The sequence below is a fragment of the Veillonella parvula genome (genome assembly GCF_032577575.1).
In the GTDB taxonomy this organism is placed as follows: domain Bacteria; phylum Bacillota; class Negativicutes; order Veillonellales; family Veillonellaceae; genus Veillonella.
This window is the reverse complement of the sequence record NZ_JAWFVO010000002.1, coordinates 1-57,671: the sequence shown is the minus strand read 5'-3', so window position 1 is coordinate 57,671 and position 57,671 is coordinate 1. Positions and strand designations below refer to the sequence as shown.

The 57,671-nt window shown below is 38.6% G+C and carries 43 protein-coding genes, 4 tRNA genes, 1 pseudogene and 1 riboswitch (1 of these 49 running past the window's edge); of the genes and pseudogenes, 42 read left to right on the top strand and 6 right to left on the bottom strand.

Going from position 1 to position 57,671, the window contains the following annotated elements; translation table 11 throughout:
- The 3 genes from E7K77_RS04180 to tadA all read right to left on the bottom strand — a co-directional run.
- A protein-coding gene (locus E7K77_RS04180; RefSeq protein ID WP_325306303.1) for an MFS transporter crosses the window boundary here: on the bottom strand, nt 1-682 show its 5' portion. The gene continues 506 nt to the left of window position 1, outside the view; the window shows 682 of its 1,188 coding nt (coding positions 1-682); it begins with the start codon at nt 680-682; its stop codon lies off the left edge, out of view.
- Nucleotides 683-740: 58 nt separating this feature from the next.
- A tRNA-Ser gene (locus tag E7K77_RS04175) sits at nt 741-831 on the bottom strand.
- Complete coding sequence (gene tadA / locus E7K77_RS04170; protein WP_278470555.1) at nt 785-1,330, bottom strand: tRNA adenosine(34) deaminase TadA; 546 nt, start codon at nt 1,328-1,330, stop codon at nt 785-787. The genes E7K77_RS04175 and tadA overlap by 47 nt, the downstream gene beginning before the upstream one ends.
- Nucleotides 1,331-1,413: 83 nt before the next feature.
- Here tadA and E7K77_RS04165 point away from each other — a divergent pair, with 83 nt between their 5' ends.
- The 41 genes and pseudogenes from E7K77_RS04165 to E7K77_RS03960 all read left to right on the top strand — a co-directional run bounded on the left by E7K77_RS04165 (nt 1,414) and on the right by E7K77_RS03960 (nt 52,208).
- Nucleotides 1,414-2,040, top strand: a complete 627-nt coding sequence (locus E7K77_RS04165) for a trimeric intracellular cation channel family protein (RefSeq protein WP_004693621.1) — start codon at nt 1,414-1,416, stop codon at nt 2,038-2,040.
- A gap of 148 nt (nt 2,041-2,188) precedes the next feature.
- Nucleotides 2,189-4,003 (top strand): DUF4127 family protein, encoded by a 1,815-nt coding sequence (locus tag E7K77_RS04160; RefSeq protein WP_278470473.1) that lies wholly within the window; start codon nt 2,189-2,191, stop codon nt 4,001-4,003.
- A 10-nt stretch (nt 4,004-4,013) separates the two neighbouring features.
- On the top strand, nt 4,014-5,135 hold the full coding sequence (locus tag E7K77_RS04155; RefSeq protein ID WP_221741310.1) for an acyltransferase: 1,122 nt from the start codon (nt 4,014-4,016) through the stop codon (nt 5,133-5,135).
- A 282-nt stretch (nt 5,136-5,417) separates the two neighbouring features.
- A complete protein-coding gene (locus tag E7K77_RS04150; protein ID WP_008602746.1) occupies nt 5,418-6,275 on the top strand; it encodes an aminotransferase class IV in 858 nt (285 codons plus the stop codon).
- 55 nt (nt 6,276-6,330) lie between these two features.
- Entirely contained in the window at nt 6,331-7,377 is a 1,047-nt protein-coding gene (locus E7K77_RS04145; RefSeq protein WP_039965347.1) for a methionine ABC transporter ATP-binding protein, read from the top strand.
- Entirely contained in the window at nt 7,358-8,011 is a 654-nt protein-coding gene (locus tag E7K77_RS04140; RefSeq protein ID WP_316581491.1) for a methionine ABC transporter permease, read from the top strand. The genes E7K77_RS04145 and E7K77_RS04140 overlap by 20 nt, the downstream gene beginning before the upstream one ends.
- Nucleotides 8,012-8,020: 9 nt before the next feature.
- Nucleotides 8,021-8,317 (top strand): YerC/YecD family TrpR-related protein, encoded by a 297-nt coding sequence (locus E7K77_RS04135; protein ID WP_004693609.1) that lies wholly within the window; start codon nt 8,021-8,023, stop codon nt 8,315-8,317.
- A gap of 65 nt (nt 8,318-8,382) precedes the next feature.
- Nucleotides 8,383-9,177: a TSUP family transporter gene (locus E7K77_RS04130; protein WP_316581492.1), complete on the top strand. Its 795-nt coding sequence runs from the start codon at nt 8,383-8,385 to the stop codon at nt 9,175-9,177.
- A gap of 11 nt (nt 9,178-9,188) precedes the next feature.
- Complete coding sequence (locus tag E7K77_RS04125; RefSeq protein WP_021147817.1) at nt 9,189-9,956, top strand: SDR family NAD(P)-dependent oxidoreductase; 768 nt, start codon at nt 9,189-9,191, stop codon at nt 9,954-9,956.
- Between the two features lie 126 nt (nt 9,957-10,082).
- Nucleotides 10,083-10,934, top strand: a complete 852-nt coding sequence (locus E7K77_RS04120; protein ID WP_077708199.1) for a hypothetical protein — start codon at nt 10,083-10,085, stop codon at nt 10,932-10,934.
- Nucleotides 10,935-10,956: 22 nt separating this feature from the next.
- Nucleotides 10,957-11,301: a YkvA family protein gene (locus E7K77_RS04115; protein ID WP_012863982.1), complete on the top strand. Its 345-nt coding sequence runs from the start codon at nt 10,957-10,959 to the stop codon at nt 11,299-11,301.
- 116 nt (nt 11,302-11,417) lie between these two features.
- The gene (locus E7K77_RS04110) at nt 11,418-11,837 is read left to right on the top strand and encodes an acyl-CoA thioesterase (RefSeq protein ID WP_012863983.1); all 420 of its coding nucleotides are present in this window, start codon (nt 11,418-11,420) and stop codon (nt 11,835-11,837) included.
- The gene (gene murI, locus E7K77_RS04105; protein WP_012863984.1) at nt 11,830-12,633 is read left to right on the top strand and encodes a glutamate racemase; all 804 of its coding nucleotides are present in this window, start codon (nt 11,830-11,832) and stop codon (nt 12,631-12,633) included. The genes E7K77_RS04110 and murI overlap by 8 nt, the downstream gene beginning before the upstream one ends.
- Before the next feature lie 12 nt (nt 12,634-12,645).
- The gene (locus E7K77_RS04100; RefSeq protein WP_004693598.1) at nt 12,646-13,185 is read left to right on the top strand and encodes a hypothetical protein; all 540 of its coding nucleotides are present in this window, start codon (nt 12,646-12,648) and stop codon (nt 13,183-13,185) included.
- Between the two features lie 12 nt (nt 13,186-13,197).
- On the top strand, nt 13,198-13,848 hold the full coding sequence (locus tag E7K77_RS04095; protein WP_004693597.1) for a coenzyme F420-0:L-glutamate ligase: 651 nt from the start codon (nt 13,198-13,200) through the stop codon (nt 13,846-13,848).
- Nucleotides 13,849-14,040: 192 nt separating this feature from the next.
- Entirely contained in the window at nt 14,041-15,753 is a 1,713-nt protein-coding gene (locus E7K77_RS04090) for a hydantoinase/oxoprolinase family protein (RefSeq protein ID WP_278466847.1), read from the top strand.
- Nucleotides 15,743-17,161 carry a histone deacetylase family protein gene (locus tag E7K77_RS04085; protein WP_278466844.1) on the top strand — a complete coding sequence of 473 codons (1,419 nt, stop codon included), beginning with the start codon at nt 15,743-15,745 and terminating at the stop codon, nt 17,159-17,161. The genes E7K77_RS04090 and E7K77_RS04085 overlap by 11 nt, the downstream gene beginning before the upstream one ends.
- A gap of 163 nt (nt 17,162-17,324) precedes the next feature.
- Nucleotides 17,325-18,080 (top strand): ribonuclease PH, encoded by a 756-nt coding sequence (gene rph, locus E7K77_RS04080; protein WP_278466842.1) that lies wholly within the window; start codon nt 17,325-17,327, stop codon nt 18,078-18,080.
- Between the two features lies 1 nt (nt 18,081).
- Nucleotides 18,082-18,657 (top strand): XTP/dITP diphosphatase, encoded by a 576-nt coding sequence (locus E7K77_RS04075; protein WP_077708203.1) that lies wholly within the window; start codon nt 18,082-18,084, stop codon nt 18,655-18,657.
- Nucleotides 18,658-18,723: 66 nt separating this feature from the next.
- The gene (locus E7K77_RS04070) at nt 18,724-19,221 is read left to right on the top strand and encodes a metallophosphoesterase family protein (protein WP_123138470.1); all 498 of its coding nucleotides are present in this window, start codon (nt 18,724-18,726) and stop codon (nt 19,219-19,221) included.
- Nucleotides 19,222-19,298: 77 nt separating this feature from the next.
- Nucleotides 19,299-20,081 carry an adenosylmethionine decarboxylase gene (gene speD, locus E7K77_RS04065; protein WP_008715652.1) on the top strand — a complete coding sequence of 261 codons (783 nt, stop codon included), beginning with the start codon at nt 19,299-19,301 and terminating at the stop codon, nt 20,079-20,081.
- Between the two features lie 288 nt (nt 20,082-20,369).
- Complete coding sequence (locus E7K77_RS04060) at nt 20,370-21,575, top strand: NAD(P)-dependent malic enzyme (protein ID WP_004693580.1); 1,206 nt, start codon at nt 20,370-20,372, stop codon at nt 21,573-21,575.
- Between the two features lie 380 nt (nt 21,576-21,955).
- Nucleotides 21,956-22,032 (top strand) — tRNA-Pro (locus E7K77_RS04055).
- Nucleotides 22,033-22,042: 10 nt separating this feature from the next.
- Nucleotides 22,043-22,116 (top strand) — tRNA-Gly (locus E7K77_RS04050).
- A gap of 101 nt (nt 22,117-22,217) precedes the next feature.
- A tRNA-Arg gene (locus E7K77_RS04045) sits at nt 22,218-22,294 on the top strand.
- A gap of 366 nt (nt 22,295-22,660) precedes the next feature.
- The gene (locus tag E7K77_RS04040; RefSeq protein ID WP_325306296.1) at nt 22,661-28,897 is read left to right on the top strand and encodes a YadA-like family protein; all 6,237 of its coding nucleotides are present in this window, start codon (nt 22,661-22,663) and stop codon (nt 28,895-28,897) included.
- A 239-nt stretch (nt 28,898-29,136) separates the two neighbouring features.
- Nucleotides 29,137-30,336 carry a type I restriction enzyme HsdR N-terminal domain-containing protein gene (locus E7K77_RS04035; protein ID WP_322352827.1) on the top strand — a complete coding sequence of 400 codons (1,200 nt, stop codon included), beginning with the start codon at nt 29,137-29,139 and terminating at the stop codon, nt 30,334-30,336.
- A 273-nt stretch (nt 30,337-30,609) separates the two neighbouring features.
- Complete coding sequence (locus E7K77_RS04030; RefSeq protein ID WP_325306295.1) at nt 30,610-32,763, top strand: ATP-dependent Clp protease ATP-binding subunit; 2,154 nt, start codon at nt 30,610-30,612, stop codon at nt 32,761-32,763.
- A 77-nt stretch (nt 32,764-32,840) separates the two neighbouring features.
- Nucleotides 32,841-32,948: riboswitch (TPP riboswitch) on the top strand.
- 78 nt (nt 32,949-33,026) lie between these two features.
- Entirely contained in the window at nt 33,027-34,331 is a 1,305-nt protein-coding gene (gene thiC, locus E7K77_RS04025; RefSeq protein WP_325306294.1) for a phosphomethylpyrimidine synthase ThiC, read from the top strand.
- A gap of 23 nt (nt 34,332-34,354) precedes the next feature.
- On the top strand, nt 34,355-34,552 hold the full coding sequence (gene thiS / locus E7K77_RS04020; RefSeq protein WP_325306293.1) for a sulfur carrier protein ThiS: 198 nt from the start codon (nt 34,355-34,357) through the stop codon (nt 34,550-34,552).
- A gap of 4 nt (nt 34,553-34,556) precedes the next feature.
- Entirely contained in the window at nt 34,557-34,832 is a 276-nt protein-coding gene (locus E7K77_RS04015; protein WP_325306292.1) for a thiamine phosphate synthase, read from the top strand.
- Between the two features lie 180 nt (nt 34,833-35,012).
- Nucleotides 35,013-35,780 carry a LamB/YcsF family protein gene (locus E7K77_RS04010; protein ID WP_325306291.1) on the top strand — a complete coding sequence of 256 codons (768 nt, stop codon included), beginning with the start codon at nt 35,013-35,015 and terminating at the stop codon, nt 35,778-35,780.
- Between the two features lie 141 nt (nt 35,781-35,921).
- Nucleotides 35,922-37,118 carry an NRAMP family divalent metal transporter gene (locus E7K77_RS04005; protein ID WP_325306290.1) on the top strand — a complete coding sequence of 399 codons (1,197 nt, stop codon included), beginning with the start codon at nt 35,922-35,924 and terminating at the stop codon, nt 37,116-37,118.
- 74 nt (nt 37,119-37,192) lie between these two features.
- On the top strand, nt 37,193-37,936 hold the full coding sequence (gene pxpB / locus E7K77_RS04000; protein WP_325306289.1) for a 5-oxoprolinase subunit PxpB: 744 nt from the start codon (nt 37,193-37,195) through the stop codon (nt 37,934-37,936).
- A 37-nt stretch (nt 37,937-37,973) separates the two neighbouring features.
- Nucleotides 37,974-38,945 (top strand): biotin-dependent carboxyltransferase family protein, encoded by a 972-nt coding sequence (locus E7K77_RS03995; RefSeq protein ID WP_443084079.1) that lies wholly within the window; start codon nt 37,974-37,976, stop codon nt 38,943-38,945.
- A gap of 661 nt (nt 38,946-39,606) precedes the next feature.
- Nucleotides 39,607-42,433: pseudogene (locus E7K77_RS03990) on the top strand (ESPR-type extended signal peptide-containing protein); the annotation flags it as partial.
- Between the two features lie 232 nt (nt 42,434-42,665).
- Nucleotides 42,666-46,697, top strand: coding sequence for a YadA-like family protein (locus tag E7K77_RS03980; protein ID WP_325321174.1), 4,032 nt, complete (start codon nt 42,666-42,668; stop codon nt 46,695-46,697).
- A gap of 255 nt (nt 46,698-46,952) precedes the next feature.
- Complete coding sequence (locus tag E7K77_RS03975) at nt 46,953-48,362, top strand: MATE family efflux transporter (protein ID WP_278604969.1); 1,410 nt, start codon at nt 46,953-46,955, stop codon at nt 48,360-48,362.
- Between the two features lie 676 nt (nt 48,363-49,038).
- Entirely contained in the window at nt 49,039-50,076 is a 1,038-nt protein-coding gene (locus tag E7K77_RS03970; protein ID WP_012864012.1) for an OmpA family protein, read from the top strand.
- A gap of 226 nt (nt 50,077-50,302) precedes the next feature.
- The gene (locus tag E7K77_RS03965; RefSeq protein WP_123138480.1) at nt 50,303-51,424 is read left to right on the top strand and encodes an AI-2E family transporter; all 1,122 of its coding nucleotides are present in this window, start codon (nt 50,303-50,305) and stop codon (nt 51,422-51,424) included.
- 127 nt (nt 51,425-51,551) lie between these two features.
- Nucleotides 51,552-52,208 (top strand): PepSY domain-containing protein, encoded by a 657-nt coding sequence (locus E7K77_RS03960; protein WP_004692962.1) that lies wholly within the window; start codon nt 51,552-51,554, stop codon nt 52,206-52,208.
- Between the two features lie 189 nt (nt 52,209-52,397).
- On the opposite strand, the gene E7K77_RS03955 is transcribed toward E7K77_RS03960, so the two are convergent.
- Both E7K77_RS03955 and sstT read right to left on the bottom strand, forming a co-directional pair.
- The gene (locus E7K77_RS03955; RefSeq protein ID WP_325321173.1) at nt 52,398-53,915 is read right to left on the bottom strand and encodes a dihydrolipoyl dehydrogenase family protein; all 1,518 of its coding nucleotides are present in this window, start codon (nt 53,913-53,915) and stop codon (nt 52,398-52,400) included.
- Between the two features lie 245 nt (nt 53,916-54,160).
- The gene (gene sstT / locus E7K77_RS03950; RefSeq protein WP_004692960.1) at nt 54,161-55,381 is read right to left on the bottom strand and encodes a serine/threonine transporter SstT; all 1,221 of its coding nucleotides are present in this window, start codon (nt 55,379-55,381) and stop codon (nt 54,161-54,163) included.
- Between the two features lie 346 nt (nt 55,382-55,727).
- On the opposite strand from sstT, the gene E7K77_RS03945 reads away from it, so the two are divergent.
- Nucleotides 55,728-56,474 (top strand): ubiquinone/menaquinone biosynthesis methyltransferase, encoded by a 747-nt coding sequence (locus E7K77_RS03945; protein ID WP_105087078.1) that lies wholly within the window; start codon nt 55,728-55,730, stop codon nt 56,472-56,474.
- Here E7K77_RS03945 and E7K77_RS03940 read toward each other — a convergent pair.
- On the bottom strand, nt 56,455-57,186 hold the full coding sequence (locus E7K77_RS03940; protein ID WP_004698386.1) for an SIMPL domain-containing protein: 732 nt from the start codon (nt 57,184-57,186) through the stop codon (nt 56,455-56,457). The genes E7K77_RS03945 and E7K77_RS03940 overlap by 20 nt on opposite strands.
- Nucleotides 57,187-57,671 lie beyond the last annotated feature (485 nt).

The window sequence follows — 57,671 nt, the reverse complement described above, 5'->3', positions numbered from 1 at the left end:
TGATAACGCGGAAGTTTACCGATTGGCTTAGGATGATAACGAATAAGATACCAAAGTATTTCCAGTAATTTTTGAGCGATTTTGTTACCAGTGTAGGATTTTCCATAGCTACCGCTTGGTCGATAGTTCGTGCATGAGTTACTATGCGCGGCATGAGGACGAACAAAACCGTTGAGATAATAAGACCTACTACGGTGAAAGCTGCCAGTCCATGAGGACCTACTGTATAGGCAATAGAGCCTGCAAAGAGTGGGCCGATGGCAAAACCAGAGCTACCGCCGATGGCGAAGGTCCCCATGGCTTTACCTTTTTTACCGCCTCCGAGGCGATTCATAATTTTGGCTCCTTCAGGGTGGAAGATAGAGGAGCCTACACCAGCTAAGGTAGCACAAACAAGCAAGCTTTCATAAGAGGTTACAAAACCCATGGCACCTGTGCTACAAGCTGAGAGCAGAACACCTAAGGCGATTAGCCGTGGCTGATTGATCTTGTCAGAGACATAACCTAATAATGGCTGTAACAATGAAGATAATGCTGTATTGGCTAATATGAGAAAGCCTGCCTGCTCTAAACTAAGTCCATAAGTGTAGATAAATAATGGCAAGAGGGCAGGTAATACACTTTGACAGGAGTCGTTAATCATATGACTCACCGTAATGAGATAAGGGTAATATTTTTTCATAGTAGTGGTCCCTTCGCAAAAAAGCGCTAACCATGGTTAGCGCTTTATATATTTTATATGGCAGAGGAGGAGGGATTTGAACCCCCGCGCCGGTTGCCCGACCTACCGCATTTCGAGTGCGGACCCTTCAGCCTCTTGGGTACTCCTCCGTGTTTTACGGCGCTCTTTAAAAAAGTCTTTCATGATTTGACTACATTCATCACCAAGGACACCCGATGCTAATTCGGGTTCATGATTTAAACCAGGGTGAGAGAGTACATTGAAAAGAGACTCTACAGCGCCTCCTTTGTAATCACTTGCACCATATACAACACGGTCAATACGACTGTTGATGATGGCTCCAGCGCACATCGGACACGGCTCTATCGTAACATACAGGGTACAACCAGTCAACCGCCAGCGCTTGAGTACATCGCATGCTTCGCGGATGACGAGCACTTCTGCATGAGCTGTTGCATCGTGATCTAATTCACGGCGATTATGGTGGCGTGAAATGATTGTATTGTTTTGCACTAAGATAGCGCCGATAGGAATTTCTCCTAGGTTATAGGCCTTGCGAGCTTCCTCTAGAGCAAACGCCATGAAATACTCGTCACGGCTACGCTCATCCATATTTTTAATCTCTATAGGTGTAATGTTCTTTGTCATTCTCATACCTCTTAATGTATAATATCTTACATAAAGTCTATCATAGTGTGCGAAGTTATGCGAATAGATTGTGTGAGGGTATTATGGATATTATTTGGTATATATTTGATATGATTGGCACTATTGCCTTTGCTATCTCCGGAGCACTTGTTGGGGTGGCGCGGAGAATGGATATATTTGGTATGGCTGTATTGGCACTGGCTACGGCAATCGGTGGTGGAATTGTACGTGATGTTCTCTTGGGGTATTTTCCGCCGAATTCGTTACGCAATATTGTATATGTAACTGTGGTTATTTCCGTAACAATTATCGTATTTATTATCTATAACAGCCGTTATCGCAAGCATGCTATGGGCCCTCGTAGCCGAGCAAGCTATTTATTAGCCGATGCAGTCGGGTTGGCATCTTTTACAGTAACTGGAGCATCTGCAGGATTTAAACTATATCCTGAGTTGCCAATTTTCATTGTTTTATTAGGAACTATTACTGCTGTTGGTGGTGGTATTATCCGAGATATGCTGGCTCAACGGATTCCGTCTGTTTTAAAAGAAGATGTGTATGCTCTACCTAGTGTTATTGGGGGCATCGTTTATTACTTAATGGTTATTTCTAACTGGGTTGGAGAGGCTGTATATGGTGCGTTTACCGTTGTACTAGTTATCCGTTTACTAGCTATTAAATATAATTGGAGCTTACCCAAAGTGCGCTAAAGCTAAAGGCACTGCATTTGAGAAATAACAGGTAAATGATATAATTATACTATTAAGTATTTCATAAAAGTGTCAGAAAAAAAGAGTATTATATAAGAGTTAATTTTCGAGTCGAGAGTACTCGTGTACACAGAAGGAGATTTGCTTTATGACAAATAAATGGTTGAAAGTAGCATTAATGGTTACAGCCATTGCTACAGGTACATCCATCAAAATTGATGCAGAAACCGTATTATATGTACCTCAAGATGATCGTCCTGTAAGTTTGCAATATACAGTTGATACAGCTCGTGAGGCGGGTATGACTGTGTTGACACCACCTCAACACTTGATTTCTGGTAAGACGTACCAAGGTCAAGCTGATCAAATTATGGCTTGGGTAGAGCAAAATGCAGGTCGTGCTGATGTTATGGTATTAAGTACAGATACTCTTATTTATGGAGGTCTTGTAGATTCTCGTAAACATAATATTCCTCTTAGCACATTGCAAAATCGCTTGAAACGTATTGAAGGTTTAAAAGCGCGTAATAAAAATGTACGCATCTATGGATTTGGTACCGTAATGCGTTCCCCACGCGCGAGTGGTGGTGGTACTGAACCGGCCTACTATGCGGAATATGGCCCAACTATCTTCCAAATCGCTGCATTACAAGATAAATTAGATTCTGGCTCTTTAACGCAAGAAGAAACTCAAAAATTGATGAGCCTACAAGCCTCTGTTCCTGTGGAATACTTGCAAGACTGGTTTGACCGCCGTCAAAAAAATATGAAAATCAACAAAGAGTTGATTGATGAAACTCGCAGTGGTGTATTCGACTACTTTGCATTAGGTCATGATGATACATCTCAATTATCTCAATCCGCTCTAGAAGGTCGTTACCTTAACAAATATTCCAAGGATATTTCTGTTGAAAAATACGGTAGCTTCCCTGGTGCTGACCAACTTGGTCTCTTATTGATGGCGCGTTCCCGTACCGATGTGAGCACAGAAAAACCTACATTCTCCGTAATTTATCCACTCGGTGGCGGAGGTAAAACATTACCAGGTTACGAAGATCAAACGATTGATAAAACAATTGCTCAACACGTTGAGGCTGTAGGTGGCACGATGGTGACACAAGGTAAACCAACTGTATTATTGGCTGTTAATACACCTCTTACTACGAGTACAGGCGAGTCTGAAAACTTCGAAAACTTCCCAATGATCTCTAACTCTACAAATGCTTTCGTAGATCGCATTCAACAAGCTGTTGACTCTGGTGTGAACGTAAGCGTTGCAGATATTGCTTTCAATAATGGCGCAGATAATACATTGGTATCCGCTATGTATAAACGAGATTTGTTGTACAAAATCGGTGCGTATAATGGTTGGAATACAGCAAGTAACACAGTAGGTTACGCTATTGCTCAAGGATTATTGCTTAAATCTATGAGTCCAGAAGGTCATCGTGATATGTTGACGCAACAATATTTGGATAACTGGGCATATCAAGCAAATATCCGCAAAGATATTTATCGTATGCAAGATTCTATCAGAACAGACAATGTTCGTTACTCTGGTGAATTAAATGAACGTCTTGAAAGTTATTTAGGTGAACGCATTCAAGATTTCGCTGAAAAATACCTTAAAATCAATCCTCGTACAGTAAAAGCTACATTCCCATGGGGACGTCTATTTGAAACGGATATCACTGTTTATGACAAACCAGTGGTACCACTTGAAAAAGAATTACGCTTGAAACGAGAAGCTGAAGCAAAAGCTAAGGCTGAAGCAGAAGCTAAGGCTAAGGCAGAAGCGGCTGCTAAAGCAAATGGTCAGGCTGTACCAGCTCAACCGGCACAACCTGAAAAAGCTGCAACACCTCAACCCCCTACATCTACATCTCCGGTAGTTAAACAACCAGCTACAGAGTCTCAAGGTCCACGTGTGGTACCGACACCTGCAGTGGCACCTGGTCAATAGTGAATAGGCAATGGCTATGAAAAAAGCGTTTTTACCGGAAATTACTTATATGCGAGGCCTCTGTATGCTCGGTGTTATCGGCATTCATGTAGGATCTTACGCATTGCAAAATCCTTTTGTAAATTTAGAACTCATCAGCGTGTTAGAAATTCTCTCTCGCTTTGGAGTGCCTGCGTTTTTCTTCCTCTCTGCATTTGGCTTGTTTTATCATACCTCGGTAGAGGGACCATTCTCATATAAGGAATTTATGCACCGCCGCATTCAGGTGGTGCTATTTCCATATATTACGTGGTCCATCTTTTACTTGCTATATACAGGGATGACAGCTCATAACCTTGGCAATTTACATCCAGGGCCGTTGGCGATAAATCTACTCTTTGGTACCTCTATGTATCATCTATATTTTATGGTTATTTTGCTATGGTTCTACGTGATGATGCCATTATGGCGGGCCATGGTGAAAGTCATCTTAAAACGGCCTGTATTTTGGTTGGTGTTACTATTTGTCATCCAAGTTGGTATCGATTATGTTTCGTCTTACATGCTTGGCCGTTGGGTAACAGAAAATCTAAGCAATCAGCCAGTTCTTAAATATCTTTTTGATATGCGACTCAACTATTGGGTTATTCATTATGTGTGGATTTTCCTTTTAGGTGCCGTATGTGCTGAACGATATGAACCCGTCTGCGAATATATGTGGCGTTATCGTTACCTTTTAGGCGTCAGCGCGGTAAGCTCCATATTGTTGATGCTTGGCTCCTATTACTATGTCATGGACGTATGGCATTACACTGTGTTAGAAGCAATTTACACGGTACATCAAATGAGTCCTATGGGCGTTCTTTATACAGGATTGGGAACGATGTTTAGTTTGTTCCTATTCCAAAGGCTACCTATGAATGTGACGATGGAGTCCATTTGGTCTGAGATAGGCGATAAATCGTATGGTATTTATTTATCACATCCATTTTGGTTGTTAATCATTTCGGGTGTGATGGCTAAATATAATCTCTTGTATACGGTGTCCAACGTGTTAATTATGTATATTATGGCGTTGGGATTATCCTATTTGTCTACGGTGGCTCTTAATTATATGCCTAAATCTATCCGTAAATTTATACTGGGGCATTAGTCTAGTATGGGAACTATTGTATAGAGAAACCTAATTGGTACTAGTACTCTAATGGTGTACCTAGTTTTAGTTATTTCTGTAGTGCTGATTTAGTATTAAAATAATATTTGTTATACATCCGCTAGGATATAGTTTTTAACTATGGTATCCTAGCGGATTTTTGTATATCGAATTAATATCTTTCACAAAGTAAAGTGTGAAAATTTGAAAGTAATTGTGTTATAATAAGTCCATGATGATTACCACTTGATAGAGTAACGAAATAGAAAAAGAGGTGCTCCTATGCAAGAATTAACATATTTTAACGGTGAATTCGTCGAACCAGGTGCCAAAGTTATCAGCATTGATGACCGTGGCTATTTATTTGGTGACTCTGTATATGAAGTTGTTCGCGTCGTAAAAGGCCGTTGCTTCGCTTTGTCTTACCACCAAGATCGCTTGTATCGCTCTATGCGTGAAATGGATATCCCTGTAAAAATGACCCCTGATGATTTGACAGAATTGCACGAAATTTTGATCGAGCAAAGTGAAATCAAAGAGGGCTATATTTATTTACAAATCTCTCGTGGTGTAGCACCACGTCATCATGCTTATGATCGCTCTAAATTAGAACCACAAATGCTTATGTCTATCCGTACCTTGGATTTAGATGAAGTCAATAAATTGGGTGAAGGTGTAAAAGCGATAGCTTTGCCTGATGAACGTTGGGAACATGTAGATATTAAGACCACTAACTTGATCCCGAATATTTTGGCGCAAACAAAAGCAGAAAAGAAATTTGCCTATACAGCCATCTTGTTCCGTGATGGCATTTGTACAGAGGGCGCTACATCTAATGTGTTTGCTGTTAAAGATGGTATCTTGTACACGCATCCAGCGGATAATCATATCTTAAAAGGTATTACGCGCCAAATGATCTTAACCCGTGTAGCACCATCTTTAGGTATTACCATTATTGAGAAAGAATTTGACCGCACCTTTGTAGATGAAGCGGACGAACTATTCTTTACCGATACAATTGGTGGTGTCATCCCAATTACTAAGCTAGACAGAAATCCAGTATCTGGTGGTAAACCAGGTGCTATTACACTTCGTCTACGCGAAGCACTAGAAAAATTGATGGAAGAAGGACTACCTTGATAGATAAGCTGCTTTCATCAAATGTTAAACATTTACCTTAAGAAAGGAAATTATTTTGATACAATTAGAACACATTAGTAAAGTCTATGAAGGCGCTACTCGTGTGGAAGCGTTGAAAGATATTAGCCTAAATGTGAAAGAAGGCGAAATCTTTGGCATTATCGGTCAATCCGGTGCCGGTAAATCCACATTGATTCGTTGCATCAATATGCTCGAAGCACCTACATCTGGCTCTGTTATCGTAAATGGTACAGATTTAACAACACTTAGCAAATCTGATTTGCGTAAAGCGCGCAAAGATATTGGCATGATTTTCCAACATTTTAACCTATTGTCCTCTCGTACCGTATATGACAATGTGGCATTTCCGTTGGAATTACAAGGAATGAGCAAATCTGAAATCAAGGAACGCATTACGCCAATTCTTGATATCGTAGGCCTTACAGACCGGATGAACAACTATCCATCTCAATTGTCTGGTGGTCAAAAACAACGTGTTGGTATTGCTCGTGCTTTAGCGTCTAATCCAAAGGTTCTCCTTTGTGACGAAGCTACATCTGCCCTTGATCCTCAAACAACAGATTCTATTTTGAAATTGTTGAAAAATATTAACGAGAAGATGGGGCTCACTATTGTGCTCATTACACATGAGATGCACGTTATCCGTGAAATCTGTGATCGCGTGGCGGTTATTGAAGGCGGCATAATACTTGAAGAAGGTAGCACGGTTGAAGTATTCACACATCCTCGCGAAAATACGACAAAAGAGTTTATTAGCTCTGTAGTGAGTGATAACTTACCTCCAGAAGCATTGGAACACTTGGAATTACATGATCAATGGATTGCAGGGACAGCACCTTTAGTGCGCCTCAAATTTACAGGACAAGCAACAGATGAGCCTGTAGTAGCAGGCCTTGTGAGACGCTTTAATTTAGATGTAAGCATCCTTTTTGGCGGCATTGATTACATCCAAAATACGAGCGTTGGTCGCCTCATCGTTATCTTGAATGGTGACCCAGAAAATGCGCAAGAAGGTTTGGACTACATCAAAACGTTACCAATTGAAAGCGAGGTGATCGGTTATGTCAGAGCAAATCATTAATCTACTCATAACTGGTACCCTTGATACATTGCAAATGACGATAATTTCTACTGTAATGGCAATGTTATTAGGTATTCCTCTTGGTGTTGTTCTGGTTGTTACTTCTAAAGGTCATATCTTGGAAAATGTAACACTCAATAAAGTATTGGGTGCCATTGTCAATGCAACGCGTTCTGTACCTTTCATCATCTTGATGGTTGCTATCATTCCGTTTACTCGTATGGTGGTAGGTACATCCATTGGTACAACTGCAGCATGCGTGCCGTTGACCATTGCGGCAATTCCATTTTTGGCACGCCTTGTAGAAACGTCTATTAAGGACATCAATTTTGGCGTTATCGAGGCGGCTCAATCCATGGGGGCAAGCCCATTACAAATCATTTGGAAAGTATTATTACCAGAAGCATTGCCAACAATTATTGACAATGTAACGGTTCTTATCGTTAACCTCATCGGTTACTCTGCGATGGCTGGTGCTATTGGTGGTGGTGGCCTTGGGGATATTGCTATCCGATATGGTTACCAACGTTTCCAAGCCGATATTATGATCACTACAATCATCATCTTGATTGTATTGGTACAAGTTGTACAAATGATTGGTGATGCTTGGTCTAAAGCGATGAATAAGAAGTAGGAGGATCCTATGAGTATCAATGAAAAATTGAGAAGTCAACAAAATGACGAATTGTTCACCGCCATTTTAACGCTTGAAAATACAGAGGAATGCTATGCATTTTTTGAAGATATCTGTACGATTAACGAATTAAAAGCATTATCTCAACGCTTACAAGTAGCAAAAATGCTTCGCGCAGGGGATAGCTATGAGAAAATCGTAGAAGAAACAGGTGCGAGTACTGCAACGATTAGTCGTGTAAAGCGCTGTTTAGTATATGGTGCAGATGGTTATACATTGGCTCTCGATCGTCTAGGTGCAAAATAAAATAAATTAGCATGACAACGGTGGCCTTTGGCGACCGTTGATGTGCTATCTGTAGGAGGTTTATTATGGAGTGGCTCATTACGGTAACAGGTTTACCATTTGATATCCTTATACTCGTTTTACTCGCCGTAGCTGGTGCGTTTGCTGGCTTTGTAGACTCCATTGTAGGCGGGGGAGGCCTCATTTCTGTACCTGCCATGTTATTAACAAATCTTCCACCTAGTGTGGCTCTAGGCAGTAATAAATTATCCAGTATCTTTGGTGCTGGCAGTGCATCGATTACATTTTTGAGAAATCACATGGTTGATTTTTCCCTAGTTCGTAAATTACTGCCTTTTACCTTTGTGGGTTCTATGCTTGGTACCTTGGCGGTTGTTTCTTTACCACCGCTATATGTAAAGCCTATTATTATCATATTACTTGTTTGTGTAACACTCTTTGTGGTGTTCAAAAAAGACTGGGGTGAAATCAATCGTACATCTCAGGTAGCAGGAAAAGCGCTATATATTTGTATGGCTTTTGCTCTTGGCATTGGTATATATGACGGCTTTATTGGTCCTGGTACAGGTACATTTCTGATTATGGGCTTTATCTTTACAGGCTTTGATTTTTTACATGCATCTGCTAATGCAAAAATATTGAATTTTACTAGTAATTTGGCGTCTTTATTGGTATTTTTATATTTAGGACACGTCAATGTTAAGTATGGCCTTGCCACCGGGGCGGGTCAAATTATTGGCGCTTATGTAGGATCGCACCTCGCCATTGCAAAAGGCTCATCTTTGGTGCGAGTTGTATTCTTGTCGGTAACGACAGTTATGTTGTTGAAATTAGTCTATGACTATGTTTCAACTTTATAGGAGGGCAAGGTATGCCTCATAAAAGTGATGTACAAGTGGCATTGATCAGTGGTGGTACATCGGGTATTGGATTTGCTACGGCAAAGCTTTTACTCAAAGAAGGTTGGTGTGTAGTCATCAATGGTAGAAATGAAAAAGTTGGTCAAAAGGCTAAAACTAAGCTACGTCGTTATTCATCTAAGGTACAATATATTCAAGGTGATGTATCTAAAATTGAGGATTGTCAGCGAATTGTAAAAGAAACAGTAGATTTGTTTGGTGGAGTGTCTGCTCTTGTAACAGCTGCAGGCTACTATGAAGAAGAGTTGCTAGCTGATGTTACAGAGGCAGCTTTTGATGAAATGTTTGGGACTAATGTAAAAGGTACTGTATTCTTATGTCAAGCGGCGCTTCCCTATTTACGATCATCAAAGGGCAGTATTGTAACAATCGCTAGTGATGCAGGTTTACAAGGTAATGTAGCGTGTTCTGTATATGGTGCATCAAAGGGGGCTGTAGTGAGCTTTACAAAATCTCTATCCCTTGAAATGGCACCTCACAGTGTTCGTGTAAACTGTGTGTGTCCTGGTGATGTAGATACATCATTAGTGGACAAACAGATTGCTAATGCCAATCAAGATGCGGCAGCTGCAAAGGCTGAAATGGGCCAACATTACCCACTAGGTCGCATTGCTAAGCCCCATGAAATTGGCGAAGTAATTGTATTTTTGTTGAGTAATAAGGCTTCTTTTGTGACAGGTGCAGCATGGACAATCGATGGGGGACTCACAAGTTGGTAATATAGAAAATATTAGAAGCTGTTATATATGGATAATTAGAAAAATTCATTTCACTTCTATCAATAGAATGGTATAATAATACTAATAATAAGACCTATAGTTGGTTCACAACAAAGGAGAATACTTATGGCAGAATATAATGGCGTAACACTTGAGCCACTTATGGATGGATCTCAAGATCGTGACTATCAAGTTGAACAATTTATTTTCTGGGGGGCAGGTCGTGCGGCAGCATTGGCATTATCCTCTAAATTCAGCAGTGTCGCTTTGTGCGCCAATGCTACGTACATGGTAACTCGTATTGCTCATCTTTATGACGTAGAATTGCAAGCTGGTGCTGTAGTTGGTTTAGTAGGTGGTCTTAGCACAGCTGTAGGTACAGCTGCAGTATCCCTTCTAATTCCAATTAAAGCTGTTCGCGTTCCTGTAGCTATCGGTTTAACTTATGCTATTGGTAAAATTGCAAATATTTGGATTCAAGATGGTATGCCTTCTGATATCGAACGTTACAAACCGATGGTTGCTGAATTCCTTGAAAATGGTAAAGCTATTGCTTCTGAAATCGTTCGTGATGCAAGTGCTAGTATTCCATTCACTCAAGGTCAACGTGACGTATGGGCTGGGATTGCTAATGAAACAGGTCTTGCTAAAGAATCTTTAAAGCAAGTTTACGAAGAAAAAGTAACACCTGCCATCAATAAATGGAATAATGAAACAAAATATCAAATTCATGATAACGCAGCAGAAGTTGTAGCAAAGGTTTCTGATGCAGCGAAAGAAAAACTTGATTCTGCTAAAGAAGGTATTGAAGTAGCTAAAGAATTCGCAAAAGGTGGTGTAGAAGTAGCAAAAGCTTCTGCACAGGTAGCAGTAGAAACTGCAAAAACTAAAGCTTCTGATGCTGTAGAGACAGCAAAAGATGTTGCTACAAACACTGTTAACACAGCGAAAGATAAAATTGGCGGTTTGCGTAAATAAACGCTGAAGGATTATTATTACTATGAATCCATTTAAGATTATTAAATATGGTAAGTATTTTAGCGAATCAAGATTTTTAGGGTTTCTTGGTCGATATGGTAAGAAACTTGCCTTTGTACAACAAGCAGTAACCTTGTTCCTTTGTTTTCGCGACAAGGACACTCCCAAATATGTAAAAGCGGTCATTGCAGGTGCCTTAGGATATTTGGTATTACCTATTGATATTGTACCGGATACGATTGCTGTATTAGGTTGGGTAGATGATGTGGCAGTACTCGGATTAGCCTTTAAGATTGCGAATCGTTATATCAAAACGAGTCATCAAGAAGAGGCAAAAAAATTCTTTCCATTTGGTAGCAGTCGCTAACTTTTACCATTTTAGGCAGTTTGATCCATAGTGATTGAACTGCCTTTATTTATTTGACACACTAAAGTAATAGATATAGAATAAAAATTGTATACTATTTAAAAAGGACAGAATTTATGCATATTGCTTCAGTAAATGTACGATTTTATGAAACTGATATGATGGGGATTGCTCACCATAGTAATCATTTTAGATGGTTTGAAATGGCGCGCATTGAATTCCTTCGTAAGATCGGTGTCACTTTGTGGGATATGATGAATGAGGATATTGTATTTCCCATCATGAATGTATCTTGCAATTATAAAGAACCTGCGAATTTCGATGATGAACTTCACATCGAAACGTATTTGGTTAAGATGACGAGGGCTCAAATGGTGTTTCGCTATCGCATGCGCCGTGCTAGTGATGGTGCAATACTTGCTACGGGGGAAACTAAGAACGCCTTTATGTCAAAATTAACAGGAAAAATTGTGCGATTAGACGATACTTTCTATCTGCCTATGTTAGCAGCTGTTGAGGAGATGCCGCATGAGTAATGTACAACAATTGCCTATCGGTGTATTTGACTCTGGTGTAGGCGGACTATCTGTGTTAAAGGTATTACAAGAACAATTTCCTAACGAAGATTTTATCTATATCGGTGATAATGCGAATAATCCTGTAGGTAATCGCAGTGATGATGAAATCACTTATTTAGCGTGCCGTATTGCGGAGACGCTAGAAAAGCAGCCTGTTAAGTTGATGGTGATTGCTTGTAACACCTTCACCGTTGTGGCTCTTGATGCGGTACGTGAACTTGTATCTGTGCCAGTTATTGGTGTATCACAAGGTGTAAAAACAGCTATTAATAAAAGTAAAAGCAAGACTATCGGTATTATGGCGACCGTGGCCACTGTAAATAGTCATATTCATAAGCATGTGGCTTTAGAAGTTGATCATGAGGTTTTTGTTTGGGAACAACCTTGTCCAGAGTTGGCGGGGCTTATTGAACAAGGTCATTTAGATGATTACTTTGTTCGTGAAGTATGCAAGGATTATTTAGAACCTTTATTATCTCGAGAAATTGAGGTTGTTGTTTTGGGGTGTACTCATTTTCCATTTGTACAACCTTTACTAGAGGAACTAACATCGTGTCGCATTCAGTTCATTGATCCTGCTTTTGAAACAAGTGAATTGGTTCGTCACAGACTAGAGAGTAAAAATCTTTTCAATCATCAAGATACTGTAGGCACCGTGACATTGTATTTTACAAAGGATGTCGAACTTGGTGATACGTTGAGTGCATCCTTCCTTGATACAAGCCGTCGTACCATTGAACATATTACATTATAAAGGAGATACCCTATGTGGTTTTATAACATCCTCAGTGCAGTAATAGCTATTATTGTGGCTGTTGCAGCTCTGTACTTATTATTCCGTTTGTTTGTGTTGAAACAAGGTAATGAAAATATTGTCTTATTAGCGAAACGGGCAACGAACTTCCAAGTGTCTGATCGTAGTTTTGAGTCCATTACTTTGTTCTGTGATATACCATTTGTAAATAAAGGGCGCCAATTGGGCACAATAATGGACTTATTTCCACGTCCATTATTACCGGAAGAACATTTTGATGCCGTTAAAGTAAATGCTTGGGCTATGGATATTAATCGTCCGCGTCAAGATGGATATTTTGAAGCTATAATTATCAAACCACGCAAAGGTGGCACAATTCGTGTATATGTTACATTAACAGGTAAAACTGGCAATATTCGAGAAGATATTAAGGGATTCCCTTATATGGACATCGATATTTACTACCAAATCGTAGGCCGGACAGACTATCATATTGATAAACAGCGTATTCGTTTGACTGCTGAAGAAGTTCAAGCAGCAATGGTTCAATAAGGAGGCATAACAATGGCAGAATTAGAGTTAGTATGTGTGCCAACACGTATCCTTACAGATAATGATGACATCGTTGATGCTATCGTTGAATTTGGCGGACATAATATTGGACCTGAAGATATCGTATGCGTTGCTGAATCTGTAGTAGCTATTACGCAAGGTCGTTTTACACGTCCTGAAGAGCTAAATGTGTGCTGGCAAGCTCGTTTAATTAATCGTTTTATCCATCCAGATGGATCCATGGCATCTATTTATGGTATGCAATCGGCTATGAATTTGGATGGTAAATGGAAGGTATTAGGTGCTTTTATTTTAGGCGCTATTGCTAAAATTTTCCGTAAACCAGGGGTATTCTATGCAATTGCTCGGGCTGCATCCTTAACAGATGATGTAACGGGGACTATGCCTCCATTTGATAAGCACATTGTATTTGGTCCAAAGGATCCGGATAAAGTGGCTGAGAAAATTGTATCTCGCACTGGTTGTTACGGTGCCGTTGTAGCTGATGTTAATGATTTGAAACGGTCCGCTATTTTAGGTACAAGTCGTGGAATTGACGCTAAAAAAATTGCACAATTGTTGATTGATAATCCATTTGGTAACGATAGTCAAATGACTCCGATTGTTATCATCAAAAATTACGCATCTGTATCTGGTAAATAACAGAAGGCTGTACTCATCACATAGAGATGGGTACAGCTTTTTTATATAATGAGCCTGAATATGGACTATACGCAGATTTGAATAGGGATTGCATATTAGATCAAATAGAGAGTATATGGTAGCTTAAATGGAGTTTTCTTTACTACGTTTTGAGTTTGTATGGATTCTTTATTAATACTAAAAGGAGGTTATATGTTACTAGGGTTAGACGTAGGTGGAACTTTTACCGATGCGGTTATCATTGATGCCCATCGTGTAGTGGCAACTGCGAAGAGGCGGACTACAAAGGATAATCTAATGAATGGTATAGGTGAGGCCTTAGATGCGGTTTTGGAGGGCTATGATACATCAAATATTGAACAAGTAACCTTATCTACTACCGTGGTGACAAATACCATCGTAGAAGCGAAGGAGCAAGTAGTAGATCTCTATGTGATTACAGGTCCAGGCCGTAATGTAGATGATATATTCCCCGTGGAACCTATATATCTTCAAGGTTATACAGATCATAGAGGTATCGTTGTAGAGCGTACCCCTGCTGATGCTGTACGTGGTATAGCCAACATGGTTCAAGCACGTAGTGGTACCGATTTGGCTGCTGTGTCCGCTAAATTTGGGGTGCGGAATCCTCAAGAAGAACTATCTATTACAGAGGAATTGAAAAATACGTATCATACAATTTCTAATGGCAGTTTATTAAGTGGTTCTTTAAATTTCCCTCGTCGTACTATTAGTGCTTATTTTAATAGCGCTGTGACACCCGTATTTACGGTGTTTAAGAAAAATGTTGAAGATGCTCTCAGTGCACGGAATATATTGGCTCCACTTCACATTTTAAAGGCCGATGGTGGTTCTCTACCTATGGAGCATATGGTGAGTCGTCCAGTAGAGACTGCCTTTACAGGCCCTGCTGCAACAGTTCTTGGACTATCGGCTCTCGGCGTTATAGGTAATAAGCATACAGTGGCTCTAGATATTGGGGGTACTACAACGGATATATCCCTTTGGAAGCATGGTAAACCATTGATGACAAAAAATGGTGTATCTATCCGTGAGTATCCAAGTGCAGTGCGATCCTTCGCCGTTACTTCCGTCGGTATTGGTGGGGAATCTGTAATTCGCCTTAAAAATGGTAATCTTACCGTAGGTCCTGAACGAGTGGGACCATCAGTGGCTCTAGGTGGGATAGAACCTACCTTGGGGGATGCACTTATCGTGCTCGGTCATGCAAACTATGGTGACTTTAATCTGGCATCACGAGCTTTACAAGATTTAGCGGATGCTATACAGGCTACATTACGATCTAATAATGTAAATACTTCAAATAATCAATTAACTCTTATTAAGACTGCCTCTGATGTAGCACGACTAATCGTAGAAAAAGCGTTGCAAACGATTCAACATGGTATTAACGAGGTCGTAAAAGTAGAAAATAAACGACCTATTTATGTGGTAGCAGATATTGTAAATCCTGATGTATTTGTACCAGAACATATCGTTGTGGTAGGGGGCACAGCACCAAGTTTAGGTCCGAGTATCGGGGAGTATCTAGAGTTACCTGTTACGATTCCTGAGAATGCTGCCGTAGCAAATGCTATAGGCGCTGCACTAGCTTTATCTACCATCGAACTCACTGTTCATGTAGACACAAAACGTCGGTTGCTAGTCATTCCTGAATTAGGTGTTAAACAACAAAAATGTACTTTGAAACGAGCGGAACAAGTTGTGGAACGAGCAAAAGAAACTCTTAGTGAAGAGGCGATACGTTTAGGTTTAGATACGGTGCAAGAGATAGAGGTCATTAGCATTGAGGATTTCCCTGTAGTAGAGGGATGGCAATCTATGGAGCGTTTAATTACTGTGAAAGTACAACTGGCGGCGGGGGTGAAACACTATGTGGAATAAAGGACTATCCTATCGAGAGCGTCATGGTATTCTGAATATGGATACTAAACAGGATGAGGCTACGAGCTCTACTATTGATAAAGCTAAATATCATCACAGTTTAGGCCTTGTCTTTTTCCCTGCTTTTGACTGGAAAATTTCTGAAACACATCCTGAACGACAAGAGCGTTTACTCTATACGCGAGATCAAATCGTAGAGGAAGGTCTGTTAGATATACCCAATATTAGAGAATATAATCCAATAGTAGCGGATTGGGATACAATAGAGCGGGTTCACGTTGGTGCTCCAGATTTAGAGTCTTGGGTGACTGAAGCTCATCGGGTATCTGCTGGAGGTGCTATTGCGGCAGCTGATGCAGTCATGCGCGGTGAAGTAGACCGTGCTTTTGCGTTAGTAAGACCACCAGGTCACCACGCAATGGCTATGGTTCATGGTATTCGTGGCTTCTGTACGATTAATATTGAAGCCGTTATGATTCAACACATGCGCCAAACCTATGGAATCAAACGCATTGCCGTAGTAGATACTGATGTACATCACGGTGATGGCACTCAAGATGTGTTTTACCACGATCCAGATACATTGTATATTAGCTTTCACCAAGATGGACGAACCCTCTATCCAGGAACAGGCTTTATGGATGAATTTGGTGGACCTCAGGCTATCGGTAGTAATATAGATATTCCACTACCTCCTGGTACCGGTGACGAAGGTTTGATGAAGGTCATGCGTGAGCTTGTATTGCCTATTCTTGAAGAGTTTAATCCAGATATCGTCATTAACTCGGCAGGACAAGATAATCACTTTAGTGATCCGTTGGCTAATATGCAGGTAACTGCGAAGGGGTATGCAGAATTAGTCGATTTGTTACAAGCGGATATAGCTGTACTTGAAGGAGGCTATTCCGTACAAGAAGCGTTGCCATATGTAAATACGGGTATCATTTTATCCATGGCAGGTCTTGATTATAGCAAAGTCGTAGAACCTGCCTTTGATCCTGTTAAATACAAACAGAGTCAAAATGTAACTAGTTACATAGATGATTTAATCGCCAAGTGGAAAATACAATGGGCTAACCGGCATAAGATGGCCGAAGACGAGCGCGTACGTGCAGGGGATGTTTGGTCTAATCATTATAACGTGTACTACGATGAAACGGGTGTACAAGAGGAGCGACTTGAAAAGGTGCGCATGTATGAAAACAAAGTAGGCTGGCATAGCGTGCTTTCACGAGGACAATATGGACCGTATGGACCGCAAAGTGTATATGCTATGTTCATTCCTTGGCAAGCAGATGGAGGGACGCGTCAAGATGCTATTGTAGAAGCAAAACGAGCCAAAGCAGAAGGGGGAGCTAGCCGTTATGTTGTGGTGGATCCACTCGGCAACGGCCAATATGAACTATAATGTTAATCTCCGTAAATGATAACGCGAGTTATCATGTTAGAATCGCGAATTACAATATAATTCGTAATGCTGAAAAATAGTAAAATTGTGATATAATATAAGAAATAACGCCCCTTTATGTAAGGGGCGTTCTAATATTTACTTTTAGAATGGTGAGGTTCCTATGCGCAGCGATAATAGAACAGCCGGTCAATTGCGACCTATTAAAATAACACGGAATTTTACAGAGTATGCAGAAGGTTCTGTACTCATTGAGTGCGGTAAGACCAAGGTTATCTGTACGGCCACTGTTGAGGATTCTGTGCCGCGCTGGCTAAAAGGTTCTGGACAAGGATGGGTAACTGCGGAATATTCCTTATTGCCACGTTCTACGCAAACTCGCGTGAGTCGTGAGGCCGCAAAGGGGAAGCAAACTGGTCGTACCGTAGAAATTCAACGTCTTATCGGCCGTGCTTTGCGCGCTGTCGTAGACCTTGAAGCCTTAGGCGAACGCTCTATTACTATTGATTGCGACGTTATCCAAGCGGATGGCGGTACGCGTACAGCATCTATTACGGGTGCTTTTGTAGCCCTCGTTGATGCAGTAGACTTCACCTTTGGCGGAGCAGGAAAATTCCCAATTACTGATTTTTGTGCAGCCATCTCTGTAGGTATTGGTCCAGAAGGTCCTATTACGGACCTTTGCTATGAAGAGGATAGTGCTGCCATCGTAGATATGAATGTAGTTCGTACCGGTTCTGGCAATATGGTTGAAGTACAAGGTACAGGCGAACACGGTACCTTTAACCGTGATGAACTCAATGTTTTACTTGATCTAGCAGAAACTGCTACTGATGAGCTCATGGCTAAACAACGTGAAGTACTTGGTGCGACAGCAGATAAAGTTGGTAAGGTATATCCAACAGCGCCAGAGGTGTAAGATGGAACAATTTGTACTTGCTACAGGCAATAAAGGAAAAATTCGTGAGTTTTCAGAGGCATTCTCTCATTTGTCTATCGATTGCGTACCTGTGAAAGAAGTGATTTCCGTTGAGGAACCAGAGGAAACTGGCACCACCTTCATGGAAAATGCTCTGTTAAAAGCTCGATACTACGCTAAGGCTACAAATCGACCTTGTTTAGCTGATGATTCTGGTCTTACTGTAGATGTTCTTGATGGGGCTCCAGGTGTATATTCTGCGCGTTATGCAGGTCATCATGGTGATGATAATGCAAATAATGAGAAATTAATTCGTGAACTACAGGGTAAACGTGACCGTACAGGCCATTATGTATGCGCTTTAGCGCTTGTATATCCTGATGGTCGAGAAGTTACTGCGGAAGGCTATTGTGATGGACTTGTTCAAGATGAGCCAAAAGGGGAGAATGGTTTTGGCTATGATCCATACTTCTATGTACCTGAATTTGAAAAGACGATGGCAGAGCTTAGCATCGACGTAAAAGAAACGATTAGCCATCGTGGTCGAGCATTACGCGAATTAATTAGTAAGCTTTGATATTTCTGAACTATATGGTATAGTTCATATAAATATATAATATAGTGGCATTAGAGATTAAATACAATGAAACGAATTGGAATTTTAAGTGATACTCATGGGTATCTAGAGGATATCGACCTCGTCTTGGCTGCTACCGCTGATCAAGACATCGATATGTGGCTTCACGCTGGTGATTTTGGAGATGACGCACGCTATATGCAGGAACATACGGATATTCCTGTATATGCTGTACGTGGGAACAACGACCGTGTGCAACCGCTTGAACCACGAGAGCAATTAATTCCTCTTGAAGATACCTATATTTACATGACACATGGTCATGAGGTATCATATTATAATCGAATACAAAAATTGATTGAGTTAGGAACTGACATGGGTGCACGACTCATCGTGTCCGGTCATAGCCATCATCATGGGGAGGTTCGTGCCCGTGATGCGGTATTTGTAAATCCTGGTAGTATTTCTTTGGCTCGTGATCGCTCCGGTGGTACCTTTGCCATCGTTATCTACGATAATGGACAGTTTGATGTAGAGTTTGTGTATAAACAAGATATTGTTTAGTTATATGGTGAAAGCTTCGGTTTTGAAACTTTCAAAAGGAATAGTAAGTCTATGCATGGAAAGGGTTATGACATATCATGGATACACCAGTTAAAGCAAAGCCTAAAATGAAGTTATATGGTTTTAACAATCTCACGAAAACATTGAGTTTTAATATTTATGATATTTGTTATACTCGTACGGAAGAAGAGAAAAAACAATACATTCAATACATTGATGAAGTATACAATGCGGATCGTTTAACAGCTATTTTGACGGAAGTTAGCCATATTATTGGCGCTAACATCCTTAATGTAGCGAAACAAGATTATGATCCACAAGGTGCGTCTGTTACAATTTTGATTTCTGAAGAGGAAATTGAAAAAGAAGATGTAGTTATGCATCTAGATAAATCGCATCTTACTGTACATACGTATCCTGAAAGCCATCCGCACAAAGGGATTAGTACATTCCGTGCCGACATTGAAGTGTCTACATGTGGACAAATCTCTCCGCTAAATGCACTGAATTACTTAATTCAAAGTTTTGACTCTGATATTCTTACCTTGGATTATCATGTACGTGGCTTTACTCGGGACGTGTCTGGTAAGAAAATTTATATTGATCATCGTATCAATTCTATTCAAAATTACATCAGTGCAAAAACTCGCAACATGTACAATATGATTGATGTAAATGTATATCAAGAAAATATTTTCCATACAAAGATGATGTTAAAAGAATTTGATTTAGATAATTATCTCTTTGGCATCACTGAGTCAGAGTTGAGCGATCGTGAAATCAAGCAAATTAAACATCAATTAAAACAAGAAATGATGGAAATCTTCTATGGACGCAATTTGCCATCTGTAAAAGCTTAAAGACAGCTTTTATAACATTGATGTGACAGCTTTTATCGTATAATACGAAGATAGATTTGAAGTAGATAAGCTTTATATGGTTTATCTACTTTTTTATAATTTACTTTATTACTACTGGAGCTTAATCTTTATTACTACGGGAGCTTAATGATAGTTGTTTTTAAAAAATTCGAAAAACTATATCGAAAAAACTTGAATTATGATTTAGCATTTTGTATAATACAATTAGTTAAAGGTATAAATTACCGACTCTAAAGAGTCCGAGTGTATCCACAAAGGAGAATTGTTATGGACGTACGTGAATTAGCTGTACAAAAAAAACGTGAATTAAAAGGTTTCCTTACTGTAGGAACAAAATATGAATTAAAAGACGCTCATGATTTATCTGTAGCTTACACACCAGGTGTAGCAGAACCATGTTTGCGTATTAAAGATAATGAAGCAGAATCCTTCGAATTAACTTGCCGTTCCAACATGGTTGCCGTTGTATCTGACGGTACTCGTGTACTTGGTCTTGGTGATATTGGCGCTGCAGCAGCATTGCCAGTAATGGAAGGTAAATCCTTATTGTTCAAAAAATTCGGTGATGTAGACTGCATTCCATTGGTTGTAGATACAAAAGATGCTGATACATTGATCAACACAGTAAAATTGTTGCAAAAAAACTTTGCTGGTATTAATTTAGAAGATATTTCCTCTCCTAAATGCTATGAAGTTGAAAATCGTTTGAAAGCAGAATTAGAAATTCCTGTATTCCACGATGACCAACATGGTACTGCTATCGCATGTTTAGCTGGTGTAAAAGGCGCTCTTCGTTTGGTTAAAAAGGATTTAGCTACTGCTAAAATCGTTGTAAACGGTGCTGGTGCGGCGGGTGCTAATATTGCTCGCTTATTATACCTTGCAGGTGCTCGTGATATCACATTGTTGGTATCCTCTGGCGTATTGCATAAAGACTACAAACGTCTTGACTCTTTACAAGCTGAATTAATCGATTTACTTAAACTTGAAGAAAAACATGGCGATTTGGCTGAAAATGCTAAAGGTGCTGATATTCTTCTTGGTGTATCTGCAGCAGGTGCTTTTACAAAAGAAATTTTGGAAAGCTTAGCTGACGATGCAATTGTATTTGCAATGGCTAACCCTAACCCAGAAGCAACATATGCTGATATGAAAGCTGCTGGTATCCGTGTTGCTGGTACAGGTCGTTCCGACGCTCCTAACCAAATCAACAACGTAGCAGTATTCCCAGGCGTATTCCGCGGTGCTATCGACGTTCGTGCGTCTCAAATCACTGATGAAATGAAATTAGCTGCTGCTGACGCTTTGGCTCACTTGATTCCTGATAGTGAATTGAATGAAGAAAACGTAATGCCATCCGTATTTGATCCTCGCGTAGCTCCAGCTGTTGCTAAAGCAGTTGCTGAAGTTGCTGTAAAACAAGGTATTGCTAAAAATCCTCAAGCAATAGAAGATGGTAGCTACGAAGGTTAATTTATTTGCTTTACTAGCATTTTATAATTTTATATAACCATAGAACAATACAACATGCACCTCGAAAGGGGTGCATGTTTTTATATGATCGATTAAGTATATGATTGGCTTTATACTATTAGGGCGAATAATCTATAGATTAAAATGATATAGAGGCGTAGGCGTATAGGATAATAGAAGTAAGAATAGATATATATTAAAGAATGTATTAATGTATCAGTAAAAAAATTAATGAAGTTGTAAAAAAGTACTTGTCACTAGTTTCTATCAATGATATAATAATTTTCGTTGCAGAGCGATACTCAAGAGAGTAAGAACTCAGCAAGAGTAGTGGTTGACATCAACTACCGGGTTTGCTATAATAGCAAAGTAATTAATGACGGGGCATAGCGCAGTTTGGTAGCGCACCTGGCTTGGGACCAGGGGGTCGCAGGTTCGAATCCTGCTGCTCCGACCATTTTTTATTTGCGGGTGTAGCTCAATGGTAGAGCCCCAGCCTTCCAAGCTGGTCGCGAGGGTTCGATTCCCTTCACCCGCTCCATTTTTTTTTGCCTTTTTTAGGGTATACTAAGATAGGGTGTAGTTGACGATACATAGTACATAATTTATACTATAATAGATAATTATATAGGTAATCCACATGGTTCAGTAGCTCAGTTGGATAGAGCAACGGCCTTCTAAGCCGTGGGTCGGGGGTTCGAATCCCTCCTGGATCACCAAAGAAATAAGCGGATAGTTCGTAATGAGCTATCCGTTTTTGTTTGCGTTTTTAGCATAGTTACACATAAAAAAACTGTAAAAAGATAAACCTGTATTAAAAATGAATAAAATTTCATAAACTAATATATGAATGAGTAAAATAATGTACTTATAAGATGGTATAAGTCTAAAAAAGAATTAAAATAATACTATAAACACTGGATTTTTGTATGATGATAAAGCATGAATGAAAAATGAATTTATCTTGATTGTTATATTGATGATTTTATATAATTATAAATATTATGGTTAATTATAAGCTTTCATATGTAAGTATGAGGTTTTATAAATGGATATCTAGGTTATAGTTGTAATAGGAGTGTTTCATGAATAAGATTTTCAAGGTGATTTGGAGTAAAAGCAAAGAGTGTTATGTAGTTGTGTCTGAGATAGCAAATAACTATAGTGCTAAAAAGGCTGTATTGACTAGTGTTTTTGCTGTGTTGACGGTAACTGGTGGTGCAGCTCATGTTATGGGGGCGACTTTACCGTCGGAGCTAACAGACAAAGGCTCTATTAAAATCGGTCAGTATGCAACTACAAGTAATATGTCTAGTATAGTTATAGGGACTAGCAGTCAATTTAGAACTTCTTCAGTTGATGGGTATAGGGCAATTGGTATTGGCTCTGGGATTATTGCTAGTGGTAATAATAGTGTTTCTATCGGTGGACATTCTCGAGCAACAGAAGATCAGGCAATTGCTATTGGGGGTGCGTCTGATGATAGTGGTGCTAAAGCGACTGGTTCTCAATCTATTGCTATCGGTGGTAATACTGTAGCTAGTGGGGATTCCTCTATTGTAGTAGGTGGTGATGACGTAGAGGTTGCATTCGCTAGAACTGTAACTTATACAGATATTAACACTGGACAAGCTAAAACGGGGACATTGAGACAGGCATCTATTGATTTGGCGAATATCCAATTGCCTCAATATATCACCGCTACAGCTAGTCATGCAGGGACTGCCATTGGGATGAAAACTAAAGCTGGTGACTTGGGTCTTTCTCTCGGCATGGGGGCGGATTCCGCTACTCGCCTAGATGGTAAGGCTGGTAATGTAGTTAACGCTATCGCTATTGGTGCCGGTGCAAAAGCTAATCGGGATAACTCCATTGCAATCGGTGGTGGTGCTAATACTGATGCAGCGGGTGTAGCACAAACAAGCTATACTATGAGTAATGGAGATACGGTTAACTGGGCCGGTGGTGAAAATGTGTTGCCTGGTGACGTGGTATCATTCGGTGCTCCTGGTTATGAACGTCAGCTTAAAAATGTAGCTCCTGGTATTGTCAGTGCAACTTCTACAGATGCGGTGAATGGCTCTCAGTTATATGCAATAGCTGAGAAGACTTTATCTAAATATATTTCTATTAAATCTGATTTGGCTGGAAATAAATCTAATAAAGGTGCAGAAGCAACTGATTCTATGGCTATAGGTCCGGATGCTTCTACAACAACTGCTGCTACTAAAGGGACTGCTTTAGGTACTGGTGCAACTGTTACTGTAGCGAATGGTGTAGCTGTAGGTTCACAGTCTAAAGCGAGCATAGCTAGTGGTGTAGCAGGCTATAATGTAAACGACTCTAGAACCGATAAATATGGTGCTTTATCCGGTAAAGCATTGACATCTACTTTAGGTGCTTTTGCTGTAGGTAATGAGACGAATACACGTCAAATTACAGGTGTGGCTGCTGGTACAGCTGATACAGATGCTGTAAATGTGGCACAGTTAAAAAGTGTGAATTTGAAAGTAGCTGGAGATACCGGCACAGGTGATGTTAATCTTGCTAATAGTACTTTAAATATTAAAGGTGCTGGTCTTGCTAAAACTACTGCATCTGGTAAAGATGTAACCGTAACTGTGTCTGAAAAAGCAGTTAAACAAGAAGCTGTTAAAGCGGTTACAATGGCAGCAGCGGATCCTAATGGTGCGATTACTGTGACACCTGAGCTTAGCGCGGACAAAGATACAGCAACTTACAAAGTTGGTATTGATCCCACTAAAGTGGCTGAGACTACTAACTTGACCTATAAGGATAATGATGGTGCAGATAAGACCGTTACATTAAAAAAAGGTTTGAACTTTAAGAACGGTACTATGACGACTGCTACAACTGCTGCAGATGGAGTAGTAACGGTTGATATCAATGATGATACAAAGGCTAAAATTAATAACGCTGCAACGAATAAGCTAGATAATCTTACATCAGATGGTGAACAAAAGGTTAAGAGCTTATCTGCATGGAAGGTAAAGGCTAATAACAGTAATGCTGAAACAGTAACAGGTGGAGATACCGTTACATTTAATGATGGCTCTAATATAGCTATTACTCAAAATGGCAAGACATTTACTGTAGCGACTAAAAATGATGTAAACTTTAATACTGTAACAGCTACGACAAAGGTGACAACACCTGCGGTAGAAGGGCTTACAAATACGTCCTGGACACCTGGCACTACAACTCCTGTTAGTGGTCGTGCGGCAACAGAAGATCAATTGAAAGCCGTTGATACACAAGTAGCAACAAATAAAGATGATATTGCTACGAATAAGGCTAATATCGATAAGAACAAGGATAATATTGCAAAGAATGCGGACAATATTACGAAAAATGCTACAGAAATTGCCACAAATAAAGGTAATATTGCAACCAATACTGCAGCTTTGGCTCGTAAAATCTCTTTAGGTGGTAATACTGGTAGTACAACAGAAAAATCCTTAAGTACAGGAGATGTGAAGTTTAATGTAAAAGGTGCAGGCCTTGTAACGACTTCTGCAGCCGGTGATGATGTAACAGTAACCGTGACAGAAAAAGCAGTTAAACAAGAGGCTGTTAAAGCGGTTACAATGGCAGCAGCGGATCCTAATGGTCCGGTTACTGTGACACCTGAGCTTAGTGCGGACAAAGATACAGCAACTTACAAAGTTGGTATTGATCCAACTAAAGTAGCAGAGACTACTAACTTGACCTATAAGGATAATGATGGGGCAGATAAGACCGTTACATTAAAGAAGGGCTTGAACTTTAAGAACGGTACTATGACGACTGCTACAACTGATGCAGATGGGGTCGTAACTGTTGATATCAATGATGATACAAAGGCTAAAATCAATAATGCCGCAACGAACAAGCTAGATAACCTTACACCAGATGGGGAACAAAAAGTTAAGAGCTTGTCCGCATGGAAGGTAAAGGCGAATAACAGCAATGCTGAAACAGTAACAGGTGGAGATACCGTTACATTTAATGATGGTTCCAATATCGCTATTACGCAAAATGGTAAAACTTTCACCGTTGCAACAAAAGATGATGTGACGTTTAACAGTGTTACAGCTGGTTCAAAAGTGACAGCACCTGCAGTTGAAGGGCTTACTAATACGTCCTGGACACCTGGTACTACAACTCCTGTTAGTGGCCGTGCGGCAACAGAAGATCAATTGAAAGCTGTTGATACACAAGTAGCAACAAATAAAGATGATATTGCTACGAATAAGGCTAATATCGATAAGAACAAGGATAATATTGCAAAGAATGCGGACAATATCACGAAAAATGCTACAGAAATTGCCACAAATAAAGGTAATATTGCAATCAATACGCAGAACATTGCAACTAATACGGCAGCCTTGGCTCGTAAGATTTCCTTAGGTGGCGATACAGGTAATACAACAGAAAAATCCTTAAGTACAGGTGATGTTAAGTTTAATGTAAAAGGTGCAGGCCTTGTAACGACTTCTGCAGCTGGTGATGATGTAACAGTAACCGTGACAGAAAAAGCAGTTAAACAAGAGGCTGTTAAAGCAGTTACAATGGCAGCAGCAGATCCTAATGGCCCGATTACTGTGACACCTGAGCTTAGTGCGGACAAAGATACAGCAACTTACAAAATTGGTATCGATCCAACTAAGATAGCAGAATCTACTATCCTGACTTATAAGGATAATGATGGTACAGATAAGACCGTTACATTAAAGAAAGGTTTGAACTTTAAAAATGGTACTATGACGACTGCTACAACTACTGCAGATGGGGTAGTAACTGTTGATATTAATGATGATACAAAGGCTAAGATCAATAACGCTGCAACGAATAAGCTAGATAATCTTACACCGGAAGGCGAACAGAAGGTTAAGACCTTGGCAACATGGAATGTCGCTACTGCTGCTGATGGCGGAACTCATTCTGGTGACTCCACAAGTACTGTAACAGGTTCTGATACAGTGACTTTTAAAGCAGGTAATAACCTAAATGTAAATCAAACTGGTAGAGATATTATATTCTCCTTAAATAAAGAGATCTCTGATATGACTAGTTTAGGTCTTACAAATCCGGATGGTGCAAAGGCAACTATTAAGACTGGAAAAGGTGATGCTCATGTAGGTGAAACAGACCAAGCGGATCGCATTGTTTATACTAATGCAGCTGGCACTGAAGAACAGGTAGCAACATTAAAAGACGGTTTGCAATTTGGTGGCGATAATAATCCTGAAGTTATTAATAAGACATTGAATCAGAAGCTAGAAGTTGTTGGCGGTGCTGATGCAGCGAAATTGTCCGATAACAATATTGGTGTTAATGCGAAAGACGGTAAGTTGCATGTACAATTGTCTAAAGAATTGAATAACTTGACTAGCGCTCAATTCAAAAACGGCAATGCAGTATCTACAATCAGTAGTGCAGGCACGACTGTGACAGACGGTACGAATACGACTCAATACGGTCCTAAAGGCATTACTATTAATCCAGGTGCGAATGAAATATCTCTTACCGATAAAGGCTTAAACAATGGTGGCAAAGTCATCTCCAATGTAGCGAGCGGCGGTAATGTTGATACTAATGCGGCGAACATCGGCGATGTGAAGAAAGCGACTGCAGCATCCAAAACGACAGTATCTGTTAATAAGAAAGATACAGAAACTCCGAATTTGGTACTAGAAGCAACCGTAGATCCTGCTGATGGTCATACGAATTACGATATTAAGTTGGCAAATAAAGTTAACTTAGGTAATGGTAATATTGTTCTTGATGGAACTGATGGTAGCATCAAGGCTAAAGGTAATATTACATCCGAAGGTACTGTAGAAGGCAAAGATCTTAAAGCGGGCGATGTAACGGTTAACAAGGACAATAAAGGTACTGTGAACGGTTTATCCAATAAGACTTGGACTCGTGGACAGGCTCCTGTGAGCGGTCAAGCAGCGACAGAAGACCAAATTCAAGCGGTAGATACTCGTGTGATGGCCGTAGAAGATAAAGTAGCGGACTTCGGCTGGATGGCGAAGAGCAGTGCTATAGGCACAGGTCAAGCAACAGGCAATAACGCAGCGACTAAGGTCGGTGATAAAACGGAAGTAGAATTCCGTGCCGGTGACAACCTCACTATTGATCAAACAGGCACTACTTTCACGTATTCTTTGAATAAAAATATGACAGGTCTTGAAAGTGTGTCCGTAGGGGATGTAGCAAATGATAAGCCGGGCGTTGTATTGAACGGTGCTGACGGCACTATGGGCGTACGCGGTAAAGATGGTGCGAATGCATCTATTACAGCGGCTAAAGGTGCTGACGGATTGATAGGTACAGGTACTGGTAAAGATCGTATCGTTTATGAAACGAAAGACGCTAACGGCAATCCTGTTAAAGAAACTGTAGCCACAATGAATGATGGCTTACATTTCGCTGGCGATAATGGAAATACAGTTATCGATAAGACATTGAATGAAAAACTCGAAATTGTTGGTGGTGCTGACGCAGCGAAATTGACTGATAACAATATCGGCGTTAATGCAAAAGACGGCAAGTTACAAGTACAATTAGCTAAAGATTTAAATGGTTTGTCCAGTGTAGAAGTGAAGGACGATAATGGCGGATCCACTGTTATGAAAGGTGACACTATTAAGAGCAAAGATGCAGCAGGAAATACCTCTGTTGTAAATGGCTCTGGCGTGACTATCACACCTGCTAATCCGCAAAATCCAAATGCTGGTACAGTGTCTTTGACTACTGAAGGCTTGAATAATGGCAACAATCAAATCAAGGGCGTTGCAGCTGGTACAGCAGATACAGATGCAGTTAACCTTGGTCAATTGAAAAAATCTAATGCTCAGCTTGCTAATGCAATTGCTAATGTTGAATCCGAAACACAACAAGTAGGCGCTCATGCGGCGGCTATGTCAGCGTTGAAACCAATTCAATATGATCCATTGGAACCAACTCAAGTTATGGCTGGATATGGTAACTACCGTGGTAAGAGTGCAGCAGCATTAGGTCTTGCTCATTATACTAATGAAGATACAATGTTCAACGTGGGTGTTTCCGTAGGTGGACGTCATAATATGATCAATGCCGGTTATACTCATAAGTTTGGTAACAGCGATGCTAAAAAAGCTGTACCAGAACGCTACAAAGGTGGTCCAATCAGCTCCATTTATGTGATGCAAGATGAAATGACCTCTTTGAAACAAGAGAATAGTAGACAGAAGGAAGTATTGGATAAACAACAAGCTGAAATCGAATCGTTGAAAGCTATGGTTAATAGTTTACTAGCAACTAAAGGTTAATAACTAAATATAGTAATTAAAATGATGATTTCGTTATAACATTCTTGTAGTGTTATCCGATGTCGTAAAGGAAAAAGGTTCCGTAGGAAGTTGATGGTCGATAAGCCTCAACTGAAATACGGAACCTTTTTTCTTTTAATTGTAGTGTCCCTTTATAAGACAACTAATATTTATGTATGATATAATGTTAAAAATGAAAAATAGATGAATTTATGCGGGTGTTGTAAGGAGTAAATTAAATGGAGAATGTAGAATGTATTTTTAATTCAATAAAATTACATGAACATCAACAAGATGAGAAGTGTTATTTTGATCCTATTCGTTACTTTTTGGTTCAGAAAACTCCGGAGGAAGAAGTTCGACAAAAAACAATTATATTTTTACAAAAGAAACTTGGTATACCGATTGAACGAATTCGTGTAGAAGAACCTATGTGCCATGTGAAGAACGGTTTACGAGGTAGAGCAGATATCGTCGTTTATCGTGATGATAACCAAGAAGAAGTTTTATTGGTAATAGAGTGTAAAGCTTCTCATATTGATGTTGAATGTAATATGGTATTAGATCAAGCGATAAGATATAGGGATGTATTAGATGCTGAATATATCATGCTTATTAATGGTATCAATGCTGTGGTTTATCAATTTAAGAATGGTAGATATAAAGAAGTCAATAAAATTCCGACTTATCAAGAGCTTTTAAAATCTAAAGTGAAGTTTATTAAGGCAAACAAAGATAAACCATATACGTTTGAGGATATCAAATCAAAAAGGTTGCAAAATAAATTTTTGAATATGGGATATATCGGGGAGGATAGTCCTGAAGAAAATTATGAGTTTTACCTTAATTTTTTAAATTTACTATTATTAAAGAAGATTTCATCTCCGAAGATTTTAGAAAAAATAGGTGTAATGGAAGATTGCTTTAGAGGCTTCACTTTTTTTGGAAACAGAGGAGGAGGGTCTTATCAAAATTGGACACGTTTATTTATCGCCCAGGATTATGAAGGGAAAGATCAGGTTTTGGGGATTAGTATATGTGCTACCGCACATACTGAAAATGATCCCCATTGGGGCAATAGCATCGGTAGAACTCAATTGAATATATCTATAACAAATAAAGAGACTAGACATCATTCATTACAGTTGAATTTGGATAAATTTTGTCAGTTTGATAGCGATACTAATATGATTGAAATTACACACAATGGTGCTATAACAAGAGGGCGAGATGGAGCGTTACCTAAAAAAGAATTACTTGCTTATGTTCAAAAAAGAGCTCCTGAATTAGTAAAAAATGATAGAATACATTTAGGTTGCCTAGATAGGTCTCGTTTGTTAGAGTGGCGAAATCCTAATGTACAATCCTTTATAAGGAATTTACTACGCTATGCAGTACTTCGTGATGGATTTAGAGCAGAATATAAAAAATCAAAGTAATATTGTTAATGAAAGACCATTCATCGAATGGTCTTTTTGTATTTATAATAAATCACTCAAAAGTTCAATTTTAATCGCGTCTTATAAATCCAGTATTTATCTACATTCTTTCCTCATAAATCAAATTAGTCAAAATAAAAGTCAAAAATCATACTTTAATATATTGACTTTTTGACTTTTGAGGTTTATTATAATGTCGTAGGGTAAATAAACCCAGTAAAAATAGTATTAGTCAAATAGTTAAATTCTATGATGTATGAGGGGGTAAAATATATGAACAACAACTTTAACAACTTTGGTAATGAATTTTCTAGCATGAATGATTTGTTTAATCAATTGATGGGTAATATGGGTGGTTACTCCACGGAACGACGTAGTTATAAGATTAATGGTCGCGAAGTAACTCCAGAAGAATTTGCGTTTTATCGTCAAACTGGTCGATTACCATCTAATGAGGAAATGCAAGCTGCTCAAGCTGCGCAACAAGGTAAAATTAAACAAGATGGCATCCTTGCTCGTTTGGGGACAAACTTAACTCAACAAGCTCGTGATGGTAAACTCGATCCTGTAATTGGTCGTAACAAAGAAATCCAAGAAACAGCAGAAATCTTAGCACGTCGTACTAAAAATAATCCTGTACTTGTAGGTGATGCTGGTGTTGGTAAAACTGCAGTAGTAGAAGGCTTGGCACAAGCTATTGTAAATGGTGACGTTCCAGCAGCTATTAAAAATAAAGAAATCATTTCCATCGATATTTCCGGATTGGAAGCTGGTACTCAATACCGTGGTTCCTTCGAAGAAAACATTCAAAACCTTATTAAAGAGGTAAAAGCCGCAGGCAATATTATCTTGTTCTTCGATGAAATTCACCAAATTTTGGGTGCTGGGTCCACAGGTGATGGTCAAGGGTCCAAAGGCTTGGCAGATATCTTAAAACCTGCTTTGTCCCGTGGTGAAATGACAGTTATCGGTGCTACAACACAAGATGAATACCGTAACACAATCATGAAAAACGCAGCTCTTGCTCGCCGTTTCAATGAAGTTAAGGTCAATGCACCATCTGCAGAAGATACTTTCAAAATCTTACAAGGCATTCGTCCATTGTATGAAGCGCATCATAACATTGAATTGCCAGATGCGGTGTTGAAAGCCGCTGTAGATTATTCCGTACAGTATATTCCGCAACGTAGCTTGCCAGATAAAGCTATCGACTTAATCGATGTAACAGCAGCTCATTTGGCATCTCAACATCCTGTAACAGATATTAAAACATTGGAAGCCGATATTGCAGATGCTAAAGCAAAACAAGAGGAATATGCTCAAAAAGAAGACTATGAATCTGCAATCAATGAAAAAATGCGTATTCAAAAGTTACAAGCAGAGCTTGATAACCATACAGAAAATCAAAAAGTAGTAGCGCAAGTAAACGACGTAGCAGAAGCCGTTGAAAGAATGACTGGTATTCCTGTATCTCAAATGGGGGCGTCTGATATCGAGCGCTTGAAAGACATGAAATCTCGTTTAGAAGCTCATGTAATTGGTCAAGATAAAGCAGTAGAAGCTGTATCTAAAGCAATTCGTCGTAACCGTGCAGGCTTTGATGAAGGCAACCGTCCAATTGGTAGCTTCTTATTCGTAGGTCCTACTGGCGTAGGTAAAACAGAATTAGCTAAACAATTAGCTCTAGATATGTTCGGTAACAAAGATGCAATCATTCGTTTGGATATGTCCGAATACAGTGATCGCACAGCCGTATCTAAATTAATTGGCGCTACAGCTGGTTATGTCGGTTATGAAGATAACTCTAACACATTGACTGAACGCGTACGCCGTAATCCTTATTCCATCGTATTATTCGATGAAATCGAAAAAGCAGACCCTCAAGTTATTACATTACTTTTACAAGTATTGGACGATGGTCGTTTAACAGATGGTCAAGGTAACACAGTAAACTTTAAAAATACTGTTATCATTGCTACATCCAATGCAGGTTTCGGTTATGGCAATGACAATGATGATGAAAATAAAGTAGATGTAATGGAACGCATCGCTCCATTCTTCCGTCCTGAGTTCTTAAACCGTTTCAACGCAGTTATCGAGTTCAATCAATTGAGCAAAGAAGATTTGAAAAAAATCGTAGATTTGATGCTCGATCAAGTTAATAAGACTTTGGCTAAGAAAGACATCACTCTTGATGTAACTGATGTAGCTAAAGAATTGTTGATGGAACAAGGATATGACAAAACTATGGGCGCTCGTCCATTACGTCGTGTTATCGAATCTGAAATCCGCGATAATGTAACTGATTTCTACTTGGATCACATCGATGCTAAACACTTGCTTGCCGATGTTAAGGATGGTCATATTGTAATCTCTGAAAAAGCAGATTCCGATGATAGCAAAGACCAAGATAAGGCTGAGAAATAAATAATAGACGTAAAAGTGTCGGAATAATCATTTGACAAATCTGAATAAAGTAGTAATAATAATAGTATAATTATATAGTGAGTATGCAAGGGAGCCTATTATATAGGCTGAGAAAGGGCTGCGAGCACCTGACCTTTATACCTGATCGGGATCATGCCCGCGTAGGAAGCACGCTAATACTTAATACGGGTATCGATCATTTTGTTCGATACCCGTTTTTGCATACCTAACTATATATGTCTTTTATATAGGAGGATGTAAAAATGTTTATGACACAATTGGAATCGGCTGTGGCTGGCGTAGTTACGAAGGAAATGAAAGTAGTCGCAGAAAAAGAGCGTATGGATGAAGAGGTGTTACGTTCCTTAGTGGCAGCAGGAAAGGTTGTTATTCCTTGTAACAAGCAACATACTAGTATTTCGCCTGAGGGGATTGGCAAACGCCTTAGAACGAAAGTCAATGTTAATTTAGGTACATCGAAAGACGTCACTGATTATGATAGCGAAATTAAAAAGGTTAATCGAGCCATTCGACTTGGAGCAGAGTCGATCATGGATCTTTCCACTCATGGTGACACTCGTATTTTCAGACGTAAATTAATCGAGACATCGCCAGTAATGATTGGCACGGTGCCTATCTATGATAGTGTCATTCATCATCAAAAAGATTTGGGTGAATTAACGGCTCAAGACTTCTTGGACACTATTCGATTACACGCTCAAGATGGTGTAGATTTTATTACTATCCACAGTGGTATTACGAGAAAAACAATAGATCAAATTAAGAATCATAAACGGTTGCTTAATATTGTTAGCCGCGGAGGGAGTTTGGTATTTGCATGGATGAGCATGACAGGCCATGAAAATCCATTCTATGAATACTTTGATGAAATCTTAAAGATTTGCAAAGAATATGATGTTACTTTGTCTTTGGGTGATGCTTGTCGTCCAGGTTGCTTGGCGGATGCAACTGATGTGTGTCAAATTGAAGAGCTTGTGAGGCTTGGTGAATTGGCAAAACGAGCGAAACAATATGGTGTACAAGCCATGATTGAAGGACCTGGGCATGTACCTTTACATCAAATACAAATGAATATGGAAATACAAGAATCCTTGTGTGATGGAGCGCCCTTCTATGTGTTGGGGCCGCTCGTCACAGATATTGCTCCCGGTTACGACCATATTACAGCTGCCATTGGTGGTGCTGTAGCGGGTATGCATGGAGCGGCATTCTTGTGCTACGTTACACCAGCGGAACATTTAGCCTTACCAAATGCAGATGATGTAAAAGATGGAATTATGGCTTTCAAAATAGCGGCGCATGCTGCAGATATTGCTCGTGGTATTTCTAATGCAAGAGATATAGATGACACTATGGCTAAGGCACGTCAAGTTCTCGATTGGGAGGCACAATATGCTTGTGCCATTGATCCGGAACGGGCTCGTTCTATTCGTGAAAGTAGAGCTCCGGAGGAAGACCATAGTGAAACCTGTTCGATGTGTGGCAAGTTTTGTGCTGTACGCAGTATGAATAAAGCTTTACAAGAAGAATATATTGATATTTTATAAGCTTTTTCATATAGGAGGTCATTATGGACTTGATTGTTAATGGAGAACCAAAGCTTGTTTCAAGTGAGCAACTTCATTTGGTTTTTGATGAATTAGGGTATTCTGGTAAACACTTTGTAGTTGAGCTTAATGGCGAGATTCTTAGTAAGGAAGCATATACAACCACTAAATTAACGGCTGCTGACAGATTAGAAATCGTTAGCTTTGTAGGAGGTAATTGATATATTGGATACATTTACTATAGGTAATATTGGGGTAGGGCCTATTTTTTCTACACAGACAAAACCCAATGCTAATCCTGTAGGAATTTCTTATGTATATTGGGCAAAGCAATTTAGTAAGTTTCCTATTGTTGCTATTGGGAGGATTAAAACGACAAATGCTGATATCGTTTGGCAAGCGCATCCCGATTTTATTTGTGCCGTTTCTGAAATAACAGAGTCGGACAATATAAAAAATACGGTTTATGAGCTTATGACTGGATATAGGAAAGTCAGATAAAAAAATTGAGTTTACATACAAACCACAAGATTATAATCTTGTGGTTTTTGGCTATAAAAGAATTTTGTATACATGATAAAAATCATTGCTAACACATCGATTTATTTAGTATAATCGTATCATTAAATTCAATATTCTATAGAATTTATAAAATAAATGAAGATGGAGAGGTAATAGTATATGTCTCATTATGTAGATTTAAATAGTGATTTAGGCGAAAGTTTTGGTAACTATACATTAGGCATGGATAATGAAGTATTAAATCACGTAACGAGTGCTAATATTGCTTGTGGTTGGCACGCTGGAGATCCTCTTATTATGGATGCGACTGTTTGTATATGTAAAGAAAAAGGAGTTGCCGTAGGGGCGCATCCTGGTTATCCAGATTTGATGGGATTTGGTCGTCGTGCGATGGCAGTAAGTCCTGCTGAGGCAAAAGCCTATATGATGTACCAACTAGGTGCACTTCAAGCTTTTTGTGATAGTTATGACATTACTTTACAGCATATGAAGTTACACGGTGCTTTTTACAATACAGCCTGTGTTACGCCTGTACTAGCCGATGCAATTTTAGATGGTTTACAAGCGGTAAATCCTAATATCGCGGCCATGGTATTGAGTGGTAGCTATATTGCTCAAGAGGCACAGCGACGAGGTATTCCTGTTATACAGGAAGTGTTTGCCGATCGTGGCTATACAGAGGAGGGAACATTGGTCCCTCGTACAGAAGTAGGTGCTTTCATTAAAGACCCGCAAGAGGCTTTAGACCGAGTTCTTATGATGGCTACAAAGGGTAAGGTTGTTACTAATACGGGGAAGATCATTGATATTGTGGCCGACTCCGTATGTGTTCATGGTGATAACCCAGAAGCGATAGCTTTCACAAGATATATTCGGGAGGGGCTCACAAAAGCTGGTGTAACGGTGGCGAATTTTCAACACCGATAACGCTATTAAATACATTAAAATAAATGCTTAATTAATTCCAACAAAAATGCAAATATAAGTATTAAAAGTAAGTATTACATGTAAGTATGAGCTTTAAGCAATAAGTATGGCATCAATTAATTATTATATGTGGAGGTTCCTATGAAACCAATTACAGGTAAAGCGAGTTTCTCTGTCCTACTAGGGGCAGCTTTCTTAATGGCCACGTCTTCCATTGGACCTGGATTTATGTTACAAACGGCAGCATTTACAAATGAGTTGAAAGCAGACTTTGCATTTGCTATCGTTGTATCCGTTATTTTCTCTATTATTGCACAGCTTAATGTGTGGACGATTATTGGGGTATCCCAAATGCGTGGTCAAGATATTGCGAATAAGGTATTGCCAGGCCTTGGTTATATAGTGGCATTTTTAATTTCCCTTGGTGGATTGGCCTTTAATATCGGTAATATTGGTGGTGCTTCTATGGGCCTCAATATTATATTTGGAATTGACACAACAACAGCGGCCGCTATTAGTGGTATTTTGGGCATCTTATTATTTACATCCAAGAAGATGGGTGGTGTTCTAGATAATACGGCTAAAGTACTCGGTACGGTTATGCTTGTCCTTATTGCTTATGTAGCCTTTTCAACAAATCCTCCAGTAGGTACAGCAGTAACTCATGCGATAGTACCTACGAATTATCCATGGCTTGCTACGATAACTCTTATTGGAGGGACCGTAGGTGGATATATAACATTCTCTGGTGGTCACCGCCTCATTGATGCTGGTATTACAGGTCAAGAACATTTAAAGGATGTACGTCGTGCAGCGATTATGGGCATGTCTGTTGATGCGCTAGTTCGTATATTATTATTCTTAGCTGTTCTTGGTGTGGTATCTATGGGGGTTGTATTAGACTCTAAGGATCCAGCTGGTTCTGCATTTCTTCTCGGCGCTGGTGAAATCGGTCATAAATTATTCGGTATAGTGTTCTTCTGTGCCGCATTGACCTCTGTAGTAGGGGCTGCTTACACATCAGTATCCTTTTTAAAAACATTGTTTAAAGTTGTAGAAAGAAATGAAAAATTGACTATTATGGCGTTTATTTTTATTTCTACATGTATCTTAATCTTTATTGGTAAACCAGCATCTCTATTGATTTTAGCGGGCTCTGTAAACGGTTTAATCTTGCCTGTTACGTTGGCAGTTATGCTCGTTGCTACTCATAAATCCGAAATCGTAGGGGCATATAAACACAATAAACTTTTATATTATACCGGTTGGATTGTAGTGCTCGTAACATCTTATATTGGTGTTACATCTTTAAAAGGCATTGCTAAGTTACTAGGTTAATTAATTATCTGTGAAAGCACCATTACGTTCGGCTTGAATGTGATGGTCCTTTCTAGTTATAGCAGGAGGTACATATGAAACCTACAATTTCACCTGTAGGGGATTGCGCTATCTCTATTGATTTTGGTCAAGTAATCGATCCAAAGATTAATCGACAAATCCGACAAATTATAGAGCAGATTAAAGGCTTACAACTAGATGGAATTGTTGAACTAGTTCCTACATACTGTGCATTGCTTGTTCAATATGATGCAATGGTATATACGTATTCCGACATTTGTAGAATTCTTAATCCTATATTACAAGAATCTGTAACAGACAGCGCAAATGAACGTGTTACAATTGTTGAAATCCCAACCATATACGGTGGTGAGTATGGTCCAGATCTAGGCTTTGTAGCCTCTCATAATCATATAAGTGAAGCTGAGGTTGTATCCATTCATAGTGGTACAGATTATTTGGTTTATATGTTAGGTTTTATTCCTGGTTTTACTTACTTAGGTGGAATGGATCCTCGCATTGCAACTCCGCGGTTGTCTTCGCCAAGAACTTTGATCCCTGCCGGCTCTGTAGGTATTGCGGGAGAACAGACTGGTACATATCCATCAGATTCTCCAGGGGGCTGGCAGATTATTGGACGTACACCTGTGACTATGTATGACATGTCTAAGAAACAAGCTGCACTATTGCAAGCCGGAGACTACGTTCGTTATGTGTCTATCGATGAAAACGAATTCCATAGGATTAAATCCTTGGGTATGGAATATATTCCGTCTATGTATGAAGTAGAGGTGGGTGAGTTACGTGGGTATAAATGAGTTTAAGGCTGCTTTAATCCGCGTAGATGCGCCAGGGATGTACACTACGATTCAAGATTCTGGCCGCGTAGGCTTTCAACAATATGGTATGCCTGTGGCTGGTCCTATGGATAGTGAAAGCTATTTCTTGGGACAGGCTCTAGTAGGAAACAAGGAACCTCTAGGTGCTTTAGAATGTACTGTGTTACCTCCTACGCTAACTGTTCAAGGTACATGTATTGTTGCTTTTACAGGGGCCGACATGCACCCAACCATTAACAATGTAGTCGTGCCTAGATATATACCTTTTATTTGTCACGAAGGGGATATCATTTCTGGTGGCTTCAGCCAATGTGGCGTGCGTATGTATATTGCTTTCTCTGGTGGTGTCGATGTTCCTGCTATTAACGGTAGCGTATCCACTCATACAAAGGCTAAAATAGGTGGTTTTGAGGGGCGTTCATTACAAGCGGGCGATCAGTTTGGCATTAAAGCATTTACTAGAGACGAAGTGAATGTGTGCGACTTCTATGGAACTCATAAATTATTTAATACCGCTTTATATAACCGCGGCGGTCGTGAGTGTCACGAACCTTTGCGTGTTGTTCTCGGGAATCAAACAAAGTATTTTACAGAGAAAGGAATCAAGACCTTTGGTAGTAAAATATATACGTTGACTGTGCAATGTGATCGCATGGGCTTCCGCTTAGATGGTCCTGTTATAGAGCATATCGATAGTGCAGACATTATTTCTGATGGTGCTGTATTTGGCTCTATTCAAGTTCCGTCAGATGGAAATCCAATAATCCTCATGGCGGACCGACAAACAACGGGCGGCTATACAAAGATTGGTACTGTCATTACCGCCGATTTACCTAGGTTAAGCCAATTGCCGGTAGGGGACGGAATTCATTTTGATATTATATCCGTTGAAGAAGCACAAGAAATATATCGCACATATATTAGACGTTTGCATAAGCGAATACAATTAGCACACGAACAAAGTTTATATGTTTTTAAAGTAAGCTAATTTGTTCTCTAATTTAATTATATAAATTAGTAATAAAGCTATCTCGTAGATTGTGATTTCTATGAGATAGCTTTTTATTATGTAATGTAAGACGAATTCGATTAAATGTTGACAAAAACTGAAGCATAATAATCTAAAAGTAATACATGATAAGTTAAATGCTGTATAACAGGATAATAGTGATGTATAAGAGGTTCAACTTAATCGACAATAATCTGAGTATATTTTTTGAAAGGTTTAGTAACTCAATCATTGATTAAAGGAGAACATATAAAGCTTTATAAAAATTTAATGAATTAATTATATCTACAGTGATGACATGTAACTTAGTCCATAATATCTAGTTGCATACATGTTTTTTTAGTATATATAATCTCATAAATGAAATTTAAATAATTGATTATGAGTTTATATTCATTTTATCTCTTCAGTATGGTATAAAATAAGCCCGTATTTTATATGATTATGTGATATGAATCACCATAAAAGGCATTGCTAAGCTATTTTTGTGATGCTTGAAATTGTGAAAAATAGGTGAAAATGCTTGATAGTGTATTAAAGGTTTTGATATACTTAACATATTGAAAATATTGAAATTCTCATATGATTTATCATATGAAGAAGCATAGAGGGAGCATTAATATAGTTTATAGGAGAAAATATGAATAAGATTTTCAAAGTGGTTTGGAGCAAATCAAAAAATTGTTACGTAGTAGTATCTGAGTTCGCTAAGAATAATAGTGGGAAAAAGAAAATTGTTGTAGCAACTATCTTTGCTGCATTAGCAATGTCTAGTGCTAGCATTTCTATGGCGTCAAATGATGTGCCTGCTGGCTTGCCTGCTTCAGCAGTAGGGTTGGGGCCAAGTGCTTCTGTTACTGGAGACAAAGCTGTAGGTTTTGGTTATAAAGCAGCTGCTGCTGGCGGAAATTCTGTTGTTATTGGTTCTAACGCTAGTGTTGCTACTGGTAGTCCACAAGGGATCGCTATTGGTGGTGGTAACTATAATAATGAAGGTGCAAGAGTAATTGGGGAGCAAGCAATCGCCATCGGGGGAAATACATTAGCCAAAGGCCACTCTTCTATTGTTATTGGTGGCGATGATGTAGTTAAAGCTGATGGTATAAAAGTTATTTACACTACAAGTGATGGAGCGACTCAAACTGGGGACTTGCGTAGTGCTGTTCAAAGTTTAACTGGCTTTGATATGAGAACCCCAATGTATACAATGGCGACGGCTGGCGAATCCGGTATCACATTAGGGATGAAAGGTCAGTCTGGTAATGTGGGAATTGCCATTGGTACTGGTGCAAATGCAAAGGATCGTTTAGCAGGAACTGCTACTGGCGCTACTGGTCAACAAAATGATGATGTAACAAATGCTATTGCTATTGGTACAGGGGCTAGGGCAAATCGCGATAATGCTATTGCTCTTGGTGGCGGTTCTAATACTGATATAGGTGGATCAAAACAATCTAGCTATACATTGCCGAATGGCACTGTTGCTTCTTGGGCTGGTGGCGATAAAACATTACCAGGTGATATTGTATCCTTTGGTTCTGCAGGTTATGAACGTCAATTAAAACACGTGGCTCCTGGTGAAGTAAGTGCAACTTCTACAGATGCAATTAATGGTTCTCAGCTTAGTGCTCTCGTAGACCAAGTCACTTATAAATACATATCTATAAAATCAACTGATGCTGGTAATAAAGATAATACTGGTGCTACAGCACCTAATTCTATTGCTATTGGTCCCAATGCCGCGACAGATGCATCTGCGAGTCGTTCTGTAGCTGTTGGTGATGGCGCTAGAGGTAAAGTAGTAGATGGTGTAGCTGTTGGTTCAAAATCTATAGCTGATATTGCTTCAGGCGTAGCGGGATATAATGTTAATGCTAGTCGTACAGATATATATGCTGGTTTAAGTGGTGCTGCCCTAACATCTAAATTAGGTGGTGTTGCTGTTGGTACGACAAACCAAACACGTCAAATTAATTATGTTGCTGCAGGTACTGCTGATACAGATGCAGTAAACGTGGCACAGTTAAAGAGTGTTAATCTAGCTTTTACAGGTGATACTGGTACAGGCGATGTAAACCTTGCTAATAGTAAATTAGCTGTAAATGGTGATAATACATACATTAGTACTACAGCTAATGGTAAGAAAATTACAGTTTCTGGTAAAAAGCAAGATATCACGGTAGCAAATGGTAGCGCTACAGCGACTGCTGGTATGGCGGATTCTGCTAATGTAGCTAATGCAATTAACCAAGCTATTGATCAAAACAAATACGGTTGGAACCTTTCTGCTAATGGCGAAGCTATACCAGTAGCCGTTGAAAAAGGAAATACAGTAGATTTTTCTGGTGACGATAATGTTACGGTTGCTAGAAATGATAAGAAAATCTCTGTAGCCTTGAAGAAAGATCTTTCTAAATTAAACAGTGCATCTTTCAATAATGCTGGCGGTAATGAAACTGTAAAAATTGATGGTGACAAAGGTATCAATGCTGGGAATTTGAATGTTACGAATGTAGCAGATGGTATCGCTGATAAAGATGCTGTTAATGTATCTCAATTGAAAAAAGTTGACGATAAAGCTGAAGCTAACAAAACTGCTATTGATACAAATAAAACTGCAATCGCTAAAAATGTAGGTGATATTGCAACAAACAAGGCTGACATTGCCACCAATAAAGATAATATTGCGACGAACAAACAAAAAATTGCCGACAATAAAACTGCAATAGATAAAAATACTGGTGATATTGCAACGAATAAGGCTGACATTGCCACCAATAAAGACGATATTGCAACGAACAAGCAAAAAATTGCCGACAATAAAACTGCAATTGATAAAAATACAGCTGATATTGCTACAAACAAAACGGATATTGCTACCAATAAGGACAATATTGCTGCGAACAAGCAAAAAATAGCTGACAATAAAACTGCAATTGATAAAAATACTGGTGACATTGCTACAAACAAAGCTGAGATTGCAACTAATAAGGATAACATTGCAACCAATAAAGCTAACATCGGATGTGACTGTTAAACTCGATGATGCAACTAAAAGTAAAGTCGACAATGCAGCTGATCGAGACTTGAGTAATTTGACTCCTGACGGTAAGCAACAAGTTAAGGCTTTAGCCGCTTGGAATGTAGTAGCTAATAATGAAACGGCTGAAAAGGTTGAGGGTGGTAACACTGTTAAATTCATCGATGGTGATAACATTTCCATTACTCAAAATGGTAAAGACTTTACCATTTCCACTAAGAAAGATGTAACTTTTGATACGGTAACTGCTAATCAAACGATTACAGCGCCAAAAGTAAAAGCGACAACTGGCGTTGAAACACCTCAAGTAACTGGCTTGACTAACACTGCATGGGTTCCAGGTCAAACACAAGCTGTATCTGGTCGTGCAGCTACAGAAGATCAATTGAAACAAGTTGATGATCAAGTAGCAGACAATAAAGCCAATATTGCTGATAATACAGATAAGATTGGTAAAAATGCTGATGCTATTGCAGACAACAAGCAAAAAATTGCCGACAATAAAACTGCAATTGATAAAAATGCGGGCGATATTGCGACAAACAAAACAGATATTGCTACTAATAAGGACAATATTGCTGCGAACAAGCAAAAAATAGCTGACAATAAAACAGCAATTGATAAAAATGTAGGCGATATCGCAACAAATAAAGCTGATATTGCAACAAATAAGGATGGTTGCTAATGGCGACGATGTGACTGTTAAACTCGATGATGCAACTAAAGGTAAAGTCGACAATGCAGCTGATCGAGACTTGAGCAATTTGACTCCTGATGGTAAACAACAAGTTAAGGATTTAGCAGCTTGGAATGTAGTTGCTAATAATGAAACAGCTGAAAAGGTTGAAGGTGGTAACACTGTTAAGTTCATCGATGGTGATAACATTTCCATTACTCAAAATGGTAAAGACTTTACCATTTCCACTAAGAAAGATGTAACCTTTGATACGGTAACCGCTAACCAAACGATTACAGCGCCAAAAGTGAAAGCGACAACTGGCGTTGAAACACCTCAAGTAACGGGACTGACTAATACTGCTTGGGTTCCAGGTCAAACACAACCTGTATCTGGTCGTGCAGCTACAGAAGATCAATTGAAACAAGTTGATGATCAAGTAGCAGACAATAAAGCCAATATCGCTGATAATACAGATAAGATTGGTAAAAATGCTGATGCCATTGCAGACAACAAGCAAAAAATAGCCGACAATAAAACTGCAATTGATAAAAATACTGGCGATATTGCTACAAACAAAACAGATATTGCTACAAATAAAGACAATATTGCTGCGAACAAGCAAAAAATAGCTGACAATAAAACTGCAATTGATAAAAATACTGGTGACATTGTTACAAACAAAGCTGACATTGCAACTAATAAGGAGGTTGCTAATGGCGACGATGTGACTGTTAAACTCGATGATGCAACTAAAGGTAAAGTCGACAATGCAGCTGATCGAGACTTGAGCAATTTGACTCCTGACGGTAAGCAACAAGTTAAGGATTTAGCAGCATGGAATGTAGTTGCTAATAATGAAATGGCTGAAAAGGTTGAAGGTGGCAACACTGTTAAGTTTATCGATGGTGATAACATTTCTATTACTCAAAATGGTAAAGACTTTACCATTTCCACTAAGAAAGATGTAACTTTTGATACGGTAATCGCTAACCAAACGATTACAGCGCCAAAAGTGAAAGCGACAACTGGCGTTGAAACACCTCAAGTAACAGGTTTGACTAATACTGCTTGGGTTCCAGGTCAAACACAACCTGTATCTGGCCGTGCAGCCACAGAAGATCAATTGAAAAAAGTTGATGATCAAGTAGCAACAAACAAAGCTAACATTGCGGACAATAAAGCTGCAATTGATAAAAATGCAGGCGATATTGCGACAAATAAAGGAGATATTGCAACCAATAAACAAAAAATAGCTGATAATAAAACAGCAATTGATAAAAATACTGTCGACATTGCTACAAACAAAGGGGATATTGCTTCTAATAAAGCTAATATTGCTCAAAATACTACGGCTATCGCTCGTAAAATTTCTTTAGGTGGTAACTCTGGTTCGACTGATGAAAAATCATTGAGCACAGGTGATGTGAAATTCAATGTTAAAGGTGAGAATGGTCTTACTACGGTTGCTAATGGTGACGATGTGACTGTTAAACTCGATGATGCAACTAGAAGTAAAGTCGACAATGCAGCTGATCGAGACTTGAGCAATTTGACTCCTGACGGTAAGCAACAAGTTAAGGATTTAGCAGCATGGAATGTAGTCGCTAATAATGAGACGGCTGAAAAGGTTGAAGGTGGCAACACTGTTAAGTTCATCGATGGCGATAATATTTCCATTACTCAAAATGGTAAAGATTTTACAATCGCAACTAAGAAAGATGCTACTTTTGATACTGTAACTGCAAATACAAAAATTACAGCTCCAGAAGTTGGTGGCTTGACTAATACCACTTGGGTTCCAGGGCAAACACAACCTGTATCTGGTCGTGCAGCTACAGAAGATCAATTGAAACAAGTTGATGATCAAGTAGCAAAAAATAAAGCCAATATTGCTGATAATACAGATAAGATTGGTAAAAATGCAGAGGCTATTGCGGATAACAAACAAAAAATAGCTGATAATAAAGCTGCAATTGATAGAAATGCTGCTGATATTGCTACCAATAAAGATAATATTGCGACGAATAAACAAAATATTGCTGATAACAAAGCGGCAATTTCTAAAAATGCTGGCGATATTGCAACAAATAAAGCTAATATTGATAAAAATAGAGAAGCCATTGCTCGCAAGATTTCTTTAGGTGGTAATACTGGGTCTACCGATGAGAAATCCTTGAGCACAGGTGATGTAAAATTCAATATTAAAGGTCAAAATGGTATTGTTACTGAAGCTAATGGCGAAGATGTAACTGTTAAATTAGATGATGCCACGGCTAATAAAATCAATAATGCAGCAAATATGGATTTGAGCAACTTAACAGATACTGGTAAACAACAAGTTAAAGATTTATCCGCATGGAATGTAGTAGCTAATGGTAATACTGCCGAAAAAGTTGAAGGTGGTAACACAGTTAAGTTTATCGATGGTGATAATATTTCCATTACTCAAAATGGTAAAGACTTCACAATTGCTACTAAACAAGACGTAACTTTCAATACTGTAAAAGCAAATCAAACAATTACCGCACCAAAAGTGAAAGCTACAGAAGGGGTAGAGACACCTCAAGTGACTGGCTTGACTAATAAAGAATGGATTTCTGGTCAAACACAACCTGTAAGCGGTCGTGCAGCCACAGAAGATCAATTGAAACAAGTTGATAATCAAGTAGCAGAAAATAAAGCCAATATTGCTGACAATAAGGATAAAATTAGTAAAAATACTGCTGATATTGCTGCCAATAAAGGCAATATTGCGACAAATAAACAAGATATTGCAGATAATAAAGCTGCAATTACAAAAAATGCTGGAGATATTGCAACCAATAAAGCTAATATTGCTAAGAATACAGAAGCTATTGCTCGTAAGATTTCTTTAGGTGGTAACACCGGTTCTACCGATGAAAAATCGTTGAGTACAGGCGATGCAAAATTCAATATTAAAGGCGAAAACGGTTTAACAACTGTAGCTAATGGTGAAGATGTAACTGTTAAGATTGATGATCAAACTAAAACAAAAATCGATAATGCAGCAAATCAAGATTTGAGCAACTTAACAGATGCTGGTAAACAACAAGTTAAAGATATATCTGCATGGAATGTAACGGCTGCTGGCGGTACCGTTGAAAAAGTACAAGGTGGGGATACTGTAAAATTCCAAGCGGGTGATAATCTTGTAGTTAACCAAGATAGAACTACTTTCACATATGGCTTGGCTAAAGACTTGAAAGGTCTAAACAGTGTTACCGTAGGTGATGAAAACGGTGTATCCACTAAGATTACTCCTGCAGGTACAACTGTGAAAGATGCAGCTGGCAACTCTACTGTAATTAAAGGTGGTGGTATGACTATTACTCCGACAGATACAACAGCTAGCCCTGTATCCCTTACTGTAGACGGCTTAAATAATGGTGGTAAGCAGATTCGTGGTGTAGCTCCTGGCACAGCTGATACTGATGCAGTAAATGTTAGTCAGTTAAAAGCCTCTAATGCTGGTTTACAAGAAGCTGTTAATCGTGTAGGCACTGAAACACAACGTGTTGGTGCTCATGCGGCAGCTATGGCAGCGTTGAAACCAATTCAATACGATCCATTGGAACCAACACAAATTATGGCTGGTATTGGCAACTACCGTGGTGAAACTGCGGGGGCTATCGGTATTGCTCACTACCGAACTGAAGATACTATGTTCAACGTAGGTGTTTCACTTGGTACTAGCCACAACATGGTAAATGCAGGTGTTACGCATAAATTTGGTGGTAGTCGTGAAAGAAAAGATGCTATTCCAGAACGTTATAAAGCAGGTCCAATTAGCTCTGTTTATGTAATGCAAGACGAAGTATCTAGCCTCAAAAAAGAAAATAGTAATCAAAAAACTGTTATTGCTAATCAAGCAGCACGTCTAAATACATTGGAAGCTGAAAATGAACGTCAACGTCAAGAATTGGCTGAGACTAAACAAGGCTTAGATGACTTGCGTGCAGTAGTAAATCAATTATTAGCCGCTAAAGGTTAAGAGTTGAGAGCTAGTTTTGATAATAGTTTAAGATAATCATTTTCCTGTAAATCTAAAGAACCTCTTATACACTGTTATACCTGATAGGGTACATACATTTTGTATAAGAGGTTCTTTTGCTATTTTGATATATATTCTTATTTAAAATGCATAACATATGAATGACTTCTCATATGTTATATGATATAATACAGTGGAAATAAGAGGTGAAGTGATGCCTCTACTATGTATGATCTTACATGAATAGGAGATAGGATGTTAGACCGTATACAACGATGGCTTTCAATAGATACCATGTTACCTGTTGCAGAACGATTAGGACCTGTAGGCACGACAAAGCAGCTATATGGTAATTATTTAAAAATAGCTTGGCCAGCTACATTACAAGGCTTGATGTTACAATTTATGACGGCCATCGATTTGGCGATGGTTGGTGCCTTAGGTGCGTCAGCTCTTGCTTCGGTAGGCATTATGGGACAACCTGAGATGGTAATGCTCATCTTCTGTCGAGCCTTATCCATTGCCGTGACGGCAATTATAGCTCGTCGTAATGGTGAAGGTGATGTAGATGGTATGAATGCCGTGCTCAAGCAGTCTATTTTATTGAATTTTTTGATTTATGTACCGTTATTATTGATATGTTTCTTAAATTTAGAGCATATTCTACGTTTTACAGGTGCTGAAGATGGCTATATTGAAACAGCTGTTTGGTATGGTCGTTTCATAGTTATTAGTTTAATCTTTCAGTCTTTTAGTCAAATCGTAGGGGCTGCACTCATTGGATATGGTAATACTAAAGTTATTTTTAAATCTAATGTAGTAGGGAATATTTTGAATACAATAATGAACTTCTTCTTGATTTATGGTATTGGTTTCTTCCCTGAACTTGGTGTTATGGGGGCAGGGGTTTCCACCATGATCAGTAGTGCGATTATTGCATTATTGTTGTTGCGTACGATTTCACAACATACTGCTACTGGATTAACATTGCGCCATCCGTCGAAGTGGATTTTTGAAAGACCTGTACTTCATACGATGTTTCACGTAGGTGGCAGTTCTTTAGGGGAACAGTTCTTTGAGCGGTTCGGTATGTATACATACACTATGATTGTTGCTTCCTTAGGTGCAGTACCTTTGGCCGCGCATTACGTATGTATGAATCTAATGGATATATTTTATTATTTTGCGATGGGACTTGGCTTTGCAGGCGCGTCACATACGGGTCAAAATCTTGGGCATAAAAGGCCGGATATTGCACGTACTTATGGTAAAATTGGTGCTCGTATCGGTTTAGTCGTGGGGATAGTGAGTGCATTAATCTTTATTGGCCCTGGTGATTTTTTAGTACAGTTATATACTCGTGAAAGTGATGTTGTTACCCTTTCTGCTACTTTGATGGGCATTATGGCAATCGCTGCATTTCCTCAAGCATTACAACAAGTATACTCCGGTGTGTTGAAAGGTGCAGGGGATACATATTACATCATGAAATATTCCCTTGTGAGCGTAGCAATCATTCGTCCTATTATTACGTATCTATTGTGCATTACATTAGGTTTAGGACTTTTTGGGGCATGGTTATCTTTGTGCTTTGATCAGTCTCTAAGATTATGTTGTTCTTATTTTAGATTTATTCGAGGAGCATGGCAACATAAGGTTGTTTAATGAGATGTAAATATAGTTTTAATTTAACTTTCGCTTTATATTAAAAATAGGCTTCATGTAAATGTTAAAATTTAAAATACTAATACTCGATATAATTTTAAACGGTAGATAATAATTATAAATTTTGTTGATTATTCTTTTTCACATTGAAATTTTTAGAAGAATTCATGAAAAAAATAGTGAATAGACTCTTGTCTATTAAAAATTTTTGATGTACAATACTTAATGTGAAAAAAATGACACATTGGGGAATGTGTTATCTGACCAGAAACTTCTGATTTCACGTATATATGTAAGGGATATACATATGAAATGATAAAAGCCTCCTTAGTGTATAAGGGGGCTTTTATTTGTTCAATTATAGTTAGATCTATTAGTGTATATAATAATGATTTTGATGAACTTACAGGACCAGTGATCTTATTATTGTTAGAGAATCTTAAAAAAGATAAATAGTATTATAATTACGGGACTGTAATATGTGCAGAAAATCGCAGTGATTAGGTAATTAAGAGGATTTAAATATTTATATTTATAACATTAATAGATAGATATAACTAAAAATTCATCTGATATTCATGAAGAATATTGAATTATATTGAAAAATTGTGTAAAATATAAGCATATTATTACCAAAGCCTAAGTATTATAAGGGCTGTTTTTGGAGGGAATTATAATGAATAAAAAATTATTAGCTTTATTGGCAGTTGCTGCTGTAGGCGTGTCCGTAGCAGGTGCAACTCCTCAAACTCAATTCAATAAAGGTGAGTTTCAAGTTGATCTTGGTGCGTCTGATTCTAAAGCAAAAACTAAAGCTTGGACTTCTGATGCAAAATGGAACTTTGATGGTGGTGTAACATACGCTTTCACAGACAAAACCGCGTTACAATACCAATACCATGGTTTGAATGATAAAATGTTCGGCACTAGCTATAGTGACAGAATGCAAGAAGTTAACTTGGTTCAATCTTTGAATAAAAATTTCGCAGTATATGGCGGTTATGCTCATATTTCTGGTGATACATTCCCTAAAGCAAATAATATTGCTCAATTGGGTGTAATTGGTAAAGCTAATCTTGGCTCCAAAGTAGACGTTTATGGTAAAGCGGGTGTAGGGACTAAGAGAACTACCACTTGGGAAGCAGGTTTAGGTTATAAAGTTAACCAAGACTGGGATATTAATGCAGGGTATCGTTATATCAATACTAAACGTGATGATAAGTCTAATATTTCCTTCCAAGGTCCTGTAGTAGGATTATCTTACCGTTTCGGTGGTCACAAATCCGTAGCTCCTGTATACACTCCAGCACCAGCTCCTGTATACACTCCGGCTCCAGCTCCTACTGTAGAAGCGCCTGCATATAAAACTCCTAAATTGGACTACTATGTACAATCTATCTACTTTGACTCTGATCAAGATGTTGCTCGTGCAGACCAATATCCAAACTTAACGGCTGCTGTAAATGCTGCTAACCAATATTCTCAAGACCAAGTTAAATTGATGGGTAACGCTGATACTGATGCAAACCCTCAATACAACATTGCTTTGTCTGAACGCCGCGTACAACATGTGGCTCAATATTTAGTTAACCACGGTGTATCTGCCGATCGTCTTATCGGTATTGCTAATGGTGATGTTAAACCAGTTGCAACTAACTCTACAGCAGCAGGTAAAGCTGAAAACCGTCGTGTAGACGTTTATATTCATCGCTAATTTCTAGACTTATCTAGATTAGCCCTACAATAAGTCCACCTTCAATCATGCTCTCTTGTTCATCGGGAATTCGAGCATGCGACAAGGTGGACTTTTGTGTTATACTAAGCTTGCATACAATACTAGGTCATACAATGTTCATTATGCTTTGGTAATGTATGCGATGTGAGAATCGTATAGTTATATAGGTGTAGCTTATTAATAGTGTTATGTGAAGTAGGTTATTATGAAAGAATTTAAATATTACAAACAGCTCATAGGGGCTATTATACTAGCGGGCATTATGATTATGATGGCACTACGTATAAGTGATATTGCTAGTGGTCTTGACGCTATCTTTACGGCCTTTGTTCCGCTCATTGTGGGTGCTTGTATTGCTTTCGTATTGGATATTTTAGTCGTTCGTTATGAGCGATGGCTATGGCCTAAGTGTGACTCTGGATGGAAGTATAAAATACGTCGCCCGTTGAGTCTTTTGCTATCCTTTGTAACAATTAGTGTTATTGTGTATTTTATTGCTCGGATGGCTTTACCTCAATTGATTCATTCTATGTCGATTATTGTAGCTGCATCACCGCAATTGTATACGGATTTCCAAACATGGATGCAACATATTACAGAAACCATTCCAATGGCATCGAATCAAACGATTATAGATGCCCTAAGTGGAGAAAATATTGCTAAATATACTCGTGAATGGGGGACAAAAGGTGGCACATATATTGTAAATGCAATGGGCACCGTATTGTCTTGGACTTTGAACATAGGTCTTGGCTTAATTTTTGCTGTTTATATGTTGCTTGATAAGGAACGCCTTATGTTACAAGGTAAACGTATATTAAAGGCATATGCATCAGATGAGTGGGTAAATCGAGTTAGTTATGTAACTCGCGTAGCAGTTCAAACATTCAGTAATTTTTTTGTAGGTCAGTTTATAGATGCCTTGGTTCTAGGCGTGATGGTAGGAATTACTTTATGGCTATTTAATATTGAATATGCTACAACGATTGCCTGTGTAATTGGTCTAACTGGATTGATTCCACTATTAGGTATTTATGTTGGTGGTATCATTGGAGCCGTTATGCTACTTACTGTTAGCCCTATGGATGCTCTCATCTATGTAATTATTTTAGAGGTACTTCATCAAATTGAAAGTAACTTTATTTATCCTAAAATTGTAGGTAACTCTGTTGGATTACCAGGTTTGTGGGTATTTGCTGCTGTTATCGTAGGCGGTAGTTTGATGGGGGTTACTGGTATGTTGATCGGTGTACCTTTAGTGGCTACATGCTATAAATTGATTATGACTGATGTAGATGGACGACTTGCATCTAATGAAGGTTTATAGTATATTGTCTAAATGATATGACTATTTACATATTTTTCGTGTTGCTGAATATAGCATGAACTTATAGAAATTCTAGTGTACTAATAGTTTGATTAATAGAAGCATAGTATCTAGTAGGAGGATTATAATGAATAAAAAGTTGATTTCTATGGCATTAACGGGGGTATTAGCAGTGGGCATGTTATCCGTTGCTACACCAAGTGTGGCAGATGCACGCAAAACAAAGCCTGAAACAAGTACGGATATTTCTGTAAAACGTGCACCTGGCGAGTCCATAGTTATGACTATGAGCCAAATTGGAACTATTTTCCAAAATCGCTATCCTAATGCGGCACTTCATTCTGTAGAGCTCAACTCTAATGACTTGAACTATGGTTATAAAGTAGTTGGTTATAGTAAGTATCATCAGTACAAGATGAAAATTGATGTAATCACTGGTAATGCTTCTGATATGGAAGAGGGGGGCAAACCTAAGAAAGTTATTGGTGAGATTTTTAATAAAGATAAAGTTATTGAATCAACGCAAGCAGAACGTGTTGCAAAACAACAACTTGGAAATGATGCTGTTATGAAGGGCTGGAAAATTGAAGCTCATAATGGTAAAGTTTTATACTATGTGACTATGCATCAAGATGGTAAAAAAGTAGTTGTTACAGTAGATGCTGAGACAGGTGCTTATGTAGAACAATCTAAATCCTATAAATTACCACCTGAGCCAGATCAAGGCTTCGATGGTCGTAAAACAAATCTCGTTTGGGGTTCTGATATAGATATGGGCCGCTAACCTATCTATTGATGATTAATAAGAAAAGAGCCGAAGGCAATGCCTTTGGCTCTTTTTTGCGATTCCGATACTATAAAATATCGGTTGATAGTGCTCTTATGTTAGAATATTTTTTTTACAATAGATATGTTTGCAACAAAAGTACTGCGCCTAGGTTTAGTCCTTTTATTATTTATAACTATAGTTGTATTACCAACGATTTTCGTAGTACACTTGTGTCCACATGATAACCTCGACGAGGGATGGATGTGGGCTCATAGTTTCGCCTACAGTGATAACGGATCTAGGGTCCATTTCACGAGTAATACCTTTTTCACGTAAACGTTTAGTGCGTTCAGAAGCAATTTCTTCGTTGATTGCTGTCAACGGAGTTACACCACTATTCATAAGGTTCACATAAGGCTGGAAGAGGATAGAAGCTTGAGGACCTACGACATGCATACCAAGGATATGGTTGGTGTCTTTATCTACCACAATTTTTACAAATCCATCGTTTATATCTCCAGGGTTGATACCCATTGCATAGCCTTTTGCAGTGGAGGAGTAGAAGTTCTTCCCAACCCCTACATTGTAACCTGCTTTGATAGCTTCCGCCTCTGTGAGACCTACACTACCAATTTCAGGATAGGAGAATGTAACCTTAGGTAATGTATCATACCTTGCCCAACGGTAATCATCTTCACTTGTTGCATAGAAGAGATTGTGAGCAATGATATCTGCTTCGTAGTTTGCACGGTGACGGAATGCAGGTTCACCATTTACATCACCTAAAGCGTAGATACCATCAACGGATGTTTCTAAGAATTCATTAGTTTTAATCCAGCCTTTAGGCCATGTTTCGATACCAGTATTTTCAAGGTGAAGCTCTTCCACAGCTGGACGGATACCTGCAGCTACAAGGATTTCTTCAACTTTAGTTTCTGTAATTTCTCCAGTAGTACGATCTTTAGTAACTACCACTTTAAGGCCATCTTTTTGGCGGATTTCAACAGTGTCTTGGTTTAGAAGTACGTTAATACCACGTTCTCTGTAGTTGTTAAGCAAGTGTTCCGATATATCTGCATCTTCTTTAGGAACTAAACGTACATTATGTTGTAGAATTGTTACTTTTGTACCAGCGGAATCAAATACATGAGCGAACTCAACACCAATCGGACCCGCACCAAGTACAGCAAGGGATTTATATGGCTGTTTAGGGAATTTATCACCAAAGAGACTTTCACTAGTAAGGAAACCTGCCTCTTGAAGACCAGGTACATTCGGTACATTACTATAGCCACCAGTACCAAGGATAATTGTAGGCGCTGTAATTTCTACAATGCCAGAACCATCGTTAAGATGGATGTTCATCACTTTATCAGATACAAAGCTTGCTGCACCACGATACACATCTACGTTGTCATAGGCATTGTAATAATCATAGATGCCTGCAGATTCGTCAATTTTATGCCAAGTACGCTTGGACACAGTGTCCCAGTCCATAGTAGCAGAACCAACATTAACACCGATTTTTTTAAATTCTTCTGTTTCTTGGATTGCGTTAGCCACTGTAACCATAACTTTTGTAGGGATACAACCGCGAGTTAGGCATGTGCCACCAAATTTACCTTTTTCTATGATTGCCACTTTAAGGCCTTTTTTGAGCGCAGCGTCAGCTACGATGGTTGCGCCTCCTGTACCAACTACAATAATATCGTATTGTTTCATGTTGATTCCTTTCTATATATCTACTAATAGTTATTATCATTAACTATATTATACCACTACATTGAAAAAAATCAATATAGTTTGTTAGTGATTGGTGAAAGTTTATATTTAGTTTATCCAAATACATAATATTATTTCCAGAAAATTAAGAGGCGCGGATATATGTAACTTCCACAAAGCCTTATAAAATAATATGTAATTAGTTTACAAAAAAAGACGGTCCCAAAGGACCGTCTAAAAAAATTTTAGTTCCAATCTTGATGATAACCGCGTTTTGCATAATCAGCAGTAGCAGTGAAGAGGATATCTGTGCTAGAGTTAAGTGCAGTTTCCGTGGAATCTTGTAATACGCCGATAATAAAGCCTACGCCTACAACTTGCATTGCTACATCATTGGATATACCGAATAGGGAACAAGCCAATGGAATGAGTAACAAGGAACCGCCTGCAACACCGGAAGCCCCACATGCACCTATAGTGGCAATAACAGATAATAGGATTGCGGTAGGAATATCTACAACGATACCTAATGTATGCGCCGCAGCTAATGTCATGATTGTGATTGTAATTGCTGCACCACCCATATTGATTGTAGCTCCTAATGGAATGGATACGGAATACATATCTGGATTAAGTTTTAATCGTTTGGCTAAATCAAGGTTTACGGGAATGTTTGCAGCAGAACTACGTGTAAAGAATGCATAGATTGCAGATTCTCGTAAGCATTTGAATACCAATGGGTATGGATTACGACGAAGGTAAATAAATGATAAAATTGGATTGATTACTAGTGCTACAAAGATCATAGAACCAAGTAATAATACGAGTAATTGAAAGTACCCAATCAAGGCTTCGATGCCGTTAGTAGCAATGGATTCTGCTACAAGGCCCATAATACCAAGAGGGGCGAATCGAATGATCCAACCTACTACAGTAGTAATAGCTTGTGCAATGGACTCCATAACTTCCTTCGTATTCATCGGTGCATGGCGTAAAGCACCACCAATGATAAGTGCCCAACCTAAAATACCGATGTAGTTAGCAGTCATTAATGCTTTTACTGGATTATCAACTACATTTTTTAGTAATGTTGTCATAACCTCTACGATACCTTGAGGTGGTGCGGCATCGGCTGCACCTGCTGCTAGGTGTAATGTAGTAGGAAAAAAGAAGCTTACGATTACTGCTAAAGCCGCAGATAGGAATGTACCTAGTAAATATAAGGTTATAACAGAGCCCATACCTGTTTTTTGTCCAGAGCGATGTTTACTAATCGCAGCAATTACTAAGAAAAATACGAGGATAGGGGCGATACCTTTTAGCGCTCCAACGAAGAGGACTCCTAATAAAGCAAGTTCATTGGCCACATCGGGCACATAAAGAGCAGTTAAAATACCAATAATCAAACCTATGATAATTTGTTGGATTAGACTGACTCTATTGATTGATTTTACAAATCGATTCATAGTACACTCCAATACTTATATAAAAACAAATAAAATTCCATGATAAAGTATCCTTTCAACATGGACATATGTCATTATACAACGAACATGAAATGGTGGCAATAGATATTATAATCGATAGTCGTATATATTTATTATAAATATAGGTAAAAAATAGATATGTGTGTTTAGTTCTATATTATGTAGCGGAAAATACTAAATACCAGTGTTTTTAGTAGATATGTATATATTACATAGTCACTATATAGAGTATATATATTAGGATTCTTTTTAGCGTTCCTATAGTGTGGTATACTATGCCATATATAATTCTTGAACATAGTTCTTGATTTGTGAAAGGACCATAATGAATACTAAAGAATTTAAAACGTATGCAGATAAAGAAAAATTTGTGCAAGGCGTTTTTTCTAATATTGCAAAAAACTATGATTTAATGAATACGGTGTTAAGCTTTGGACAAGATTATTTTTGGCGTAAATTCTCTGTAAAAGCGATGAATATCGGTCCTCACCAATATGTACTTGATGTGGCATGTGGTACTTGTGTATTTACGAAGGAAGCATTACGTCAAGAGCCCACTTTGAAAGTAGAGGCATTAGATTTTAATAGTGAAATGCTAAACCAAGGGCGTGTTCGTATTGAAACTGCCGGTTTACTTGATCAAGTAAATTTAGTACAAGGTGATGCCATGGCCTTACCATATGAGGATAATACATTTGATGCTGCAATGAGTGGCTTTGCAATGCGAAATGTTCCAGATATTAAGCAGGTATTGTCTGAAATGCAACGCGTGGTAAAACCAGGGGGGAAGGTTGTGGTGTTAGAACTTGCAAAACCAAGTATGTTTGGGTTTAAACAGTTATATAACTTCTATTTTTCATATATATTGCCTATTATAGGAAAATTGAGCAAAGATAACTCTTCCTATGCATGGCTTCCAGAATCTTTACGTAGATACCCGCATCAAAGTGAGATTTTAGAAATCTGGAAATCTCTTGGATATGAAAATGCCACCTATCATGAATTGACAGGCGGCATTGTAGCTGTACACGAAGGTGTGGTACCGGAAAATTCTATTGTAGATAATAAGTGATGTTAGCGTCTTGTGAAACTATTAAAGAGCCTTTTTCTACAGGCGTAGTAGTTTCGAGAGCTGCTTTTAGCATTACTGGGTTACGATAGTAACCAGAGTCCATTGTGCTAGTTTCAGTTGTGCTAATGGAAACAGTTTTTACTGGTCCCAATGTACGACCGAGGGCAGCTGCGATAACTTCTGCTTTATGGCGACCGTTTTGAATCGCTTCTGTAGTTAAAGAATCAGATAATTGTTGAGACACATCATTTTGGAATGAAAGGTTGTTGATGTCGTTAGCACCAGCGCTAACAGCGGCATCGACAACCTTTCCTACGTTATCAAGGTTATTGATCTTAACTGTTACATGATTTGATACATTGTAACCTGTATTGATGCGTTTGCCGTCTTGATAGTCGCTCGTTGGATTGATGGAAATGCTAGATGTATAGATGTCTTTTTTTGCAACACCTAAGTTAGCTAATTGACTAATTAAATTACTCATAATACGATCATTATTAGATTTTGCAGCATTGATATTGGTATTTTGGCTTGTAATACCAAGTGTTAAAATCGCATAGTTAGGTGCTACAGATCGAGACGCTTGACCAGTAATATTAATTTCTGAAGTATCAAATGTGCCCTGTGGTGCAGCTAATGTGGTAGTTCCCATAGTAGCACATATAGCAGCTATAGCTACAGCTTTTGATAATAAATGTTTTGATAGTTTCATACTCAATCTCCTTACAATAATGTAATATTCATATTGGTAAATGCTAATAAAAGAAAACTAATTTGTGCTGAAAGTTCTTTATTACAGCTACATTGTACATGATTAATTGTGTAAAATCAATTATTAGGTTTATAGTTGAAAATGAAAATAAAATGAAGATTTTGTAAAATTGAGAATTGGGGGTTGCGATTATATTTTTATTGTACTATAATATGCATACAGTCGTTTGAGCGGCTGTTTCTTAATGAGTGTAGCAATACACTTAGAGGTTTAAAATGAACTTCAAAAAGATTATAAAATGTGTTGACATGAAAGTGGTCATAATGTTATTATAATCAAGTCGTCAATTACGACAGTACTTAATAATGAAGTAGTGCAAATTGATAACAGATCTTTGAAAACTGAACAATGATAGGTAATCAATCATATGATTGAACATATGCCAGAGTGCGGGTTTTGACATAGTCAAAACCAACCATAATTCA

Bases quoted from the DNA above. Each gene is read 5' to 3' on its own strand.
- tadA (WP_278470555.1), bottom strand. From the start codon at position 1,330: ATGACAAAGAACATTACACCTATAGAGATTAAAAATATGGATGAGCGT.
- E7K77_RS04165 (WP_004693621.1), top strand. From the start codon at position 1,414: ATGGATATTATTTGGTATATATTTGATATGATTGGCACTATTGCCTTT.
- E7K77_RS04160 (WP_278470473.1), top strand. From the start codon at position 2,189: ATGACAAATAAATGGTTGAAAGTAGCATTAATGGTTACAGCCATTGCT.
- E7K77_RS04155 (WP_221741310.1), top strand. From the start codon at position 4,014: ATGGCTATGAAAAAAGCGTTTTTACCGGAAATTACTTATATGCGAGGC.
- E7K77_RS04150 (WP_008602746.1), top strand. From the start codon at position 5,418: ATGCAAGAATTAACATATTTTAACGGTGAATTCGTCGAACCAGGTGCC.
- E7K77_RS04140 (WP_316581491.1), top strand. From the start codon at position 7,358: ATGTCAGAGCAAATCATTAATCTACTCATAACTGGTACCCTTGATACA.
- E7K77_RS04135 (WP_004693609.1), top strand. From the start codon at position 8,021: ATGAGTATCAATGAAAAATTGAGAAGTCAACAAAATGACGAATTGTTC.
- E7K77_RS04130 (WP_316581492.1), top strand. From the start codon at position 8,383: ATGGAGTGGCTCATTACGGTAACAGGTTTACCATTTGATATCCTTATA.
- E7K77_RS04125 (WP_021147817.1), top strand. From the start codon at position 9,189: ATGCCTCATAAAAGTGATGTACAAGTGGCATTGATCAGTGGTGGTACA.
- E7K77_RS04120 (WP_077708199.1), top strand. From the start codon at position 10,083: ATGGCAGAATATAATGGCGTAACACTTGAGCCACTTATGGATGGATCT.
- E7K77_RS04115 (WP_012863982.1), top strand. From the start codon at position 10,957: ATGAATCCATTTAAGATTATTAAATATGGTAAGTATTTTAGCGAATCA.
- E7K77_RS04110 (WP_012863983.1), top strand. From the start codon at position 11,418: ATGCATATTGCTTCAGTAAATGTACGATTTTATGAAACTGATATGATG.
- murI (WP_012863984.1), top strand. From the start codon at position 11,830: ATGAGTAATGTACAACAATTGCCTATCGGTGTATTTGACTCTGGTGTA.
- E7K77_RS04100 (WP_004693598.1), top strand. From the start codon at position 12,646: ATGTGGTTTTATAACATCCTCAGTGCAGTAATAGCTATTATTGTGGCT.
- E7K77_RS04095 (WP_004693597.1), top strand. From the start codon at position 13,198: ATGGCAGAATTAGAGTTAGTATGTGTGCCAACACGTATCCTTACAGAT.
- E7K77_RS04090 (WP_278466847.1), top strand. From the start codon at position 14,041: ATGTTACTAGGGTTAGACGTAGGTGGAACTTTTACCGATGCGGTTATC.
- E7K77_RS04085 (WP_278466844.1), top strand. From the start codon at position 15,743: ATGTGGAATAAAGGACTATCCTATCGAGAGCGTCATGGTATTCTGAAT.
- rph (WP_278466842.1), top strand. From the start codon at position 17,325: ATGCGCAGCGATAATAGAACAGCCGGTCAATTGCGACCTATTAAAATA.
- E7K77_RS04075 (WP_077708203.1), top strand. From the start codon at position 18,082: ATGGAACAATTTGTACTTGCTACAGGCAATAAAGGAAAAATTCGTGAG.
- E7K77_RS04070 (WP_123138470.1), top strand. From the start codon at position 18,724: ATGAAACGAATTGGAATTTTAAGTGATACTCATGGGTATCTAGAGGAT.
- speD (WP_008715652.1), top strand. From the start codon at position 19,299: ATGGATACACCAGTTAAAGCAAAGCCTAAAATGAAGTTATATGGTTTT.
- E7K77_RS04060 (WP_004693580.1), top strand. From the start codon at position 20,370: ATGGACGTACGTGAATTAGCTGTACAAAAAAAACGTGAATTAAAAGGT.
- E7K77_RS04040 (WP_325306296.1), top strand. From the start codon at position 22,661: ATGAATAAGATTTTCAAGGTGATTTGGAGTAAAAGCAAAGAGTGTTAT.
- E7K77_RS04035 (WP_322352827.1), top strand. From the start codon at position 29,137: ATGGAGAATGTAGAATGTATTTTTAATTCAATAAAATTACATGAACAT.
- E7K77_RS04030 (WP_325306295.1), top strand. From the start codon at position 30,610: ATGAACAACAACTTTAACAACTTTGGTAATGAATTTTCTAGCATGAAT.
- thiC (WP_325306294.1), top strand. From the start codon at position 33,027: ATGTTTATGACACAATTGGAATCGGCTGTGGCTGGCGTAGTTACGAAG.
- thiS (WP_325306293.1), top strand. From the start codon at position 34,355: ATGGACTTGATTGTTAATGGAGAACCAAAGCTTGTTTCAAGTGAGCAA.
- E7K77_RS04010 (WP_325306291.1), top strand. From the start codon at position 35,013: ATGTCTCATTATGTAGATTTAAATAGTGATTTAGGCGAAAGTTTTGGT.
- E7K77_RS04005 (WP_325306290.1), top strand. From the start codon at position 35,922: ATGAAACCAATTACAGGTAAAGCGAGTTTCTCTGTCCTACTAGGGGCA.
- pxpB (WP_325306289.1), top strand. From the start codon at position 37,193: ATGAAACCTACAATTTCACCTGTAGGGGATTGCGCTATCTCTATTGAT.
- E7K77_RS03995 (WP_443084079.1), top strand. From the start codon at position 37,974: ATGTACACTACGATTCAAGATTCTGGCCGCGTAGGCTTTCAACAATAT.
- E7K77_RS03975 (WP_278604969.1), top strand. From the start codon at position 46,953: ATGTTAGACCGTATACAACGATGGCTTTCAATAGATACCATGTTACCT.
- E7K77_RS03970 (WP_012864012.1), top strand. From the start codon at position 49,039: ATGAATAAAAAATTATTAGCTTTATTGGCAGTTGCTGCTGTAGGCGTG.
- E7K77_RS03965 (WP_123138480.1), top strand. From the start codon at position 50,303: ATGAAAGAATTTAAATATTACAAACAGCTCATAGGGGCTATTATACTA.
- E7K77_RS03960 (WP_004692962.1), top strand. From the start codon at position 51,552: ATGAATAAAAAGTTGATTTCTATGGCATTAACGGGGGTATTAGCAGTG.
- E7K77_RS03955 (WP_325321173.1), bottom strand. From the start codon at position 53,915: ATGAAACAATACGATATTATTGTAGTTGGTACAGGAGGCGCAACCATC.
- sstT (WP_004692960.1), bottom strand. From the start codon at position 55,381: ATGAATCGATTTGTAAAATCAATCAATAGAGTCAGTCTAATCCAACAA.
- E7K77_RS03945 (WP_105087078.1), top strand. From the start codon at position 55,728: ATGAATACTAAAGAATTTAAAACGTATGCAGATAAAGAAAAATTTGTG.
- E7K77_RS03940 (WP_004698386.1), bottom strand. From the start codon at position 57,186: ATGAAACTATCAAAACATTTATTATCAAAAGCTGTAGCTATAGCTGCT.